The organism is Rhizobium sp. B230/85 (assembly GCF_019355735.1).
Lineage (GTDB): Bacteria > Pseudomonadota > Alphaproteobacteria > Rhizobiales > Rhizobiaceae > Rhizobium > Rhizobium rhododendri.
Genome location: NZ_CP072159.1, coordinates 173015 through 226706 on the forward strand (window position 1 = coordinate 173015; position 53692 = coordinate 226706).

The 53692-nt window shown below is 55.6% G+C and carries 45 protein-coding genes and 5 pseudogenes (1 of these 50 only partly in view); 26 read left to right on the plus strand and 24 right to left on the minus strand.

Going from position 1 to position 53692, the window contains the following annotated elements; genetic code table 11:
• The 3 genes from J5289_RS27480 to J5289_RS27490 form a co-directional block, all read right to left on the minus strand.
• Positions 1–238, minus strand: partial view of a SyrB-like regulator gene (locus J5289_RS27480; protein WP_209207931.1) — the 5' portion only. The gene continues 173 nt to the left of window position 1, outside the view; 238 of the gene's 411 nt are visible here — the first part of the coding sequence; the start codon lies at positions 236–238; the stop codon falls past the left edge of the window.
• Between the two features lie 210 nt (positions 239–448).
• Positions 449–841, minus strand: coding sequence for a hypothetical protein (locus J5289_RS27485; RefSeq protein ID WP_247750840.1), 393 nt, complete (start codon positions 839–841; stop codon positions 449–451).
• Positions 842–1291: 450 nt separating this feature from the next.
• Positions 1292–2197 carry a DMT family transporter gene (locus J5289_RS27490; protein ID WP_209207929.1) on the minus strand — a complete coding sequence of 302 codons (906 nt, stop codon included), beginning with the start codon at positions 2195–2197 and terminating at the stop codon, positions 1292–1294.
• 778 nt (positions 2198–2975) lie between these two features.
• On the opposite strand from J5289_RS27490, the gene J5289_RS27495 reads away from it, so the two are divergent.
• Positions 2976–3284 (plus strand): DUF736 domain-containing protein, encoded by a 309-nt coding sequence (locus tag J5289_RS27495; RefSeq protein ID WP_209207928.1) that lies wholly within the window; start codon positions 2976–2978, stop codon positions 3282–3284.
• Between the two features lie 43 nt (positions 3285–3327).
• Here the strand turns inward: J5289_RS27495 and J5289_RS27500 are convergent.
• From J5289_RS27500 to traC, 6 genes and pseudogenes are all read right to left on the minus strand, one after another.
• Positions 3328–3605: pseudogene (locus J5289_RS27500) on the minus strand (HU family DNA-binding protein).
• Positions 3606–3696: 91 nt separating this feature from the next.
• Positions 3697–3954, minus strand: a complete 258-nt coding sequence (locus J5289_RS27505) for a WGR domain-containing protein (protein WP_209207927.1) — start codon at positions 3952–3954, stop codon at positions 3697–3699.
• 99 nt (positions 3955–4053) lie between these two features.
• Positions 4054–4479, minus strand: coding sequence for a thermonuclease family protein (locus J5289_RS27510; protein WP_247750838.1), 426 nt, complete (start codon positions 4477–4479; stop codon positions 4054–4056).
• A 56-nt stretch (positions 4480–4535) separates the two neighbouring features.
• Positions 4536–6395, minus strand: coding sequence for a Ti-type conjugative transfer system protein TraG (gene traG / locus J5289_RS27515; RefSeq protein WP_374108615.1), 1860 nt, complete (start codon positions 6393–6395; stop codon positions 4536–4538).
• 43 nt (positions 6396–6438) lie between these two features.
• A complete protein-coding gene (traD, locus tag J5289_RS27520; RefSeq protein WP_209207925.1) occupies positions 6439–6654 on the minus strand; it encodes a type IV conjugative transfer system coupling protein TraD in 216 nt (71 codons plus the stop codon).
• A gap of 4 nt (positions 6655–6658) precedes the next feature.
• Positions 6659–6955 (minus strand): conjugal transfer protein TraC, encoded by a 297-nt coding sequence (gene traC / locus J5289_RS27525; RefSeq protein ID WP_209207924.1) that lies wholly within the window; start codon positions 6953–6955, stop codon positions 6659–6661.
• Between the two features lie 255 nt (positions 6956–7210).
• Here traC and traA point away from each other — a divergent pair, with 255 nt between their 5' ends.
• From traA to J5289_RS27565, 8 genes are all read left to right on the plus strand, one after another.
• On the plus strand, positions 7211–10513 hold the full coding sequence (traA, locus tag J5289_RS27530) for a Ti-type conjugative transfer relaxase TraA (RefSeq protein WP_209207936.1): 3303 nt from the start codon (positions 7211–7213) through the stop codon (positions 10511–10513).
• Positions 10510–11040: a conjugative transfer signal peptidase TraF gene (gene traF / locus J5289_RS27535; RefSeq protein ID WP_209207923.1), complete on the plus strand. Its 531-nt coding sequence runs from the start codon at positions 10510–10512 to the stop codon at positions 11038–11040. The genes traA and traF overlap by 4 nt, the downstream gene beginning before the upstream one ends.
• A 67-nt stretch (positions 11041–11107) precedes the next feature.
• Positions 11108–12205: a conjugal transfer protein TraB gene (locus tag J5289_RS27540; RefSeq protein WP_247750837.1), complete on the plus strand. Its 1098-nt coding sequence runs from the start codon at positions 11108–11110 to the stop codon at positions 12203–12205.
• Between the two features lie 4 nt (positions 12206–12209).
• Positions 12210–12842 (plus strand): TraH family protein, encoded by a 633-nt coding sequence (locus tag J5289_RS27545; protein ID WP_209207921.1) that lies wholly within the window; start codon positions 12210–12212, stop codon positions 12840–12842.
• A 128-nt stretch (positions 12843–12970) separates the two neighbouring features.
• The gene (locus J5289_RS27550; protein ID WP_209207920.1) at positions 12971–13708 is read left to right on the plus strand and encodes a LuxR family transcriptional regulator; all 738 of its coding nucleotides are present in this window, start codon (positions 12971–12973) and stop codon (positions 13706–13708) included.
• A gap of 225 nt (positions 13709–13933) precedes the next feature.
• On the plus strand, positions 13934–14983 hold the full coding sequence (locus tag J5289_RS27555) for a class I SAM-dependent methyltransferase (protein WP_209207935.1): 1050 nt from the start codon (positions 13934–13936) through the stop codon (positions 14981–14983).
• 206 nt (positions 14984–15189) lie between these two features.
• Positions 15190–16416 carry a hypothetical protein gene (locus tag J5289_RS27560; RefSeq protein ID WP_247750836.1) on the plus strand — a complete coding sequence of 409 codons (1227 nt, stop codon included), beginning with the start codon at positions 15190–15192 and terminating at the stop codon, positions 16414–16416.
• 122 nt (positions 16417–16538) lie between these two features.
• Complete coding sequence (locus J5289_RS27565) at positions 16539–17045, plus strand: GNAT family N-acetyltransferase (protein WP_209207918.1); 507 nt, start codon at positions 16539–16541, stop codon at positions 17043–17045.
• On the opposite strand, the gene J5289_RS27570 is transcribed toward J5289_RS27565, so the two are convergent.
• Both J5289_RS27570 and J5289_RS27575 read right to left on the minus strand, forming a co-directional pair.
• Positions 17017–18315, minus strand: a complete 1299-nt coding sequence (locus tag J5289_RS27570) for an ATP-binding protein (protein WP_209207917.1) — start codon at positions 18313–18315, stop codon at positions 17017–17019. The genes J5289_RS27565 and J5289_RS27570 overlap by 29 nt on opposite strands.
• 309 nt (positions 18316–18624) lie before the next feature.
• Positions 18625–18825 (minus strand): helix-turn-helix transcriptional regulator, encoded by a 201-nt coding sequence (locus J5289_RS27575; RefSeq protein ID WP_209207916.1) that lies wholly within the window; start codon positions 18823–18825, stop codon positions 18625–18627.
• Between the two features lie 561 nt (positions 18826–19386).
• On the opposite strand from J5289_RS27575, the gene J5289_RS27580 reads away from it, so the two are divergent.
• From J5289_RS27580 to pepT, 6 genes are all read left to right on the plus strand, one after another.
• The gene (locus J5289_RS27580) at positions 19387–20979 is read left to right on the plus strand and encodes an ABC transporter substrate-binding protein (protein WP_209207915.1); all 1593 of its coding nucleotides are present in this window, start codon (positions 19387–19389) and stop codon (positions 20977–20979) included.
• Between the two features lie 6 nt (positions 20980–20985).
• A complete protein-coding gene (locus J5289_RS27585; protein ID WP_209207914.1) occupies positions 20986–21963 on the plus strand; it encodes an ABC transporter permease in 978 nt (325 codons plus the stop codon).
• An 11-nt stretch (positions 21964–21974) separates the two neighbouring features.
• On the plus strand, positions 21975–22850 hold the full coding sequence (locus tag J5289_RS27590) for an ABC transporter permease (protein WP_209207913.1): 876 nt from the start codon (positions 21975–21977) through the stop codon (positions 22848–22850).
• Complete coding sequence (locus tag J5289_RS27595; protein ID WP_209207912.1) at positions 22847–24517, plus strand: ABC transporter ATP-binding protein; 1671 nt, start codon at positions 22847–22849, stop codon at positions 24515–24517. The genes J5289_RS27590 and J5289_RS27595 overlap by 4 nt, the downstream gene beginning before the upstream one ends.
• Positions 24518–24607: 90 nt before the next feature.
• On the plus strand, positions 24608–25843 hold the full coding sequence (locus tag J5289_RS27600) for a CapA family protein (RefSeq protein WP_209207911.1): 1236 nt from the start codon (positions 24608–24610) through the stop codon (positions 25841–25843).
• A gap of 91 nt (positions 25844–25934) precedes the next feature.
• A complete protein-coding gene (gene pepT, locus J5289_RS27605; protein WP_209207934.1) occupies positions 25935–27194 on the plus strand; it encodes a peptidase T in 1260 nt (419 codons plus the stop codon).
• Between the two features lie 75 nt (positions 27195–27269).
• Here pepT and J5289_RS27610 read toward each other — a convergent pair whose 3' ends face one another.
• Complete coding sequence (locus tag J5289_RS27610; RefSeq protein WP_209207910.1) at positions 27270–27530, minus strand: helix-turn-helix domain-containing protein; 261 nt, start codon at positions 27528–27530, stop codon at positions 27270–27272.
• Positions 27531–27765: 235 nt separating this feature from the next.
• On the opposite strand from J5289_RS27610, the gene J5289_RS27615 reads away from it, so the two are divergent.
• Complete coding sequence (locus tag J5289_RS27615) at positions 27766–28074, plus strand: transcriptional repressor TraM (RefSeq protein WP_209207909.1); 309 nt, start codon at positions 27766–27768, stop codon at positions 28072–28074.
• Between the two features lie 9 nt (positions 28075–28083).
• Here the strand turns inward: J5289_RS27615 and traR are convergent, their stop codons facing one another.
• From traR to J5289_RS27630, 3 genes and pseudogenes are all read right to left on the minus strand, one after another.
• Positions 28084–28788, minus strand: a complete 705-nt coding sequence (gene traR / locus J5289_RS27620) for a transcriptional regulator TraR (RefSeq protein ID WP_209207908.1) — start codon at positions 28786–28788, stop codon at positions 28084–28086.
• 93 nt (positions 28789–28881) lie between these two features.
• A pseudogene (locus J5289_RS27625) lies at positions 28882–29130 on the minus strand (IS30 family transposase); the annotation flags it as partial.
• A gap of 10 nt (positions 29131–29140) precedes the next feature.
• Positions 29141–29958 (minus strand): IS5 family transposase gene (locus tag J5289_RS27630; RefSeq protein ID WP_374108617.1). Its coding sequence is split into 2 segments (ribosomal slippage): positions 29141–29859 and positions 29859–29958, totalling 819 coding nucleotides; the frame shifts between segments, so codons are not numbered across the junction.
• A gap of 1296 nt (positions 29959–31254) precedes the next feature.
• Here J5289_RS27630 and J5289_RS27635 point away from each other — a divergent pair.
• On the plus strand, positions 31255–32190 hold the full coding sequence (locus J5289_RS27635) for a HEPN domain-containing protein (RefSeq protein WP_209207907.1): 936 nt from the start codon (positions 31255–31257) through the stop codon (positions 32188–32190).
• A 429-nt stretch (positions 32191–32619) separates the two neighbouring features.
• A complete protein-coding gene (locus J5289_RS29625) occupies positions 32620–33123 on the plus strand; it encodes a maturase (protein ID WP_209207906.1) in 504 nt (167 codons plus the stop codon).
• 226 nt (positions 33124–33349) lie between these two features.
• Here the strand turns inward: J5289_RS29625 and J5289_RS27645 are convergent, their stop codons facing one another.
• Together J5289_RS27645 and J5289_RS29780 are read right to left on the minus strand one after the other, a co-directional pair.
• A complete protein-coding gene (locus J5289_RS27645; protein WP_209207905.1) occupies positions 33350–33661 on the minus strand; it encodes a helix-turn-helix transcriptional regulator in 312 nt (103 codons plus the stop codon).
• 163 nt (positions 33662–33824) lie between these two features.
• A complete protein-coding gene (locus J5289_RS29780; protein ID WP_209207904.1) occupies positions 33825–34043 on the minus strand; it encodes a hypothetical protein in 219 nt (72 codons plus the stop codon).
• 1000 nt (positions 34044–35043) lie between these two features.
• Between J5289_RS29780 and J5289_RS27655 the strand changes: the two are divergent.
• The 3 genes and pseudogenes from J5289_RS27655 (at position 35044) to J5289_RS27665 (ending at position 38198) form a co-directional block, all read left to right on the plus strand.
• A pseudogene (locus J5289_RS27655) lies at positions 35044–35906 on the plus strand (tyrosine-type recombinase/integrase).
• A gap of 4 nt (positions 35907–35910) precedes the next feature.
• A complete protein-coding gene (locus J5289_RS27660; RefSeq protein ID WP_219276671.1) occupies positions 35911–37098 on the plus strand; it encodes an IS91 family transposase in 1188 nt (395 codons plus the stop codon).
• 375 nt (positions 37099–37473) lie between these two features.
• Positions 37474–38198 (plus strand): IS5 family transposase gene (locus tag J5289_RS27665; protein WP_219276673.1). Its coding sequence is split into 2 segments (ribosomal slippage): positions 37474–37804 and positions 37804–38198, totalling 726 coding nucleotides; the frame shifts between segments, so codons are not numbered across the junction.
• A gap of 122 nt (positions 38199–38320) precedes the next feature.
• On the opposite strand, the gene J5289_RS27670 is transcribed toward J5289_RS27665, so the two are convergent.
• The gene (locus tag J5289_RS27670; RefSeq protein ID WP_209208106.1) at positions 38321–39445 is read right to left on the minus strand and encodes an IS5 family transposase; all 1125 of its coding nucleotides are present in this window, start codon (positions 39443–39445) and stop codon (positions 38321–38323) included.
• A gap of 158 nt (positions 39446–39603) precedes the next feature.
• Here J5289_RS27670 and J5289_RS27675 point away from each other — a divergent pair, with 158 nt between their 5' ends.
• From J5289_RS27675 to J5289_RS27685, 3 genes are all read left to right on the plus strand, one after another.
• Complete coding sequence (locus J5289_RS27675; RefSeq protein ID WP_209207940.1) at positions 39604–39975, plus strand: hypothetical protein; 372 nt, start codon at positions 39604–39606, stop codon at positions 39973–39975.
• 228 nt (positions 39976–40203) lie between these two features.
• Positions 40204–40605 carry an MATE family efflux transporter gene (locus tag J5289_RS27680; protein ID WP_247750841.1) on the plus strand — a complete coding sequence of 134 codons (402 nt, stop codon included), beginning with the start codon at positions 40204–40206 and terminating at the stop codon, positions 40603–40605.
• A 52-nt stretch (positions 40606–40657) separates the two neighbouring features.
• A protein-coding gene (locus J5289_RS27685) for an IS5 family transposase (protein ID WP_111219454.1) occupies positions 40658–41412 on the plus strand; the annotation gives its coding sequence in 2 pieces (ribosomal slippage) (positions 40658–40991 and positions 40991–41412; 756 coding nt in all).
• 1351 nt (positions 41413–42763) lie between these two features.
• Here J5289_RS27685 and J5289_RS27700 read toward each other — a convergent pair.
• The 3 genes and pseudogenes from J5289_RS27700 to J5289_RS27710 all read right to left on the minus strand — a co-directional run.
• A pseudogene (locus J5289_RS27700) lies at positions 42764–43276 on the minus strand (IS630 family transposase); the annotation flags it as partial.
• 256 nt (positions 43277–43532) lie between these two features.
• Positions 43533–44654, minus strand: coding sequence for an IS110 family transposase (locus J5289_RS27705; protein ID WP_219276675.1), 1122 nt, complete (start codon positions 44652–44654; stop codon positions 43533–43535).
• 72 nt (positions 44655–44726) lie between these two features.
• Positions 44727–45286, minus strand: a pseudogene (locus J5289_RS27710) (transposase); the annotation flags it as partial.
• A 119-nt stretch (positions 45287–45405) separates the two neighbouring features.
• Here J5289_RS27710 and J5289_RS27715 point away from each other — a divergent pair.
• Positions 45406–46434 carry an IS110 family transposase gene (locus J5289_RS27715; protein WP_209208108.1) on the plus strand — a complete coding sequence of 343 codons (1029 nt, stop codon included), beginning with the start codon at positions 45406–45408 and terminating at the stop codon, positions 46432–46434.
• A 624-nt stretch (positions 46435–47058) separates the two neighbouring features.
• Here J5289_RS27715 and J5289_RS27720 read toward each other — a convergent pair.
• Complete coding sequence (locus J5289_RS27720; protein ID WP_209207356.1) at positions 47059–47628, minus strand: RolB family protein; 570 nt, start codon at positions 47626–47628, stop codon at positions 47059–47061.
• An 851-nt stretch (positions 47629–48479) separates the two neighbouring features.
• Here J5289_RS27720 and J5289_RS27725 point away from each other — a divergent pair.
• The gene (locus tag J5289_RS27725; protein WP_209207355.1) at positions 48480–48839 is read left to right on the plus strand and encodes a transposase; all 360 of its coding nucleotides are present in this window, start codon (positions 48480–48482) and stop codon (positions 48837–48839) included.
• Positions 48840–49750: 911 nt separating this feature from the next.
• On the opposite strand, the gene J5289_RS27730 is transcribed toward J5289_RS27725, so the two are convergent.
• Both J5289_RS27730 and J5289_RS27735 read right to left on the minus strand, forming a co-directional pair.
• Entirely contained in the window at positions 49751–50128 is a 378-nt protein-coding gene (locus tag J5289_RS27730; RefSeq protein WP_111219446.1) for a hypothetical protein, read from the minus strand.
• Positions 50129–51537: 1409 nt separating this feature from the next.
• Positions 51538–52170, minus strand: coding sequence for a RolB family protein (locus J5289_RS27735; protein WP_209207354.1), 633 nt, complete (start codon positions 52168–52170; stop codon positions 51538–51540).
• Positions 52171–53692 lie beyond the last annotated feature (1522 nt).

Sequence of the window (53692 nt, forward strand, 5' to 3'; positions counted from 1 at the left end):
GGCCCTTGGCCACCATTTTCTTCGTGGCTGCACGTCCGGTCGTCGCTGTGGTCACCGGTGCGACTTCCCCTTGGGCAGTCCTCTTCTTGCGAACCTTTGGTGACTTTGCAGCTGCAGCTGCGTCAATCTCGGCTTTGGAACGACGAGGCGCTCGCGGCTTCTTTGACACAGGCGCCTCTATTGGAGCCTCCGCAGCTACAACATCGATTTGCTCGCCTGTTTCGGTTTCGTCAGCCATTATCATCTCCATGTACGGGTAGATTCTTTTCGACTGCACGACAGCTGGTGTCAACAGAGTCCGCTGTATTGCTTTCCGTTTAAGCTGATCCGGCCGAATTCTCATGGAATGGGCGATGACCGTTTCGGCGTCTGGGGTACATGCTGCTTTTCGGCGTGGGTGTTCTTGTGGAATTCTGTCGCGAGAATTATCCTGCAGGCACACACTAACTCAGCGCGCTGCACTGATGATATTACAAATTCCTTTGCGGACAACATCCTTGCTGGTGAGCTGGCCGGCCTGGATGTCAAACACGACATCTACCCTGACACCTGAGCCTTTTTGGCGTGCGACGATGCGGAGCGTCTGAACTCTACCACTGCCGCTGGTTTCCTGAAACGCGTCGATCGATGAGAGTTCTTTATTGATCCTGATGCCTGAAAAGCCCTCCGCCGCTACACCCTGTGCCAATCTTTTCAAAATCACTGGCGCGCTTGCTTTTGAATACTCTTGCCATGAGCGGTAGCTGAGCGCGGTAAGCATAGGCACACGCGACACCGTAAAATTACCTTCGCATGAAGCTGCCTGTGCAAGCGTTGTTTCGCCAAGCAGCAAAGCTATCATTACCACCAAAGTCTTCACTAGTTTCCCCATCCGTGAGCGTGTTGATTCACTAAGGGCTGACCCGGCTTCAGAGTGAACTCCTCAGTCTGGGAAAGAGAAGCGCTTTAAATTAAGTCGCCTATTTCGGCGAGTTGGGTTTCAAAATCTGCAACCAAGGGCCGAGTGCAGTATTTTTAATTGTAGACTGTCTCAATGAACCTTGACAACCGTTCGGCCACGTAGAGGCGGTTGCCACCCTGTCCTACGGGCCAATACTCTTCAATGACATCGCGGAAAGTCTGTCCAAGTCGGGTGCGATAACGCTTTGGTTACGGTGGAACCAGGTAACGGGCAGTCGGTTTCGGCCCCTCACTCACCCAGTTTGAAGTGCTCCGCACAACTGGCGGGGGTCTTTCGCGCGGACGTCTTCAACACACGACCAGGGCCGCTCCGGGAGGCGCTCATACTTCCCTATCCGACCAGCGCTCGCTTGCGGGCAGGAATGGTCATCGCTGCCACTCCGACGATGACGCAGGTCAGTCCTATCCAGGCAATTGAGGTCATGGTCTCGCCAAGAAACATGATCCCAATTCCAACCCCGATCGGAACGCGCAGGTATGCCTGGGCGGTCGTTCCGACCGAACCGAGTGTGTGAACCAGCCTGAAATAGATGACGAACGCCAGGGCCGTCGAAAACACCGAGAGGCCAAGCAGGGCGAGGATGGATGCCGCAGATGGCATCAATGTCCAAGGATGATCGACGGCAAGACTGACCGGGATGAGGATAACCGCACCGCAGATCAGCGACCCCGCCGCCGGCATCATCGGATCAAGCCCTTTAAAACCCCGTCCGAAGATAGCGGCGCCGGCATAGCAGACCGTGGCGGCCACGATGGCAAGTTGCGCCGGTAGTTCGTCCCCGAGCCCATGAAATGCCTCGATGCCGATGATGAGACATGTGCCGGCAATGCCCGCGATGACGCCGAACAGCTTGCCGCCGGTCACCTGTTCATGGCGTGTGATAAGCACAGGCAAGAGGAACGTGAAGATCGGCGTAGTAGAATTCAATATCGCGGCAAGCCCGGCATCAACAGTGCGTTCCGCCCAAGCGATCAGGGTAAAGGGGATAACGCTATTCAGGCATGCCTGAAACAGGAAACGTCTCCATGTTGCGGAGTCCTTTGGTAAGGCCAATCCGCGTCCCTTGATCACGGCAAGCAATATCGCGCCGGCAATCAATGTGCGAGCGGCGATCAACGTCACGGGTGGGATCGTCTCGACGCCGATTTTGATGAGGGTGTATGATGCCCCCCAGAGCGTTGCGAGTGCGAGAAGAAGCGCAAGTTCAATTCTAATATCCGTCTTTTGGTCTGTCATGATCGTCTCAGTTCGAGAGGGTACGATATTTCATCCTCTCTAACGTGGATCGGGGTGGCAATGCTTCGGCCAAGGTCGGACTTTGCATAACTGACAGACGGAAGCGTCTGTGTAATTTCGGGCTCATGTCGAACACAGCACTTGGAAAATCATCGCCGAGGTCGCTGCCGGAGCGGAGATGAGGCGCGCGCAGCCTTGATGGGCGGGCAGTTTCCCACTGCGACGAACCTGGCATGCTACGTCGATGTTAGCGCCGACACGACAAAGCGGCCACCTGAGCGATGCTGGAAATCGACTGAAGCTACGGACGAGAAGATGGAGCGGACCTCGGTAAGGTCAGCAGGGTCTGGGCCGCCATCAGCTACGCAAGAAGGTACAATGCTCCATTCCCGGCGACCTCCCACATGCAGTCATTGGCTCCGACCATACGATCAGGGCTGTTGGCGCTATGCAGCCGTTCCCATTGGTCGCCACCAGATGATGCCATTGCCGTACCCCTTGATCGGCCAGCAGGCACGTCCACTGCGGTCTCGATGGGGCATGTCTGACCGAAGACCGCCTCGAGATGCTCGGCTCGATCGGCATCCGCAACGGCCGGATCGTTTTCTTCCCCTGTGCGCTGAAGCGCCCATTCCTCGCGATGACCAAGAAAGCCTCTCCTCTGGCCGTCCTCCACTTCGTTTCGGCCTTTCAGGTGCAGGCCGATCGTCCCCGGTCCTATCGACTGCCATCGAGGCCGCGAAGGACGCGGCCCGAACAACCGAAAAGGAATACGACAATGGCGACCATCGGCTCTTTCACCGCTTCCGGTAACGGCTTCTCCGGCACCATCAAGACCCTCAACCTCAACGTCAAGGCAACGATCCGCGCCGCCGAGCGCACTTCCGAAAAAGGCCCGGACTACCGCATCCTCGCGGGAGCCACGGAATTCGGCGCAGGCTGGAAGAAGACCTCCAATGAAGGCCGCGACTACCTCTCGGTCAAGCTCGACGATCCGAGCTTTTCAGCCCCGATCTACGCAACGCTGATCGAGGTCGAAGGCGAGGAAGGCCTCTCCCTCATCTGGTCCCGGTCGAACCGGGACTGATACCGGATGCCCCGCCCGACAAGGCGGGGCTCTCCACCAGGGATCACTTGTTCAGTGCATCCTTGAGCGCCTTAGCAGGCGCAAAGGTCAGCTTCTTCGAAGCCGCAACCGTCATCTTCTCTCCGGTCGCAGGATTGCGACCCTCGCGCTCCGGCGAAGCTTTCACCTTAAATTTGCCGAAGCCGGGGATCGAGGTTTCAGTATCGGAGCCTGCGGCATCGGCGATGGCCTGGAAGACGGATCGACGATGCCCTTGGCCTGAACCTTGGTCAGGCCGTTGTCGACGGCGATCTTGTCGGCGATTTCGTTCGTGGTGGTCATGGATTTCCTCGCATGTTCTAACAAAGAAAGAATCCGTGCCAGCTTATGACGGCGTTGTCATCGGCAACGATTGGGACGCGGGTCAGATCCGCTAGATGTCCACAGGTGGTTTCGGCTTGTAGCCACGTTTGCGCTTTTCGCGAAGGACATCGAGGAACAGACTGACGGCCTGACTCTCGCTATCGAACAAATGCACCATCTGCTGCCCGCGCGTTCCAATCCGGCCCCAGGCGCGCACCAGCGACACCTCGCCGAACAATGTCGGCTGAATGGCAAGCGCGTAGAACCGAGCCATGTTCTTTTCCGGCGCTATACGCTCGACATAGAGGTGGTAGGGCTGCGTGATCATCACAGTAGAGTCGCGCGTTCGGATTTTGCCGTCCAATGACAGTTTTGAATCGGACGGGCATTAGCGATTCACAACGTTGATCCGTCGGCATCCTTTTCATCAGCACCAACTCCGGCGCGACCCTCCCCACTTCCGTGCCAGTCCCTCGGCGACGAGAATATCGCCGACCGATCTCCGATCGCGATAGACGATCCTGAGCTTCCGGCCGTATCGATCTTTATCTCTGGCTATCATCTTGAACGAGAGCGGACCGGAATTCAGAATATCGAGCAAACGCTGTTTTGCCGCAAGGCCGCGCTCGCGTTGGCATCTTGGCGGGCTTAGCTGCGGCGTGTCGATGTCAGCGATTCTGATCTTCTGGCCCCGAAACCAGAACGTATCGCCATCTACCACGCAGGTGATCCTGTGGGCGCCTTTGCACATCGAGAATGCTTCACTCGTGCCAGTCGGCTGCTCTGCTGACTGCGCAGATGTAAGGAGGCAGATGGTCACGCCAGATAGAGCGGCAGCCGGGAAAATATTCAACTTCTCGTCTCCTTAATTCTCGGGTGCGGGATCCGTCTCAATTGCTCCCGACCCTTTTATGGCTTGCCTGTGAAACCGGTTTTCCCCACGGACGCGCTCATATCGTTCCGCCTGAACCAGATGGCGCGCCCACAGCGCAATGGTGCATTGCCGGCAGTGAAGACGATCTGCTCGTCGCCGCGCATGCGCAGGACCTCGTGCGGCAGGATCAGCGGACGGCGCGTGAGTTGCTTCGACCGCGAGCGTGACGATCCCTTCATTCCGGAAGAACGGTTCGTCTGGTCGACCTCGACCGTGGTGTCGCCGCAGCGCTTGGATATGTACTCTGCGGTCTCCGGATCGTTGATGGCCGCGAACGAAATCCACGATGCAGACTCAAACCATTTCGAGCTGGCGTCACGACCGCCATAGGATTGGCGCATCTGGCCGATCGACTGGAAGATCAGTGCCAGACTGATGCCGTACTTGCGTCCGGCGTCACGGGCCGTTTCCAAGATACGCAGATAACCGAGGCGCGCCACCTCATCGAGTAGAAACAGGGTGCGGCCCGCAACCTCGCCATTGCGATTATAAATCGCATTGAGGAAGGAGCCGATCACCACCCGTGCCAGTCCCGGATGCGACTCCAGGACCTTCAGGTCAAGTGCGATGAAGATATCGGTGATGCCGGTCGCCAGCTCGTCGGTCGTGAAACTGTCACCGGACACGAGGGCGGCATAGTTCGTATAGGAAAGCCAGTGTGTCTCCTTGACCGCATTGGCGTAAACGCCGCTGAATGTCTCCGGCGTCATGTTGACGAACACGGCAACGTTCTCGCGCACGAAGGTGGATTCCGACTGCTCGTAGATCCGCGTCAGCCGCTCGCGCAGTTTCGGCTCAGGCTCGGATAGATTGGCGCGGACACGGCGCAGCGTCTGGTCCTTTGCGTCCGTGTTTCCGGACAGGCAGACATCGGCGATCAGAGCGGTCAGCAGCTGCATGGCTGACGCGCGGAAGAAGTCGTCGCGGGCCGAGGCGGTGCGTGCGTTGTCGGTCATGATCCATGTCGCGACCGCGACGATGTCCTCTTCCTTTGTGCCGCCGAAGCGGCCGATCCAGTCGAGGGCATTGAACCCGGTAGCACGGTCGCCGGGATCCAGCACGATCACCTTGCGGCCGGCTTTGCGTCGGTGCTCGACGACCATCGGCGCGACCTCGCTCGACGGATCGAGCACGACGAGCCCTCCGCCCCATTTGAGCGCGGTCGGGATCGTGACCGATGTCGTCTTGAAACCGCCAGAGCCGGCAAAGACGATACCGTGCGATGAGCCGAACGAACCGTCGAAGCAGAGCAGCGGGGACTTCCCGCCGTCACCCCAGCTGTGCGGATCGTCCGTGCGGAACGCCATCGCCGCAACACTGTCGCGATCGACGCGGTATCGCTCGCCGATGACGATGCCGCCCGTATCGGGGAACAGTTTTCCGGCCTCCGCCATACCCATCCAGCTGGCGTCGCCATGCACGGCCCTCTTGCCTCCAATCCGCGTCGGGCCGGATTGTGCAAACGCAGCGTTGCCTTTGATCGCAACGCGCAAGGCAAACAACCCGCCGAACAATGCGGCGCTCGCGCCGACCATCGTCGCCGGATCGGTATAAGCGAGAGCTGATTGTCCCGCTGGTGCGCTGCTGGCTATGCCGGCGAGCCGGATTGCTTCCCGCACAACCGCGATGACGATCACCGCGCCGTTGCCTGCAAGCACGCTCAGTGCGGCTGCCTTGATATTCGGCGACCCGTTCGCCGCAAACAGCGAGATAACGCCGACGGCGGCGGCGGCGATGTAGGGTAGGGCGAGCCCCACGCGGCCGAGGAAAAGCTTCGCCTCCGGGCTGGTCCCTAACGCCGCAAGCTTGTGCTCCATGCCTGTTGTCAAGGCCATTGCGATCAACATAATGAGCGCCGGTAGAATCCCGCGAAGCAGCCTATTCGCGGTCATTGCCGAACGCCTCCGCGCCGATCGCAGTCAGGCGAGCTCGCTCGGCTTCATTGCCTTTGATCCGGTGGCTGGCTTCGAGCAGCAGGCCGAGTAGCAGCGCTCGTTTCTCGTAGCGCAAGCCCGCCTTTACGATCAGCCCGCCGAGCTCGATTTTTTCGCGCGTGTCCCTCTTTCGAGCTTCTGTCGTCATCCCCTTCGCCATCCGATCAAGCCTCACTAGATCCGCCCGCATCCGTGCCAGACACGTTCGACGCCGACGCGCCACTGCCGGCTCGGGCGTCCCCGCCGTTTTTCTTTTCCGTCGAAGCCGTTTTGCCTCCGCGAAACCGTCCTGCAATCTCCTCAAAGGCTATCTGAAGCTCTGTCTCGTCGATCTCGATCTCACCAATGCCGGCTTTCAGCGCGATCCTGCCAATGCGTTCGGCCTCGCGTGTTTCGGCCGCCCTCAACTGGTCCTGCAATCTGGCGATTTCTTCCCTGATTCTGGATGATGGCTTCTTCATTCCGGACGATCTCCTTGGGGTCCTTGGCGTTGCCATTGCGACGCCAAGAATTCCCCGGATGCTCGACAAAGGGAATCTGCAGATCTGCAGATCGGCAAAGCCGTTGCTTTGGTGGATGATCCCGCCGTTCCGAAGGAGCGGTTCCAAGGGCGCAGTTATACGTCGTTGACACGACGAGTTGCTCGAGGCCCTGGCGGGGCCGACTGAACTGCCGCTCCAGACGAACGAAGGTTCGAACCGGGAGTGTTTTACGTCGTGGCCATCGCCCATTTCTCAGCCGGTATCGTCAGCCGTGGAGACGGCCGCATTGCCGTGCTGTCTGCGGCATACCGGCACTGCGCGAAGATGGAATACGAGCGCGAAGCCCGCACCATCGACTACACCCTCAAGCAGGGTCTGCTGCACGAAGAGTTTGTGCTTCCCGCTGATGCCCCGAAATGGGCACGGGCAATGATTGCCGACCGCTCGGTTTCGGGAGCCGTCGAAGCCTTCTGGAACAAGGTCGAGACGTTCGAGAAGCGCTCCGACGCGCAGCTTGCCCGGGACCTGACCATCGCTCTTCCGCTTGAGCTCACGCCGGAGCAGAACATCGCGTTGGTTCGCGACTTCGTGGAAAGACACATCCTCGCCAAGGGCATGGTTGCCGATTGGGTCTATCACGACAATCCCGGCAATCCGCACATCCACCTGATGACGACATTGCGCCCGCTGACCGAAGATGGTTTTGGGGCGAAGAAAGTCGCGGTCATTGGCGAGGACGGCCAGCCTCTCCGTACCAACTCCGGCAAGATCGTCTACGAGCTCTGGGCCGGATCGACGGATGACTTCAATAAGCTGCGGGATGGATGGTTCGAACGTCAGAACCACCACCTGGCACTGGGTGGTATCGATCTTCGCATTGATGGTCGCTCCTACGAGAAGCAGGGCATCGAGCTTGAGCCGACCATCCATCTCGGCGTCGGCGCCAAGGCGATCGAGCGGAAGGCGGAAAGCCGGGGTGTGCGTCCAGAGCTCGAGCGGATCGAGTTGAACGAGCAGCGGCGTAGTGAGAATGTCCGCCGGATTGTTCGGAGTCCGGGCATTGTGCTTGACCTGATCACCCGTGAGAAAAGCGTCTTTGACATCCAGGATGTGGCGAAGGTGCTGCATCGCTATGTCGATGATCCCGGCATTTTCCAACAGCTCCTGGCACGCATCCTCCAAAGTCCTGAAACCCTGCGTCTGCAGCGGGACACAATCGAGTCCGCGACTGGACAAAGACTGCCGTCGCGATACACCACGCGCGAGCTGATTCGGCTGGAAGCGGAGATGGCCCGGCGATCCCTCTGGCTGTCCGAGCGGGATACCCATGGTGTTTCCAAGACGGTGCTGGAGGCGACCTTCGCGCGCCACGTCCGCCTGTCGGATGAGCAGCGAGCAGCGATCGAGCACGTCGCCGGTTCCGCCCGAATCACGGCCGTCGTCGGGCGTGCGGGTGCGGGCAAGACCACGATGATGAAGGCGGCGCGCGAAGCCTGGGAACTCGGCGGATATCGCGTCGTCGGTGGAGCGCTTGCCGGAAAGGCGGCAGAGGGCCTGGAGAAAGAAGCAGGGATCCAGAGCCGCACGCTGGCTTCGTGGGAACTGCGCTGGAAGAAGGACCGCGACACGCTCGATGCCAAAACAGTATTCGTCATGGACGAGGCCGGTATGGTCGCGTCCAGACAGATGGCCGGGTTCGTCGAGGCCGTGGTCAAGACCGGTGCCAAGCTTGTGCTTGTCGGCGACCCCGAGCAGCTTCAGCCGATCGAAGCGGGTGCTGCGTTTCGCGCCATTGCAGATCGAGTCGGTTATGCCGAACTCGAAACTATTTATCGCCAGCGCGAGGACTGGATGCGAAAGGCCTCGCTCGATCTGGCACGCGGCCGCGTTGGCGAAGCGCTCGCCGCCTATTGTTCAGAGGGCCGGGTGCTTGGCTCGGAACTGAAGGCTCAGGCCGTCGAACATCTGATCGCTGACTGGAACCGTGACTACGATCCGGCAAAGTCCATGTTGATGCTGGCGCACCTGCGCCGTGACGTTCGCACGCTGAACGTGATGGCCCGCGAGAAGCTGGTCGAGCGCGGCATCCTCAGTGAAGGCCATGCCTTCAGAACCGCAGATGGCCTCCGGCATTTCGACGCCGGCGACCAGATCGTCTTCCTCAAAAACGAAGGCTCGCTTGGCGTCAAGAATGGAATGATCGGCTGTGTCGTAGAGGCCACGTGGAACCGGATTTCCGTCGTGGTGGGCGAGGGCGATCATCGGCGTCAGGTGTCGGTCGAGCAGCGCTTCTACAACAATCTCGATCACGGCTATGCCACCACGATCCACAAGAGCCAGGGCGCAACGGTCGATCGGGTGAAGCTGCTGGCAAGCCTCTCGCTTGATCGTCATCTCACCTATGTCGCGATGACCCGCCACCGCGAGGATCTGGCACTCTATTACGGCAGACGTTCCTTCTCCAAGGCAGGCGGCCTGACGCAGATCCTGTCGCGCAGAAACGCAAAGGAGACCACGCTCGACTACGAGCGGAGCGGTCTCTACCGCCCGGCGCTCGCCTTTGCTCAAAACCGTGGCCTGCACATCGTCCAGGTCGCCCGGACCTTGCTGCGCGACCGGCTGGACTGGACGCTGCGCCAGAAGTCGAAGTTTTCCGATCTGGCTGTCCGTCTTCGAGCAGTTGGCGAACGCCTCGGCCTGCTGCAAACCCTGAAAACCCAAACGACCAAGGAGACCCGCCCGATGGTGTCAGGCGTAAAACTGTTCCCGCTCCCCCTAAGCGACGCCGTTGATCAGAAGGTTGCCAACGATCCTGCAGTGAAGAAGCAATGGGAGGAGGTGTCGACGCGCTTCCGCTATGTGTTCGCCGATCCAGAGACCGCCTTCCGCGCGATGAACTTCGACATTGTCCTCGCCGACAAACAGGTGGCAATGCAGACGCTCGACAAGCTTGCGACCGAGCCTGCGTCGATCGGACCGCTCAAGGGAATGACCGGTATTCTCACCAGCAAGTCTGACCGAGAGGCCCGCCGCGTTGCGGAGGTCAACGCTCCCGCGCTGCAGCGCGACATCGAAACCTACCTTCGGATCCGCGAGGCCGCCGTGCAGCGGATCGAGGATGAGGAGAAGACGATGCGCGAACGCGTGTCAATCGACATCCCGGCGCTGTCGCCGGCGGCGCAGACCGTGCTGGAGCGGGTACGGGACGCGATCGACCGCAACGATCTTCCCACTGCTGCGGCATACGCACTCAGCAACCGCGAGACCAAGGTTGAGATCGATGGTCTCAACAAGGCTGTGGCCGAGCGCTTCGGCGAGCGCACGCTGCTGGCAAACTCAGCCCGCACCCCCGACGGCCAGCTGTTCGACAAACTCTCAGAGGGGCTGGCACCTCAGGAGAAGGCGCGGCTCAAAGAAGCCTGGCCGGTGATGCGCACAGCCCAGCAGCTCGCGGCCCATGAACGCACAGTGACAACGCTGAAGCAGGTGGAGGACCTGAAGCTCGCTCAGCGTCAGACGCCGGTGATCAAGCAATGAGCAGGCGAGGGGCGATCGTCTTCGTCAACACTGCCGCGAGCCTATTGGTGGCTCTTGCAGGGATCGCTCTTGTCGGCGGCATCAGGCTGAACCTGACGCCGAGCGAACCACTTGGAATCTGGCGTATCGAGCCGTTGAGCCGAGCCCCCCTCGTTGGCGATCTTGTGTTCATCTGCCCTCCCCCTACGCCGCGGTTCCATGAGGCATGGCAGCGCGGTTATCTCCGGCGCGGACTGTGCGCGGGCTGTTTTGCGCCCCTCATCAAGACCGTCGTAGCGCTTCCTGGCCAGCACATCGCAGTCGGCGACACTGTTAAGATCGACAGTGCTGTTCTCGACGAGTCCCGCATCCGCGAGAGCGACGGGCAGGGCCGTCCGATCATCCCCTATTCCGGGGGCGTTGTGCCGCCGGGTCACGTGTTCCTCCACTCATCCTTTGCGAGTTCCTATGACTCCAGATATTTTGGACCGGTCCCCGACAGCGGCCTCCTCGGACTTGCCAGGCCAATCCTCACCTTCGGGCCATGACCGATTGCGTGGGGCGATCCTGATCGGGCTGTCGGTCGCGGTGGGCGCGGTCGCCTGGAGGGGAAATATGATAACCCTCCCTATCGCGATGATCCTTCCGCTGCTTTGGGCGCAGTCACCATCACGGCTGGTCGCGGGTGCCGTGTCGGCAGCATATTTCCTCGCCGCATCCAGAGGTTTGCCGCAGGGTGTCGCGAACTTTTATGCCGCAGATCTCCGGCCGGGCCTCCTGCTTTGGGCAATGGCGTCGTCAAGCTTTACCCTCGTGCATGCCGTCCTCTGGATAGGGCATCCGGAAAAGAGAAGGGGCGTGCGGTATTTGCTCGTCATGGTGCTGACGGGTGTGCCGCCCTTCGGGATTGCCGGCTGGGCGCATCCGCTGACGGCAGCCGGCGTCCTGCTCCCGGGTTGGGGATGGTTTGGTCTTGGAGCGACCGCAATCCTTTTGGTCGTCATGACCGGTCGACGGTGGCAAATCGCGGTCGCAGTCCTGTTGGGACTATACGCCTGGTCCGCCACGGACCGGACGCAGCCAAAGGTAGCAGACAGCTGGAAAGGGGTCGACCTTGCACTCGGGCAAAATCTCGGTCGAGACAACTCGCTCAGCTATCATAGTGATCTGATCGCAGCGGTCAGGGCAAAGGCCGGAGAGTCCCGTTTCGTGGTTTTGCCTGAGAGCGCGCTTGGTTTCTGGACGCCGACCGTTGCACGAGTCTGGCAGCATGGTTTGCTGGGATCCGGCATCGTCGTGATCGCAGGTGCGGCGGTCACCGATGCTGCTGGTTACGACAACGTCATGGTTTCCATCTCGGCCAGCAAGGCCCGTATCCTTTATCGCGAGCGCATGCCGGTCCCGTTGTCGATGTGGCAACCGTGGCGGGTCTTGATGGGCGAGGGCGGCGGCGCGCATGCTCATTTTTTTGCCAATCCGGTGATCGGGGTTGCCGGCATGAGGATGGCTCTGCTGATCTGCTATGAGCAGCTCATTCTCTGGCCGATCCTTCAATCGATGCTTCAAGCGCCAGACGTCATCGTGGCGACCGGCAATGGCTGGTGGACATCAGGCACGTCGATCATTGCCATCCAGAAGGCCAGCGCTGCCGCATGGGCGCGGCTGTTCGGCGTGCCGATCGTCACGGCCTACAATCAGAACCCGCAGGAGTGACCAGATGATTGATGCCGCCCTTATTCAGCAGTGCGCCGACAAGACTCTAAAGCTTGAGATCGTCGAGATGTTTATCGAGCGGGCAGGGTCGCAGGACCCGCTTGCCGTGACCGTACGGTCCGGCAAGCGGGTTGTGCTTGTGCCGAAACCCACGACGCCGGATGAAGCCCTCTCACTGATCCGAAACAATCTCGGCCGCAATACAGTGCGTGTCGGTATCACACAATATCCCGCTGGGCTGGGCCTCATCGAGGCAGGTCAGTTGAAGCCGGATCTGATCGAGCCCTGTGAAAACATCCGGATGGGAACGGCACTATTCGGCAAGGTCTATCGGATCGTCACCAGGTGGTATGGAAACCCGACAGCCAAAGATGTTCTGCCGCAGGTCTTCGATGACGCGATCATCGCATGGCAGACGGGGTACTTCGAGGGAAAGGCCGTTTTTACTGCGACCGATCCGGGCGCGGTAAGACTCGCGGAGCCGAAAGAAGACGATCAGGATATCGAGCCGCCCATGCGCACAGATGGGAAGCCGCAAGACCTTGGAGGCCGGGATGCTCCACCATCCGACGGTGCAAGCGATCCTAGCAAAGCAGGGATGCGTGTCGATCTCTCGGGAATCGGGAGCTCCAGATAGGCCATATGCCACGACGCCATTGGTGAAGCGCCGATCGTTCGTCAGTAAACACCAATACACGGGGGGCATGCCGCAGATCCTCGAATTTGTGGAGAACATATGCCGGTATGCCGCTCGAAAGGAACCCAATGAAAGATCGACAACAGTCAGCATTGTCCTGGTCGTTGAGGATGTTGCGAAGGGTCGGCAGCGGACCTGATTTTAGTGTTGCCGTTGCTGCCATTCGAGATCGATACCAATTTTCACATCTAGCGTTTTTGGTGGTCCGTCGCGCAACCTCCACGGACGCCTATCCCTTCTATTGCACGACATATCCTGAGGAATGGACGTCCGTTTATCTTGATAGAAACCATTTCGCGATTGACCCTGTCATAGACCTCAGCCGCACCGGCTTTCTGCCTGTCGATTGGTCAAATCTTGACCGACGATCGCCGCGAGCCCGCAGCTTTTTCAAAGAGGCGGTGTCCTTTGACATTGGACGGCAGGGGCTGACGATCCCTGTCCGAGGTCCGGGCGGTGAACGTAGCCTCCTTTCGGCAACGTCGAATTTGCCGAGATCCGAGTGGCTAACGTTACGGACATCGACCAGCCCCGACCTTCAGGTTCTGTCCCATTTTTTGCACGAGAAGGCGTTCTCCGTATCGGGTCTGCGAAAGCATGGCGGGTACCGGAAGCTATCCAGGCGTGAGCAGGAGTGCCTTCAACTGCTGGCAGGCGGCATCGTTTCGAAACGTATCGCCGCGACGTTGCAGATTTCGGAGAGTGCGGTGCGGCTCTACCTCAATCTTGCCAAACGCAAACTCGGGACTGCAACGATCTATCAGGCTGTCGCAAGGGCAAGCTATCTTGAAATAATTCAGGTCTGAAAGCTTGCTCTTCCGGTCATCTCCTCACCCTTCGATATAACTTAAAGTTGCGAGTCAATCTGTTGAAATCGCCAGATTGCGTCAGGGTCTCACATCAACCACCTCTAAGCGATCAAGACAGCCGCGAGAATGCCTTCGCGGAGGACGCCGGCAGTGCCGGCGAAGCCTGTGCCGGAACCGGTTCAGGGCGCCACTGTCGTTTGGCTCAACAACGAGGATCGCGCTGTGGCGGATAACAAGATAATCGAGGCCTGGCGAAAGGCTCCGCGCCTTACGTCATTCGCAACCTTCTTCGAAAGAACCGCAAGCGGACTGGGAGGGACGCCGGATCTGGCGACGCCGGAACCGCAGATGGATCTCCTGTCGTTCGACCTCGATTGTATGACCTTCTGGGACACGCATCGGCGTTTGTGGGGACATTTCGACAGCCATTATTTTTCAAGCATCCCTTATCGGCTGGAAGAGGAGTGCCGCCTGGCTGCCGCGATCCTTCTGTTTGGACAGAAGGCATGGGCGCGCAGCGGAAAGGCTGCGACGATCTATACGCTCGGAGCGGGCGCCGGCACTCTCGCACGATCATTGGCAAGACTGGGTGACGGGCGCCTGAAAACCCTCAATTGCAGTCCCACGGACGGCAATCGCGTCTGCTTTTTCGCCCGGAGAGGCAGCGACGATGCCCACTTTTACCACGGGCCATTCTTCGAACTGGATGATGAACGGTATGCGACGGATGTAAATCTTCGGCCTTTCCAGGACGGATATGATGTGCTGTTCGAAGATACGACCTTCCAGATGTATGGACGGGATCGCGACAATCAGACCGGCTTCATAGCGCCCCGGCTCCGGCCCAATGGTGTGTTGGTGCAGGTGCAAAAGCTGACCCATCAAAATACCGAGGCCTATCTCGAACGGGAGCGTCAAAAGGATGGGATGTTCAAGTCGAGGTTCTTTTCAGCAGACCAGATCATCGATAAGAAGCGCGGTGTTCTGGACACGATGGTCGACTTCCAGGTCGATCTGGTCACATCGCAATCAGCTCTTCGATCGTACTTCCGCTACGCCGTCATCACATGGAATAGCGGCAATTTCTACACGTTCGTTTCATCCAATTCGCTCGGTTCTTTACGTGATTTTGTTATGTCGATGGTGAAGCCGGCTATTCCTTCAGAGTTTTGTCACGAGCCGGTGCCGCAGATCCTGGTAAATAACGAACACGGGCCATTGGAAGCAGACTGGCATTGGCGATCACCGCAGTCGATAGTCACTGAGATCTGAACGGTCGGTTCCTGATACGGGAGGTGAAGATGAGCAAAGATCTGTGCGGGCCCACGCCCGATCAGAGCGCGCTAGAGGATGTAAGGGCGGCATTGTCGTTTTTAATGCCAGACCTTACACCGTTCTGGGCTAGACCGCTCAAAGACTACGCATTCGCAGTCTACGAAGCCGGCTCCCGGGGACGATGTTCTGTCCGTGGAGACGCGATGAGCCGGATGCAGTCGTTTCTCGCGCGGACAGCAGTGAGGGCAGGCGCCCACAAGGACGATGCGGAGCAAGCAAGCCGCCAAATAGCGGCTTTGCCGGTGATGCAAAGCGGTCCTCACTGCCATTTGCTGATCGAGCCGGACGCCTTCTACACACATCTATTCAGCGCTCTTGGCCTCACCGCGCACGGACAGCGGTGGCATATCTGCTACAGCTCTTCAACGGTGAAGTTCGTAGAGAGATCTAAAAAGGGCCCCGGCTGGCTCTCGGTTGACGGCGAGCTGGTGAATGTGTTTGGCTTGTCTCGAAGCCGCATGCAGCCTTACAGTATTTGCGGTCTCAATGGGCCGTACCGGTTTGCACTTTCCCGGCAAAACGCCGGATCCGGCAAAGCCGCTGTCGCTCGGCTGAAGGCTATTTTGCCCGATACCGAATTTTCGTCGGCAGCTGAAGCGATCAAGGCTGCAAATCAAGTCCTGTGGCGGAGATCGTTTCCTTCGTCTCTCAGACTGCTGCAATTTGACGACATCGATGTTGCCGATCTTGTGGCGGACCATTTCGAGGATAGCGCGTCGTGGATGTCAACTCGCTTTGCGGGCGATGGCTTCTTCGCGGAACGCCTACTGCGGGCGATCGAGCAGCTGAATGCTGGTCCGTGGACAGGATGGATACGCCAGACAACCGATTTCTTCTGGGGCTTGGAAGATGGAAGGATTTTCCCCCTGCGTTTGCAGGGAGGCGTTCTTACAGGGGAAGGGCCACCGATCTGGGAGGTGAGGTTCGATCCTGAAAGCATCGCAACCTCATTGCGGCAACGCAAACTCGTACCCAATCTGCTAACGACGTTTCTGGTGACGTCGATCTTGCCTGGCATTCGTGTTCTCGGCGGATGCCGGCAGACCGTGTACTACCCCCTCATGCGATACCTTGTTGCCGCGGCACTCGGAGCCGTCGGCGAGCGGGAACTGCTTGACGCGCTGCGAGCCGACGGGCGGCCGGGTGTGTGGGGGCACCGGGTCTTGCGTCCGAAGGACGGCGATCCATTTAAGGAAGTTGAAGAGAATGGCGCTCCGTTGGAGCTGGCTGCCAACTATGGTTCTGTGTCGCTGCAGGATGCTGCTGGTGACCTGGCCAGTTTCACCGGCGATCCGATTTGGTCTAAGTTGTCCGCGCATATCAGGACCCAGGCAATTCACGCTGCGTCCGCGGAGTGGCGATGGGCGTAGGTTTTTTAAGCCCGATTGTGGCGGCCGATTGGAACCGGCGGCGAGAATATCACCGAATGCGGCAAGTGATCGGCTGGGTTCGAAACCCTAGCGCTTGAAACCCATTCATTTTGGAGCCCGGCATGGCTGCGGAGCGAGTATCGATCAGGCAAATTACCGCTGACGAAATTGATGTTTTCCGGAGCATCCGGCTGGAGGCCCTTCGGTGTGAACCGGCTTCCTTTGCGAGCCGATTTGAGGATTGGCAATTCCTCCCTGATTGGGAATGGCGCCAAAGACTGAACGATCCGATCTTTGTCGCATTTGGCAAATGCGAACCGATCGGTATGATGGGGCTCGTACGCCTGCGCCCGCGCAAGATGGCTCATCGCGCTATGCTGGTCAGCGTCTATGTGCGAAAGAGCGAACGCGGCGCGGGAGTTGCCCTAGCTCTCCTGAACGTGGTTTCGGACTATGCGAGAAGTCTAGGAATTCTCCAACTGGAACTGGCGGTCAACGCCGAAAATTCTCCCGCATTGCGCTTCTACCAGCGCCACGAATTTATCGAGATCGGCCGCATCCCCTGCGGACTGCTGGAGGGTGACAGAGAAATTGCCGACGTCATGATGGTGCGGCGACTGAATGGGTAGCCTTCGGGAACGAACTAAAAATCGATACAGGTATCGCAAATTGCCCCTCCCCAAATGCTAGGACTTGATCTCCGGTGTAGACTACCAGGCCTAAGAAGGTCCATTTTGCGGCAGGGCCGTCCCTGAAGACATTGAAGTTATCGAAGTCGGCATGGGAGACGGTCGAGGAGGCTTTCATCTCGAATCCAACAACGAGATTTCCGCTTTCTGCCACGATGTCGACTTCCCGTCCTCTCCGGTCTCGCCAGTGATAGAGGCGCCATTCATCGCGCTGTAGGGCGATGCACTTCAACAACTCAGTAAATACATAGGTTTCGAAAAGCGCGCCCAAAGGGGTTTGATCTTTCCCCAGCGCGAAATCGCTTGCCGCCAATCCACGCAGGGCTGCGGCCACCCCCGTATCGATCAGGTGGCACTTTGGTTGTTTGATGTCACGCCCCGCCTCGCCGGACGTCCAGGCGGGCAACCTGACGACAAGCGACAGACGTTCCAGGATATCTACATACTCTCCTGTTACTTGCCTTGTCATGCCGATCTTGTCGCCAAGGTCGGTCATGTTCAGCTCGTTTCCGGTTCTGACGGCGAGTTGATTTACCAACCGGCGCATCGAGTCCGGCCTTCTTATTTTCATTACGTCCGCGACGTCTCGGTCCACGATGGTGTCGATGTACTCCCTGTATCGGCGTTGGCGAGAGCGTTCTGGGAGGGGTCTGATTTCCGGATATCCGCCGCGAATGATGCGGTCGATGATCTCGGTCTTTGATATGTTCCTGCAGGGGGGCAGGGTATTCTGCTTGCCACTCTCTTTGGCCCAATCCAGTAGCAAGCAAGGGCCGGCGTCGTCGATTTCCGCCGAGCTTAAGGGCAGCATCTTGAGCGTCTGAACTCTGCCTACAAGAGAATCGAGCACGTCTGCGGAAACGAAAATATTGGAGGAGCCAGTCAGGAGGAATTGACCCATCCGGCGATTGGCGTCGACAACACGCTTTATTGTGAGCGCAATCTTCTTTGAGCGCTGGACTTCATCAATAATGATCGGTTCACCATTCGCCGTCGTGATTAAGATCTGCATCTGGCCTTGAGGATCGGATTCAATCGCAGCAAGAACATTTTCATCATCGAACGAGACGAAGTGGCCGCTTCCCAGCATGTCACGCACGAGGGTTGTCTTGCCGATTTGGCGTGGCCCGATCAGGTTAACGACCCGCGCGCTCTCAAGAGCGAGCTCTAATTCCGTTTTGATGTGCCGCTCATATAAGTCGTCGGCCATGGTGATCCCCCGAACCCAAATGGAAATGCAAGCTTAATCAGATGACTAGGCCTCTTGCGGTTTTGGCGGAGTGTTAATTACAGGTTTGACATAATGTCAACTTAAATTTGGCGAAACGTTAATTGTAGGTACGGCGAAATGTTAAATAGCCCTGTGACGAAACGTTAATTTACAAGTAAGCGGATTGCATTTGAATTCCGAGAATGCTGTACATTTCAGCCCCACCCGCGCCGGACAAAGGGGTGCGCTGTTGCAGCCAGAATTTGATGGCGCTTGCTACAAAGGAGAGGTCTCGTATCCGCCATCGCCTTACGCCATCGGCTTTTTGAAACGCAAGCCGACGCCATTTCCATTCGCCGGAATGAATTCAATTCCGGCCTCCTGAAATGCCGTGACGATACTCGCGAGATTGTTGCTTATCGGCAGATGTGCACCACGCTCGAAATCAGCAATCGTTTGACGAGAGACGTTAGCTGCCTTTGCAAGCTCTGCTTGGCTCCAGCCTAACATAGCCCGAGCTCCACGGCATTGCTCCACTGTAAGAATGTTATTACTCAAGACAAACTTTCTGATTGACTTCTATCATTTTGTAGGGAACACTGCAGGCCAGCGATCGGACAGGTGCGCTAACACCGATCCGATTTACCACAACCAAGCTTACGGGAGCTGGGATCATGGCTGATTCCGACAATAGCAGAACTTTGTCTCCGGTCACCCGGGGAGGCATTCATTCGTCGCCTCAGCGTCACTAAAAACATGTTCAGAGCTTCCCGACCAGTTGAATGCGGCGCTGGACACATCTGCGAGGGCAATCTCGTCTTCGCGATCCGGCGCCGACTCGGTGGCTCGCCAGCGTTTCATCGACTCAAGCCTGCACAGGGCAGCAACTGCATGACCAAGCTCTCTTCCATGGCGGGATCGCCGCTTCACGCATCTAAAACCTCGAAGATCACTGATGAGAAGCGCATGTCGGATCTTTGAGGACATCTTTCCGCTGATGAATGCGTTGGAGGGGCGTATCGCTGTGGGGCGCCAACTGCAGCAAAAAATATAAAAAATGGGAACTTCACAATGAAACTGAAAAATCCGTTGCGTTCACTTTTGCTGTCCGGTTTGCTGACCATGCTTGCGGTCTGGAGCGTTCTGGCGGGGCCGACACAAGCCGATGAGCTTCGGATCGCGACATCGTACAAATTGATGACGCTTGATCCGCTCTACGCCAATCTCAATGAAAACACTTCGCTGCTCTCCCATATCTACGAGCGGCTCGTCTATCAGGACGAGCACCTGGACCTGAAGCCCGGCCTTGCCGTCGCTTGGCGCGCAACGTCCGACACGGAATGGGAATTCAAGCTGCGGGAACACGTCCGTTTTCATGATGGCTCGCCTTTCACAGCGGATGATGTCGTCTACACGATCGAGCGCATTCGGGATTTCCTCAAACCGCCAAGCGGCGGCTTTCAGTCCTATGTCGCTGGGATAAAGTCGGTTTCCGCGCCCGATCCTCTCACTGTCGTCATCGATACGAACGGCAGTGTTCCCAACCTACCGCTGTCATTTTCCTCGATTTTCGTCATGCATCGGCCGGGGCAGGGGTTCCAGACCACGGAGGATCTCAACGCCGGCAGCCCTCCCATCGGCACGGGACCTTACAAGTTCGAGAGGTGGAGTTCCGGTGAGATGCTGAAGCTCACGAGGAATGACGACTACTGGGGCCGCAAACCTCCTTGGTCGGCGGTGACGCTTCGGGTCATCGAAAACCCTGCGGCGCGCGTGGCGGCATTGACCACGGGAGACGTCGACATTGCCGACGCCATTCCGGCGCGCGACGTGGCTTCGCTTAAAAAGCGGGGCACCAGGATTGCAAGCGTCGGGGCGGCGCGCATCAATTTCTTGCAGTTTGATGTGGAACGAGAGACAGTTCCCGGCGTGACGAGCAACTCGGGCGACCGGGTCCCCAATCCCTTCAAGAACCCTTTGGTCAGGCGCGCGCTTGCGATGGCAACGGATCGCGGCATTCTCGTTGACAAGATCCTTGCCGGTTACGGCACCGCCGCAGCGCAGGTTTTTCCAGGCGGTTTGCCGGGCACGTCAGCAAATCTGAAGCCAGAGGCTACCAATTACGACGATGCGAAAGCCCTTCTCGCAAAGGCTGGCTTTCCAAACGGCTTCAACGTCATTCTCGCCGGACCTACGGGCCGATATCCCGGCGACAGCGAGAGCCTCCAGGCCATTGCGCAAAGCTGGGCTCGTATCGGAGTCACCGCCCAGCCTGTCGCCTTTCCGTTCTCGGTCTTCAACACCAAGCGTGCCGCGGGCGACTATGCTGTCTGGTACGGCGGCACATCCGGAGAGGCGGTCGACATCATTCTGAATGCTCTCCTGGCTTCGTCCAATCCCGAGCGTGGAACCGGGGCCTTGAATTTCGGGCACTACCGCAACGCCGCTTTTGACGCGATGCTGGCAAAGGCGGAAAGCGTTCAGGAGGGACCGGCACGAAACGAGGCGCTCGCCGATGCCACAGATTTTGTAATGGCCGATCAGCCGATTATTCCCCTCTACCACTTCCATCATATCGTCGGTTACGGCCCACGTGTTGGCTCCTACATGATGCACCCCCGCGGGTGGACGACAGCAATGCAGACGCTTCCAGCGACGGAGTGAGTGATCATGGCCTTGTTGTCAGCTGCACTAGGAAGACTGAGCCAAGCCTTCCTTCTCCTTCTCGCCATGTCATTGATCGGGTTCATCGGTATTCACAGCGTCGGCAATCCGGTCTTCAACATCGTCAATATCGAAACCGCTACGCCGGAGGATATCCGGCGTGCGACGATCGCGTTGGGGTTGGATCAGCCAATCTGGCGGCAGTACCTGTTCTTCATAGGCAACGTCCTCCGTGGAAACTTCGGTACCTCATACATCTATCATCTGCCGGCTCTTCAACTGGTGATGAGCAAGCTTCCCGCGACGCTCGAGCTCGCATGTTCCGCAATGCTTATCGCGGCTCCGGCTGGAATAGGAGTAGGGCTCCTGGCTGGCCGGAAGCAGGGAACGCTGCTCGACCGGGCTGTCCTCAGATCGAGCGTGTTCGCACTGAGCGTCCCGTCATTCTGGCTGAGCATGGTCCTGATCCTCACAGGCGCCATCCTGACAGGCTGGTTTCCATCCGGCGGCAGGGGCGCGACGGCAAGTTTCCTCGGACAGGAGTGGAGCGTGCTTACTGGAGACGGGTTGTGGCACATGGTTCTTCCCGTTCTTGCTCTGGCGATACCCAACATCGCACTCATCGCGCGGCTTTCTCGATCAGGCACGATCGAAGTCGAGAGCCTGGACTTTACGAGGTTTTGTCGTGCGAAGGGGCTTTCCTCGCGACGGATCGTGTTTCGCCACACCCTTCCGAACATCAGCGTACCGATCGTGACAATCATCGGCCTACAATTCGGCGGTATGCTGGCCTTTGCAGTGGTCGTTGAATCAATTTTTTCGTGGCCGGGCGTCGGGAAGCTCTTGATCGACTCCATCCAACTCTTGGACCGGCCAGTGGTGATGGCGACACTTGCCTTCATCTCGGTCGCGTTCGTCGCCCTCAATGCCTTCGTTGACCTCTTCCATGCCGCGCTCGACCCGCGCGTGCGCCTGTCCTCATAAAGGGAACCGCCATGAAAGCTCATATTCTCCGGGCATTGAACCGGCGTCCGCAATGGCCGGTGCTCACCCCCTCCAAAATCATGCTTATGGCTTATATCCTACTTGCCCTTGCCGCATCGACCATTGCGCCGCAAAACCCTTACGACCCCCTGCAAATCTACGGATGGGAATCGTCTTCTCCGCCAGGCACGTGGGGGAGTGGTGGCTATCTTTACCTGCTTGGAACGGACGGGCTTGGCAGGGATATCTTCAGTTGTATCCTCTACGGCTTGCGCATCAGCTTGGTGGTGTCTGTCACGAGTGCAGCCATCGCTGCCCTGATCGGGCTGACGGCGGGCGTCAGCGCCGCCTTTTTTGGCAGGTGGGTGGAGATGGCGATCATGCGGCTCGTCGACCTTCAGCTCAGCCTGCCGACGATCCTTATCGCCCTGATCGCCATCGTCACGCTCGGCCCCGGAATAGACCGAATCATTCTGGCGCTGATCATCGCCCAGTGGGCGAGCTATGCCCGGTTGGCACGTAGCGTCGCGCTCAGCGAGACGAATAAGTCCTATATGGATGCGGCCCGACTGATGAGGTTGCCGACATCCCGGATCATTTTTCGCCATTTGCTCCCGAACAGCATCGCGCCGGCCGTGACCTTGATCCCAATCGAAGTCGGCCATGCGATCTCGCTGGAAGCGACCCTGTCCTTTCTCGGCTTGGGCGTTCCAATTGACAAGCCGTCTCTGGGTTCCACGGTCGCAAACGGCTTCCAATACCTTTTGACTGGTCAGTATTGGATCAGCCTTTTCCCCGGCCTCGCCCTCTTCGGCCTGATCGCAAGCATCAACTTCGTAGGTGAAGATGTTCGACGCCGTCTCGATCCAAGGAGCCGTCCGGTATGACATGCGAACCTGGAAAAACATTTTTGCTTCAGGTGAAAAACCTCGGCCTTCGTCACCGCTCTGCGTCAGGACCGGTGACGATCCTGAACGACGTGAGTTTCGCGCTTGAGCGCGGCGAGATCCTCGGCATCATTGGTGAATCAGGGGCCGGAAAATCGACATTGGGCAATGCCGTCCTCGGCTTGCTTGCGCCTGAGTTTCAAGTGGTATCGGGGACGATCGAATTCGAGGGCAAGGCGATCGACGCGATGAAAGGGCAGGGGGACGCCATCCGAGGACGAAGAATATCCGCGATATTCCAGGATCATACTGCCTCGCTCGATCCCCTGATGAGCGTCGGCGCGCAGGTGGAGGAAACCGTCTTGGCGATCGACGGGTCTATCTCGAGACGCGAGGCTCGCACACGGGCTGTCGAGCTTCTGGCCCGCGTCGGCATTCCGGAGCCGCAGCGACGATACCGCAATTATCCGCATCAGTTCTCCGGAGGGCAAAGACAACGGGCCGTTATTGCGATCGCCCTGGCGGGATCTCCCGACATCATCATTGCCGACGAGCCGACCTCAGCGCTGGATGCCACGGTCCAGAAGCAGATTCTTAAACTCCTTCGCGCTCTTGTCGATGAGACTGGCGTTTCCATCATCCTTGTCACCCACGACATGGGAGTGGTGTCCGAGATAACCGACCGGGTACTTATCATGCGAAAGGGTCAGGCGGTTGAGCAGGATCGCACCCAAGTCATTCTCGATGCGCCCGCAAACGACTACACCCGCAGCTTACTTGCCGCAGTCCCGCGGCTGCGGATCTCGACCGCGCCAGTGGAGGCGGAGGCCAACGCGAGCCGGACCATGTCCTCCGAGGGGGAGGAGGGTGACAATATGGATCTTGTTGCAGAGGGCCTCTCGAAGAGCTTCTCTCCAAAGGGCCTTCCATGGAGCCTTTGCCGAAATGTGGCAAAATTCGCGTTGCGGGACGCAAGCATACGGCTGCGGCGTGGCCAGATCACCGGCATTGTCGGGGAGAGTGGAAGCGGAAAGACCACGCTCGGCCGTATCATCGCCGGACTGGAAGTGGCCTCAGTGGGGCGAGTGACGATCGGGAAAAACGCGTTTGATGTGTCGAAGAGCGGCGGCCGTAACGGCCTCCTTGGTCGTGTGCAGATGGTGTTTCAGGATCCTTCGGTTTCGCTCAATCCCAAGATGTCCGTCGGCGAGACATTGAGGGAAAGTATCCGCTTTAGCGCAGATATGCGACCTGGCGAAGATCCGGCGGATGTCGGGACGATGATGGATCAGCTTGGTCTTTCGCGAACCTTACTTGCCCGGTTCCCGCATCAACTGTCGGGCGGTCAGAAGCAGCGCGTCTGCATCGCACGGGCGCTGCTCGCGAGGCCACATATCATCATTGCTGACGAGCCGACCTCCGCACTCGATGTGTCCGTACAGGCCGAAATCGTTAAGCTTCTCCAAGACAGCATCGCCGAGCATGATATGACGATGATCTTCATCTCGCATGACCTTGCTGTCGTGCAGCAGCTCTGCAGTTCTGTCTATATCTTAAAGGATGGCCGGGTCGAGGACTTCGGGTCGTCCGACTTCATCTTCTCACAATCGCAAAATCCTTACACGCGCGACCTCGTCGACGCCCGGCCTATCAGGTTCACGTGTTGAGCTCTGCCCGGCCATAGCGGCGTTGGCGGCTCCGTGTTCCACATCGGTTTTCCGAACATCGGCGGCTTTTGTCGTCCCTAAAGGTGACTCATGAATAACAGGTTCAAATTGGCGGTCACAGGCCAATCCCTTATAAAATACGACATCCGCACCAACCGCTCACCGGCCTTTCAGCAGGTTCAGGCCTTGCTTCACCAGGCGGATCTTTCGTTCACCAATTTCGAGGGCACGATCCTTGGAAGCCATGGCGGATGGCCGCTCAAGGGATCATTCTTCGGCTGTAGCGATCCTGTCGTCCTGGATGCGCTTCAGGCGACCGGGTTTCGGGCACTGTCGCTCTCAAACAATCATGCCTTCGATCTCGGCCCATCCGGCGTGCTCTCGACCCTCGAAGAGGTCGGGAAGCGAGGCTTCCTCCATGCGGGGCTCGGCCGCAACCAATTCGAGGCAGCAAAGGCAGGCACCGGAACGGTCGGCGGACGACGTGTCGCCATCGTCGCAATGGACGGCGGTCCGGGTCCCGATTTCATGTACGCAGAAAATGCAGATATAGGCCGGCCTGAGCGCCCCGGCGTCAATCGGCTGCGGCTATCACAGGTCATCAAGGTCGATGACGCAGCCTTCGGGCAGCTTCGCTCCATTCGGGAGAGTGTGGGTTATACTGCGATTGACCTCACCAATGATAGCCAACCGGAAGACCCACGGCATGTCGATCCGCATGAAGAGATTGGGATCGCTCGTGCCATCTTCAAACGATCCGAGATGTTCGGAAGGAGCGTCAAAGTCGACGAAAGCGACATGAGCCGAAACCTTGAGGCAATTGCTTCTGCTGCTAGAGATGGCTGCCTCGTCATAGCTTATTTGCACCACCATCATTGGGCTTCCGACTGGTATCAGGTGCCGGGTTGGGCCAGTGCCATTTCAAGACGATGCATCGACGCAGGTGCGGCCATGTTCGTCAGCCATGGTGCGCCGGTGCTGCAACCGGTCGAGATCTATCGGCGTCGTCCGATCTTCCACAGCCTAGGGAATTTCATCTTCCATGTCAGGTCGGAAAAATCGACGTGGATGGCACCTGAAGTATGGGAGAGTGTTATCGGTGTGTGTTCTTACGGGCAGGATAACGATCTGATCGACATCAACTTCTATCCTATCGTGATTGGCGGAGAAGACGGATTGAAGGATCGCTCGCTCGAAAATCGGCTGATCCCACATCTTGCAACGGGAGGAAGTGCGGAGAGGATCCTGCAGCGGTTCAAGGAGCAATCCGGAAATCTGGGCGTGCAGATTGAACTGGAAGGCGGAATCGGCATTTTTCGTATCTGAGCCGCTGGATATTCACAGGACGCCGCCGCCCAAAAGCATCATCATTCGTCGTCAATGAGGGAATTGAATGTATTCGATTGAACAAAGAGAGATGGGCATTCGCCACGAACTTATTGGCCGGTTTTTCCGCTATCTTGCCATAGAAAGCCAGAGTGATGCCGCTTCAACGCATTTGCCCTCTACGCCAGGACAGCTTGAACTCGCCGGGCTGTTGGCAGAGGAGATGCGCGGCCTTGGCGTCGATGATGTAGTTGTCGATGAGCATGCGATCGTGACGGGTGTAAAGCGCGGTAATAGTCCAGGCGCTCTACGGATCGGTTTCATCGCACATCTCGATACCGTCGATGTCGGGCTCTCCCCGATCATTCGGCCGCAAATCAAACGCTTCGATGGGCTCGATCTATGCCTCAACCCGGAGAAAGACATCTGGTTGAGAGTGGCAGACCATCAGGAAATTCTCGGCTGGCAGAACCAGGATATTATTCTGAGTGACGGCACGAGCGTACTTGGAGCGGATAACAAGGCAGCCATTTCGGTCATCATGACCCTCCTTGCCAAACTCGAGCCTTCGCAGGCTCACGGTGACGTTTTCGTCGCCTTCGTGCCGGATGAGGAAATCGGTCTTAGGGGCTCCAAGGCGCTCGATCTGAACCGGTTCCCGTGCGACTTTGCCTACACCATTGATTGCTGTGAGCTTGGCGAAGTCGTCGTGGAGAATTTCAACGCCGCATCCGGCGAGATCGTCTTTACCGGCGTGAGCGCTCATCCGATGTCGGCAAAGGGCGTATTGGTCAATCCGCTGCTGATGGCACTGGACTTCATTTCCCACTTCGACCGCAACGAAACGCCTGAACGCACGGAGAAGCGCGAAGGATACTTCTGGTTCAAGGACCTGGTTGCGAACGACAGCGAGGCGCGGCTTAAGGTCATGATCCGTGACTTCGACAAGCAAAAATTCGAGCAACGGAAACAGCGCGTCGGTGAAGTCGCCGAACAGATCGGGTCGCAATACACTTCCGCATCGGTGCAATACAGTATGGCCGATACCTATCGCAACATCGGCGACTACCTCCAGCGCGACAAGCGTTCAGCCGAGCTGCTGTTCACCGCTTTGGACAGGCTCGGAATCGAAAAGAAACTGACGCCCATGCGTGGCGGAACCGACGGGGCATCACTGTCGGTGCGCGGGTTGCTTACGCCGAATTTCTTCACCGGCGCCTACAACTTCCATTCGCGCTTCGAATTCTTGCCCGTCCTTGCCTTTGAAAAATCTTATCAGACCGCTCTTATGCTCTGCGCTCTTGCCGCGAAACATGCCAACGGGTACGAGATGGCAAAGTCTGAACCGTGAGCCTGAACTCTATGGGTTGCGCCATAGTATGAACGGAATTTGTCTCAAGTGGCGCAAGCCTCACTCACTTTGAAATCACGTATCGGAGGAATAATCGGAGTCGCCCGCCTTGTTGGTGCCGAGGCGGCCTTTTGAGACCAGAAGTTCGAAGGCTTCCACCTCGAGTATTCGAGCGAGGCCATCGACCATATCGATCGTCGGGCTATATACACATCGCTCCAGAGAGCTGACATAGGTGCGATGAACGTTGGCCCGGTGGGCCAGTTCTTCCTGCGAAAGCCCCCTGTCGTTCCGCAGCGTTCTGAGATTCAGCGCGAAGATCTCTCGAATATTCATAACTCAGAGTCATGCGCGTTGCAGCGCATTCATCTACAGAGTATACTCTACAAACGAACGGGAGGGGATGCATGCAAGTGCTTGATGAGGAATGCCATCTGAATGGACGGATGCCCCTGCGCTCCAGAGTTGAAGGTCTGCAGACTGTCCCGGGACAGTCTGCGTCTCCCAGGCCGGGGATTGCATGCGACATTTTGTGGGGTGGACCGCAGACTAAATTTGGTTGGTGATGGTAATGGATTTGAGTGACGCGACGGTGTCGAATACAAGTGAGCTGCGCCCGGTGATCGGGCTTACCCGAGGTTTAAATAACGCAGACGTTGAGACTTTGACTGTCAATGCCATTCGATTGCACAGAAAACTCGTCGAGAAGGCTGATCAGTTGTTCCAGGCATTGCCAGCGGACTATAAAACTGGAAAGTCAGTTGGCGGTGAGCAGCATCTCGAATACGTAGAAGCTATGATCGCGATGCACGCGCAAATGAGCGCCCTCAACACGCTGATTGGAATTTTAGATTATGTCCCAGACGTATCCGCCAATTGACGCCTTTGCTCAGATAAGGCCTGTCCGAATCGCCAGCGCAACCAAGTGCGGCATGGTGTGAATTTCGAGGCGCTTTCTGGCTTCTTCGAGCTTGCTTTTGACGGAATTGTACTTGACGCCCTCCAGCTCGGCGGCTTCTTCCATCGTCTTGCCGACAGAGATCCAGTTGAGATAGGCGGCTTCCTTGGGATCCAGCCAAGCTGGGTGCTGTTCATCCGGCGTCAACGGCAAGAAAGACATTCGGATGTGGAGTTGCCCCACAGCTGCGGCGGCCGCCACACAATCGATATCACGTTCAAGCTCGACCGCGGTTTTTTCGGAGGCAAGCGTGAACATCGATGTGGAACCATTTGCAGCCTTGATAGGAATTGTAATGCCCGAGCGAATGCCGAAGTCCGCGGCCTCGGCGTAAAACGCCCGCTCAGCTTTGGATAGGCGGTGTCTGTTCTCTTCGCCGCTCCAGGTGAAGAGTTGTTTGAGGGACTTGGCGCGTCTGACGACTGGATCGACAGCTGCGAAATTCCGTCGAAAATACTTCTCTCGCCATTCAGGATGGTAGTTGGAAGCAGCAATGGTGTGACCTGGCTTGATGTGCAGATAGGCGTAGCCTTGGAAGCCAGCTTGTTTCGTAAGGTGAGCCAACGCTTGCTTCAGGATCTTCTCGTCACCCCTGGTTGCCGAAAGATCTGTCAGTCGGTCCAGCCAATACTGCATATGTTTACTCCTTTCGACGTTTAGTGGGATAGGTCACAAGACGGCTAAGAAGCTGACGCAAGTGCGTCATGCCTGGCTTTGCAGAATATGGGATCAGCGGTCGTCCTGCAAATGGGCCGTGAACACCACGGTTGGCGTCCTGTATCCGAGATATTTGCGCGGCTGATTGTTGACGTGGCAGCTGAGGTGGAGGAGGTCGCGTTGCAAAACAACTGCCAGATCTGTGGTGCCAGGCAGTTGCGTCGAAGGCGCTTGTTGGTGTTCTCGACTGTGCCTTTTTTGCCATCGTGCACCTTGGTCGCAAAACCAGCTGCACGCACCGATCCCATCTTCCAAAGCCCTAAGAGTCTATTCAAGAAAGCCGATATCGAGCGAGCCTTCTTGTCATGAGCTTGATCATTGCGGTGTGCAGGAAGGCGAGGCTTGTTGCTGAGAAGCGCTCAAAATCCTTGGCGAGCCGGCGATTGATGCCAAGCCATGCGAGGGTGCGTTCAACGATCCAGCGCTTCGGCAATACCTGGAATCCCGCCTGATTTCGCTTCACGATTTCCATCGGCCTTGGGCTTGCCTCTTCGACTTTCGGACCCTGATAGCCGCCATCTCCGCAGATTTTCTCGATAAAGGGAAAGCGGTTGGCGAGTTTGTCGAAAACGAGGGCTGCTCCGTCGCGATCCTGAATACCCGCCGAATGGACTTCTGCCTTGAGAAGCATGCCGAGAGTATCAACGAGAATATGCCGCTTGCGACCTTTGATCTTCTTGCCTGCATCGTAGCCGACATCGAGGCGAGCCTCCGGGCCGGTTTTCACAGATTGACTGTCTATGATCGCAAACGATGGCTGCTCATCACGACCCTCCAGTTTCCGCGTCCGGCAATAGAGCGCGTCATGAATACGACGCCACGTTCCATCTCGGCAGAACCGCTTGAAATAGTGGTAAACCGTGCTCTTCGGCGGAAAGTCGTGTGGCAGCAATGCCCATTGGCAGCCCGATTGCAGCAAGTAGAATATCGCGTCCATCACCGAGCGGAGACAGGTCTTGCGCCTACGGCCAAGACGAGGCTGCCTTGGCATAACGGTTCTACCATACTCCATTCGCGATCGGTCAGATCACTTGCGTAGCGCATGCGGCTTCTGTCATGGTGACGCCGGGTGAAGGGTGTCCAGGCCATTCGATCTCTCCGTATTTGTCGCAAAATACAAAGAATCTGATTGCCGCCCTTCACTCAACCCCCTGCCATCAAACGTCATTCTTGAACGGACACTAAACCCGGCAAGCTCGGTCTCTCGATCAAATGTGAACCATGATCTCATTACTATTTTCTGCAAGTACAAGGGGGAAAGTGACCGGTTTGCGTCCCCTCTTAGGACATGGAAATTTCGGGTAAAGCGCAGCTCTTCGCGGCAGTTGTTATGATATCGACCTTGGTACAATCACGTCTAATTATCGGCAACTGCGAAAACATCTGCCTTCGCGTGTGAAGGTGTTAGCCTGTCTGAAGCGCAATGCCTAGGGCTGCGGTGCAGGTCCAGTCGCCGCAGCGTTGGCCGGTGAGCACATTGATGGCGTTGCCGTCGCTTCGCTGCTCGACGCCATAGCTATTCGCAGGGCTGATGCCCAAATCCAATACTTCTATATCCGGGAGTGACGATTTTGGCGGCAGCTGCGGTCGAAAGCCTTAATGTGATCATCAGTGTTTCTGGCCTTAATGTACACCGCCAATGGACGGCCGCGATCGATTGGCTGCGGGTATTTATCAAGCTTGACCTTGAGGTTTTCCGGGCATGCGCAGGCCAAAAAGTCGATTGCATCCGCCGCCGCTAATCCCAACATCCGCCTTGAGTGGATCTACGCTCACATAAGTGAACTGCCGGGCCCGCGGCCCACCGACGCGGCCGTTCAGCATCGGATTTCGTCATATCCACTCATTTGGTTGTCTCGTCACTGTCCGCATAAGCTCCGACTGCACACTCGAAATCGCGGAGCAATGCGTCCGACAGTGTCTCCAGCGTGCCTGCTGCCCGCATATCGGACTGGCGCATCAGCCGCTCATAGGCTACAGATGATGCGTCCGCCGCTGGCTGGATACTTACTGCTATGGAGGAACGCGTCAATGAACGAGATCTCTGCGATTGGCTAACGCTCCGCAAGATCACCGCGAAGACCGTTAAGCTGCTTCCGTCGGCAAGTCCGACAGTGCATGGAAGACCCAACATGACAAAACGAACTCCATCATTTATTGGCAGACGGGCCGCCAATTGCAGCCCGTGTCGATGCAGAATTCATAAGGGCGTTCGATCGGGCAGCATGTATCCGCCTAGACAAACCCCTCATTCTGCGCGTGAGGACTAGGGCTCGATAAGGTATAGTGATACCGAAGCTGGCGCCAGGGTTTCGTCGCCAGCAGCACAGACTCTAACGCGCCGCAAATTCGGCATTGCGTCAGACAACACGGATACGGGCAATCTTGAACCCTCTCGAAAACATCGAGCACCTTCCCGGGAGGAAACGCCGCGAGCTCGCCGACGTCTTACGGATTATATTTGAAGAATTCGAGGATGCCCGGAAAACCAAGCTATCGGACAAGGCGAGGGCCGGGCGGATCGTCAAGATTATTCTGTTCGGATCCTATGCCCGCGGCGACTGGGTCGAGGACAACGATAGCGGCTACCGATCTGAATATGATCTGCTGGCGGTCGTCAACACGCCGACTTTTGCCGAGGAGAACGCGGTATGGCTGACGATCAACGAGCGGCTCACACGCGAGTTCACGATCACTCGTCATCTACAGACGCCGGCAAAGGTCATCGCGCACGGTTTAAGCGACGTCAATGACAAGCTCGCGCGCGGACTGCCCTTCTTTGTCGACATCGCCCGTGATGGCCTTATGCTATATCAGGCGCCGGGCCATCCGCTGGTCGAGCCCAAGCCGCTGACCCCAGAGGCGATGCAACAGGAGGCGCAGCGACACTTTAATCAGTGGTTCCCTCTGTCACTCGACGCTTTCGCTTTTGCAGAATTTGGGATTTCAAGCCAAAGATGGCGCGATGCCGCGTTCATGCTGCATCAAACGACCGAACGCCTATATCACTGCGCACTCCTCGTCATGACCCTCTACAGCCCGAAATCCCACCGTCTGAATATGCTGAGGACCCATGCCGAACGCAGTGATCCAAGGCTGATTTCGGCTTGGCCACGCGATATGAAGTTTGCAAAACGGTGTTTTTCCCGGCTCGATCGCGCCTATGTCGACGCACGGTACTCGGCACAGTACGAAATAACGTTGGAGGAGCTCGGCTGGCTCGTCGAGCACATCAAGCACCTTGAAGAGCTCGTTGCATCGATCTGTGCCGAACGCCTCGCAGACAAATCGTCTCCTTATCCCACACATTTGCACAATTGATGCAAGGTGGACAGACATGCAGGAAAAGTGCTGGAGAATCTAACCGTCCACATAATTGGCTGGGGTCGCGCCGCTTCGGTTAGCGCGAGGGAGGCAGATATTGAAGGTGTGCCCGACATCCACAAGCAGATGTCCCCCATTGTCAAATGTAGAGCAGCCCCGCTGACGCGCAATATCTTGTGTCCGCACCTAGTTACGATAGAGGCTGGCAAATGCGGTGTAACATATAGTCACCGCCCGGTTCGAGCGAAACCGGCATTACAATCAAGCAATGTTGAGATCGCGTCTCGTGAGGGGGCATTCCCCAAGCGCTTGGCCCGATTAACCCGCATCCGCTCACTGGAGCGAGTTCGTAATACCCCAGAGATCGCTGCGTTGGATAAGTGGTTCGTACAAGTGGCGAAGCCCCGCCTGAAGCGGAGGTGCCAGATGGTGCGGTACGCTGACGACTTCGTCATGAGCTTCGAGGATCACTTGGACGGTCGGCGCATGCTGGCCGTACTGGGCAAGCGTTTCGAACGGTATGGGCTTCGGCTACATCCTGACAACACGCGCTATGTGGACTTCCTTTTCCGGCGCCCTCATGGGCAGCATCCGGCAACGAGTGCCAGCAGTTTCAATTTTCTCGGCTTCACCCATGTCTGGGGCAAATCGCGGAGAGGCAAGCCGGTGGTGCGGCAGGTCACGGCCAAGGATCGGTTTGCGCGGGCCTTACGGGCAGCCAGGGAATGGTGCATCAAGCATCTGCACCTGTCGCTCACGGTTCAGCATCGACACCTGACCCGAATGATGCAAGGCTACTACGGGATCACGGGCAACGGACGACGTCTGACATGGTATCACCATCAGGTCGAGCGTATCTGGAAAAGCGGGCTCTCGCGCCGCAGCCGATCTGGGAAGCCGAACTGGAATCGGATGGCCCAGGTTCCTTGACAGATTTCCCCTGCCGCCAACCCGGATCGTCCATCAATGGAGCCGTACCTGAGCGAAACTGGACCGTGAGGAACTGGATGCGGGAAATCTGCACGTCCGGATCTGTGAGGTGAACAGCAACCTCATGTATGGGATGTATTAGAGGCCCGCTAACAACAGGCAGCTAGCGAACGACCGTTGGAGAACTGCGCTATCTATTTGGTGAGCCGATGACGCCACGCAATTTTTATTTGTCAACTTCGCCTACAAAAAGATCATCTAACAGATCCAGGATGCGAATGACAGCATGTGACTTACACGAATAATAGACCGTTTGCAAATCCCGGCGGGTTTCAACAATAGTAGCGAACCTTAACTTAGCAAGGTGCTGTGACAGCGCAGACGGGCTCAGGCCAACCAGCTTCGCTAACTTTCCCGCTGCGACTTCACCATCCCTCAAAATCGTCAACACGTGAAGCCGCTTGCTATTCGCCATAATGTTGAGTAGCGTAGCTGCGCTATCTAATTCTATGTTTTCGTCACTTTGCAGCACGAGCATAATATCTCTTTGGAAATGAGAGGCCAGACATCAAAGATCGTACGAAGGTATCCGAAGTGGCCCGGATGCCATTCTCATTTACCAAATCTATCCGTGCTTTTGGATGCGATTATATTAAGAAATGTTGTGGCTTTTGCTTTCCACCCCGTCCCCCTCCAAACGCCTAATGCCCATCGGCTTTGATCATGACCGAGGGGCCAATCACGCAATCAGATTGGCATGATCTTCCATGGTCGCCCGATGAGCTGCTTGCAAACGGCAACAGCAGTTTAAGCGTGTCGCGGTAGCTGGATTGAGTTTTACGGGAAAGATAGCGTTCGGCGACCAAATGCACCAACAGGAACCGACAGATCCACAGACCAAGGAGGTTCTCATCCTTCATGGTCGGCCCCTATTGCATATTGCGCAAAGCGCTGGCTGGACGCCTCTAGGAGATCGGGCGTCATGTGCAAATAGCGCTGCGTTGAACGTATATCGATATGGCCAAGGTAGGTTGCGAGGTGCGGCAGCAATCGCTGCACGTCTTGACCGGAACGATACCAGGCGACCACCCGGTGCACAGCTGCGGTGTGACGAATATCGTGCAGTCGTGGCGGCCGAAGCTCGCCGGTCGGGAAATCGATTCCGGCGGCGCGACGGACATGCTGGAACTAGGAAATGACCCGCACATAGTGCCACGGCCGGCCATCGCGCGTGGTGATGGCGTTTGTTGCGGCGGCAAGGCCCATCATGGGTTTGTCCGCTCCCCCAATTTCCCGAGCCCGCCTCGAGCAGTTGCTTTCCCTCAATGCTAAACCTCAGCCTAGTTTGTCTGAAATGAGTTTGAAGATCACGGAGCACGAGCAACAGAGCCAAGCTTTTGCCAAGTCGAGGGAGCCAGAGGCCCGCTAGGCATGAAACGTATATAACATCATATATATCAATGCGTTAGCGGAAATACGTAATAGTAATTATGGAACTTTCAGTTCCAGCGATAGCTCTATGTTCAATACCAATTTACCGTAAGAACACTATATGGCAGGTGCTCGATGCCATGCATGTGCGCCACCGCAATTCGCACCTCCTGTCCTCGTGATTCGAACGACAGTCGACAAGGGGCCACTGCCGTACTGCCGCAGTTTGATCCGTAAAAGTGGCTCCAACATTTTGTAACAACAAACGACACACTGCAACAGTACCAAGGCGCACAATGTCGTTGAGCTACGCATCGCCTCCAAACATCGATCTAACTTGGTCGCCAAATAGGACGGGGTAGAGCGTTTTAGGGTCTGTGGGGATTGAACTAAGCCGCTGATCGCGGCGATTCGTGGCGGGCTTTGACGAGAGCGCCCTGACTGAGAGGATGGTTGTGTTGCAACCCACCCTTCAGACAGGAGGCCCCGATGGCTGAGATAAGCCCTCTTCGCCGCCGAATGATTGAGGACATGACAGTCCGCAATTTGTCCCCGGCGACCCAAAGATCCTACATCAGTGCAGTCCGGAAGTTCAGCCGCTATTTCGCCCGATCACCTGATCGACTTGATCTTGGCGACATTCACACGTTCCAGGTTCACCTTGTCTCAACGGGGATATCGTGGGCATCTTTAAATCAGATCGTGTGTGCTCTTCGATTCTTCTATGGCATCACGCTTGGCCAAGACGATGTCCCCGATCGGATCCCGTATGCGCGCGAACCACGCAAGCTCCCCGTTATTCTATCGGCAGACGAGGTGGTGCAATTCCTTGAGGCCGTCTCCAGTCTCAAGGCGCGTGTAGCGCTGACCACAGCTTATGCCGCTGGCCTCAGGGTCGGCGAGGTCTGTGGTCTGAAGATCGAGGATATCGACAGTTCCCGGATGGTGATCCATGTTCGTCATGGCAAAGGTGCCAAGGCGCGATACGTGATGCTGTCAAACGAACTGCTGGGCATTTTACGCAGTTATTGGCGCCTATCGCGACCCACCGGGTTCCTTTTTCCAGGGCGCGATGCCGACAGGCCAATCGAACCGACAGTTTTGAACGCCGCCTGTCGATCAGCAGTTGCCGCTACTGGCCTTTCAAAGCGGGTTACGTCCATACGTTGCGGCATTCCTTTGCAACGCACCTTCTGGAGAATGGCACCGATATCCGGATCATTCAGGTCTTGCTTGGCCATGCCCATCTATCCAGCACTGCGCATTATGCACAGGTGTCCACTGACACCATCAGGTCGACCGCCAGTCCCCTTGACCGTTTGCGATGGGAGGTGACTCCGCCGGAAGGGTAGCCGGTTGCGTCCCGCCTTCGAAGTCGCCGACATCTTTCGGTGGCATGGGGGATCTTACAGACGAGAGAACGCCGGTCATCTTGGCCGCAGCGAACGACGCGTCATGGGAGCAATAGAAGCCTGCCGGACACCCAGGCTCGGGGGTCATGTCGATGCTTGCAATCAGTGCGGCAGAACCCGCATCTCCTATAACTCATGTCGTAATCGCCACTGCCCAAAGTGTCAGGGAGCCGCTCGCAAGGATTGGGTCGACGCACGCATCGCCGATCTCTTGCCGGTCCCCTATTTCCATGTGGTCTTCACGCTACCACGTGATGTCGCTGACATCGCCTTCCAGAACAAGGCGGTCGTCTATGCATTGTTGATGCAGATCTCGGCCGAGACCCTGCAGACCATCGCAGCTAACCCCAAGTGGCTAGGCGCAGAGATCGGCGTCACCGGCGTACTTCACACCTGGGGCCAGGCGATGACCCACCATCCCCATGTCCACTGCGTCGTACCGGGCGGAGGCCTCTCACCAGACAGAACAAGGTGGATCAATTGCCGATCGGGCTTCTTTCTACCCGTGCGCGTGCTGTCACGTCTGTTTCGCCGACGCTTCCTGACAGCTCTCGCTGAAGCCTTTGCCAAAAACGAACTCCAATTCTTCAACGAACTCGCTCATCTCAACGATAGCAAGACATTCGCCCGCCATCTTGCCCGCGCTCGCAGCATCGAATGGGTGGTCTACTCAAAGCCCCCATTCGGCGGTCCAGATCAGGTACTTGCCTATCTTGGCCGCTACACCCATCGTGTTGCCATCGCAAACAGCCGCATCGTCCATGTCGATGACGACCATGTCGCCTTCAGATGGAAGGATTATCGTGGAGACGGTCGCGACCGTGAGAAGATTATGTGGCTTCATCCCCACGAGTTCATCCGGCGCTTTCTCCTTCATGTGCTTCCGGATGGCTTCCACCGCATGCGCCACTTTGGCTTCCTCGCCAATTGTCATCGGCGCGATCGTATCGCTCTCTGCAGAAGCCTCCTCGGCCAACCATCACCGACAGGCGAGCGATCCCATTCGACAAAATCTCAGCAGGCCCATTCCTTCGAATGCCCCGATTGTCAGCGCCCCATGCGTCGAACTGGCGTCACCGTTGCCCCTGTACCACCGCCTCGGCCATCATCCTTCTGGTGCGATACTTCATGATGTCAGACAACCGCAACCATCACAGCATATTCCCACTCGTCCAGCGCTGTGCCGGCGATCGATATCGCTCGACCCCCGCAAGATCGAACCGCTTCAGATCCCGGTACATTTGGCCCACAGGTTGCAAGGTCTCCGGCAAAACGCTCCCGAATGTCCATTCTCAGGATCAGCGACACCCTTGGAGCAATCGGGACGGCATGGTTCCGGCTCCGCCGACATAGGGCCGCTTCTCAATTCCCCATAGCAGCGTCCAACAACCCGCGTCTTAGTTCAATCCGGCTTACATGAGGCCGCCCGAACCCGCCGCGCTGTCCCATGCGACCTCAAATAACCCTCCAGATTCACAAATCAGCGCGAATATGATTCACGCATTGGATGGATCGTTTTGTGCTGACAGACGCCCAATGGGCGAAGATAGAACCGCATTGTCTGGGTAAGCCGACGGACCCGGGACGTAGCGGGCGCAACAACCGGCTATTCATCGAGGCCGTGCTTTGGATCGTGCGTACCGGCAGCCCTTGGCGCGACCTTCCGGCTGCGTTCGGCAATTGGAGCACTGCGTTCCGGCGGTTTCGTGACTGGCGGGAAGCCGATGTCTTTAAACGGATATTTGATGCCCTCTCTGATGAGCCGAACATGGAATACGCCATGGTGGATGCCACCATCGTCAAGGTCCACCGACACGGTCAGGGCGCAAAAGGGGGACTCAGAGCCAGGCCATTGGTCGCTCAAAAGGCGGGATGACAACCAAAATCCTGGCACTGACCGATGCCTTAGGCAATCTGGTCCGGTTCGAATTGCTGCCGGGCCATCGCTTCGACACGGTCGGCGTCGCGCCGCTCATCGATGGCATCGAGTTCGGTGCGCTACTTGCCGACAAGGCTTTCGATAGCAACAACATTGTGGCCGATCTCAACGAACGCGGTGCGAAGATCGTGATCTCACAACATCCACGCCGATCGGTGCCTCTCCAAATCGACACTGAGATTTACAAATGGCGACACCTGATCGAAAACTTCTTCTGCAAGCTCAAAGAGTTCAAACGTATCGCCATGAGAGCCTGTAAAACGGACCAGAGCTTTAACAGGTCGCGGAAATAGCGCCGATTTTTCCGCCGATCCTGGCTAGACGGCTCGAAGACAGGCCGTGATGAGGCTTTTTCAGCGGCCGTTGTCGGCCCATTTTGTCGTCATCCGCCTGGTTCGGCGGATTCCGGGCGCGATTAGGCTGTCGCCAGCAGCTTTGGCAGCCTCACCAGATTATAAGCGGTGGCTGTCAGTGTGAACATCCAGCCGACGCGATCCTTTCCACGATGGCGGGTCTTACGCATTCCGCCGCTGGTCTTGGCCCAAGCGAACACTTCCTCGATACGCTTGCGAATGCGCTGACTGACAGCGTAGCCAGGGTGATGGGTGGTGCGACCGTCGATGGCCGAGCGTCGGTTCGTCGTGTTTTGGGCGACGTGTGGCGTCACCTTTGCGTCCCGCAAGGCAGCAACGAAATCGGCCGTATCGTAGGCTTTGTCTGCAGCCAATGTGATGCGATGACGACCATCCATGCGGCCCACCATATCCAGTGCCGCCTCGCGCTCGGCGGTTCCGGTCGCATGGGTCAGCGTGGCGTCAACAACCAAACCATTGCGGTTTTCCATGGTGACGTGGCCCATGTGGCAAAGCCTGGCCGCCTGGCCACGGGCCTTCTTATAAAGCCTGGCGTCCGGGTCGGTGGTCGATGCGTGGGTTGCGTTGCTGCGCTTCTCGCCGTGGAAATCGCGCTCAGAGTTGCGGCCTTTGGCTTCTGGCGGCTGTTTCTCTTCAGCGCCAGAGCCGCTGCCGTCGGTGTCGCCACCATCTGTGTCGTCCTTGGGCTTGAAGCTCTTCATGCTGGCCCAGGCTTCGATCAAGGTGCCGTCCACCGAGAAGTGGTCGTCTGACAGCAATGCTTTCACCCGCGGCTGGCTCAGCAACGCGGCCAGAAACTTGGCGGCGATATCGCCAGCCAAGAGCCGCTCACGGTTCTTGGTGAACACGGTGACGTCCCAGATCGGCGCGTCCATCGACAAGCCGACGAACCAGCGGAACAGCAGATTGTAGTCCATCTGCTCCATGAGCTGACGCTCCGAGCGGATCGTGTAAAAGGCCTGCAACAACAGAGCGCGCAGCAGCTTCTCCGGCGGGATCGACGGACGGCCGATCGCTGAATACATCGCCTCGAAATCCGGCGACAAAACTTCCAGCGCCTCGTCTACAATCGCGCGGATCGCCCGCAGCGGATGGCTTGTCGGAACCCGGGCTTCGCAGCTCACATAAGAAAACAAACCCGCCGTCTGGATATCATTACCGCGCATGTCCTGCTCCTGCCGACCAATCACTCAGGCATGGAATCATGGCAGTCCGTTCACAGCAAGGGCCTTTTTCCGCATCCTGTTAAGGCGATGATCTATCTGGCCGCGGCTGTGATCAACTCACGATGAATCCCCACAAGCCCTAGTCAAAGGGAAAATTCATGACACGTTATGTCATCGCGTTCACCGCGGCCGCTGCTCTAACCGCTATCGCCGCCGTACCGGCCTTCCCGCAGGTCGTAATCTACGATGGCGAGCCTTCAGATCCCTACTCGGTCGACGGGAACACGGAATCCAACTTTCTAGATTCTTGGAACCGCCATCATGACGATCAGAACCGCTGGTTCGGCCAACAGTCTAGCTTTGGACCGGGTGACGTCATCACGTTGCTTGAAGGTCTCGGCTACCGAGTGAGGAATGTCCAGGATGTCGGCAAACGTTATCTGGTCAAGGCAACCCGTGGCGGCGACAACCTGCTTGTGAGCGTATCGCGGTCTGGCGATATCATGGGTGTTGTGCACGACCAGAGATAAAAGTGATACCGGATTTCGCACGGTGAAGAGCTCACTCGCATATTGATTCCAGGGTCATAGCGTGGCAGTTCTGATTTCCAAACGGCTCGAAGCTCAGATGCGTCCTAACTTCGAAACGTTTGAAGGGCGCTGATCCGATGAGCGTGACTTGGGCTTGCATGGGCAATAAATTAAGGGCGCCATCTATTGATAGATTTAGAGTTTTACGCGTAAGGACGAGGGAACCCGATGACACATGCAACGGACGCCATTGCCCAACCGCCACCTATGAATCCACGCATCCGGCGCATGCTCACAGATCCGATCCTGCCCATGCTTGTTCGCCTAGCCTGGCCAAACGTCCTTATCATGCTGGTACAGGCGTCGACTGGGCTCATAGAGACTTGGTGGCTATCCCATCTGGGTACCGATGTACTCGCCGGAATGGCGCTCGTGTTCCCTGCAGTCATGCTGATGCAGATGATGTCTGCCGGTGCATTCGGCGGAGCAATTTCGTCAGGGATTGCGCGAGCGCTCGGCGGAGGTCGAAACGCGGACGCAAATCAACTTGCGACCCACGCCATTATCATCAACGTCGCTCTCGGCATTATTTTTTCGGCAATTATGCTAGGCTCAGGACCTATTAAATAGCTTGCGGGGTTTCCTCGGTTCTGATTCACTGGGATCGAACGGAGGGACCGCCATGAGTGATTTGATGTTTTTGTCAGACGCGCAAATGCGCCGTATCGAGCCTTATTTTCCGCTATCGCATGGCGTTCCGCGCGTGGATGACAGGCGTGTCTTGAGCGGCATCATCTTCGTTCTGCGCAATGGGTTGCGATGGCGTGACGCTCCCAAAGAGTATGGGCCGCACAAGACGATCTACAACCGCTTCATCCGGTGGAGCAGGCTCGGGGTGTTCAATCGCATACTGGCCGAACTGACAGCAAAGCGGGGCATGCCTGAGCAATTGATGATCGACGCGACCCATTTGAAAGCCCATCGCACCGCAGCCAGCCTGCTAAAAAAGGGGATGTTCCCCGACGTATCGGACGCACCAAAGGCGGGTTGAACTCCAAGCTGCATGCTGTTTGCGATGGTCACGGTCGGCCACCGATCCTGCTTTTGAGCGAAGGGCAGATGAGCGACTACAAAGGTGCCGCGCGGATGCTGCATGCTTTTCCCAAGGCAAAGACGCTTCTTGCCGACAAGGGATATGACGCCGACTGGTTTCGAGACGCCTTGGCGCAACGCAAGATAACGGCCTGCATTCCATCACGGGCAAACCGCAAGGTGCCGATCCCGCACGATCCAGCGCTCTACAAAAAGCGGCACAAGATCGAAAACATGTTCGGCAGGCTCAAGGACTGGAGGCGAATTCACACCCGATACGACCGTTGCGCTCACACCTTCTTCTCAAGCATATGCATCGCGGCCGCCGTTATCTTCTGGCTCTGATTTAACGCGTCCTGAGCCTAGCGTGGCTTCGTCACGTCCTCATTGAGCTGCCTCAGCACCCCGCAGACGCAGATCTTGGCGACCTATTGCCCTTCAACTTTACTCAAGCCAAAGCGGCCTGAACGCCCCGACGCTTACAACGCAGAGCGGCACGGTCAGCACAAAACGTCAACGCGCGTAGAAAAGAGCGCTTACACCTGTTCCAACTCCCCCGCCACGACATCCCCTCAAGCCATCATCGCGAATTGCATTCAGCGGCGATGAGCCTGTGGACAAAAATCGCCTGAGCATGACCGATGAACTCGGCCGGCCTCACGGTCTACCTTCGTGGTCGTTAAATTGACGATGCCGGCATCTAATTGCAAGCTTGCTCGGACGGATACCAAAGATCGGCGGCTGGACAGTCAATGATCAGAACGATTTGGTTGCGCCTTTTCGGACTTATAAAGGTTAACAAAACATGAAAATGGCATCGCTCAAGGAATAGTTGCGGCCTCTGCGGAAGTTTGCGACAAGCGCAGTATGGTTTCGGCACAGACAAATGCAAGCATGGCATCTTACAGCATAGAGTTACAACCTCAGATTGATCCGCTTTTCTTTATCGAACAAAGCCATGAATGCACGAATGCACGAATGCACGAATGCACGAATGCACGAATGCACGATTTAAACATCAATATATATCCTGCCAATCCACTATTAAGATGGCACACACGAAAACATGCGTAAACCTACCACCTGCCGACCGGGCAAACGATCCAAGTTCCCGTGTTCCGATTTCCAACCTTCTGCCTTTACGCGGTGAGCTCCACCCCGTGCAATGCGGGAGATGGGGCACAGGAGCCAGTCCCATCTCAGGTCTCTTCGAGAACGCGGCATTCAGGATAGACGAGCCTTGTGACGGAGTGTCTGCCTCTTAGCAACTTTGCCAAAGCAAGAAGGCAAGCAAAATCAGCATACGCAATTGGCAAGGCCAACAACCGTGCACTCAATGTGCGGTCAAATATCCACACCGGGACTTCGAGCAACCGGCATGACGTCGAACCCGATAGGCTACAGCGGAACACGGTAGACCCCTTGTCCACCAGTCCATGGATGCGGACGAGCCGCCCAGACCAGGGGTGCCACAGATATAAAAGCTCCCGAACCTCGGTCCCGTGGGTGTTCCGTCGCCCTGTTGTACAACTCACGACGTCCACATTCATCGCTTGACCGGCAGACGCTGGATCAGGCTTACTTCAACGCGCTGATCCCAATGAAGGCCGCAGCGTAAAAACGGCGGAAATCCGCTTAGCGATCGTCGCAAACTGTCTCGACGAACCGCGCCAGCTCTTATACGGGTTCTCACTGATCAAAACTCATTTGCCCACTCTCTGCGTCCGATGGACATGATGCGCCAAGGCTGGCTTTCGAGCTTTCGCCAGGCATCGCAGCAGTGAGCGACGATGTCTTCGTACGACTTAAAGATGCGGTTCGAGGGCCAGTTCTCGCGCATGAATAGCCAGAGGTTTTCGACCGGGTTCAGCTCGGGTGATTTCGGCGGGAGTGGCAGGATGGTGATGTTTTCAGGCACGACGAGATTGTTGGACATGTGCCAGCCTGCTTGATCCATGATGAGGACGGCGTGGGCATCCTCGTCGACATGGCGGGCGATTTCAGCCAGGTGCTGCGTCATCGCGTGGGTGTCGCACCACGGCATGATGAGAGCTGCCGCTTTATCGAGCTTGGGGCAGATCGCACCGAAGATATAGGCCGACCTTGTGCGTTGATCATGTGGCGCGGATGGCCTCGTTCCGCGCTTGGCCCAGCGGCGCGTGATCTTGTTCTTCTGCCCGATCCGGGCTTCGTCCTTACATGAGAGTTCGCGCGTCAACCGTTATCTTGCCATGTTTTTCCACCCTCCAATTCCAGACAATCATTGCGAGTTTGGGGCGGCGCTGTGCGGCAGCCTTGGCTGCGTAACCTTACATGCGGTCGGGTTCAACGTGGAACCTGTAACCATAATGCCTCATGCACGAGGCAAGCCCCATTGAGCACGACCAACCTGAAACGCGGTTTTTTAGACCAGTGAGGAAGACGGTCGTGCTCCTCGCACAGCCAGCAAATGCTGGCTGTGATTTCTATGCTGCTCGGAGAACGGCTCCGGCCGGGATTTCGCCGCTCTCAGTATAGCGCCAGAGCGCGATCAGAAGCTTGCGTGCCATCGCGACGATCGCGATGCGGCGGGCTCGCCCTTTCAAATTGCCGACCCTCTGGTGGAACCACGAACTGAGGTCACTTTTCGGCTGATACCGCAGCCAAAGCCAAGCTGCCTGGACCAATGTCTTTCGCGCTCGAGCATTGCCTGCTCGACCGATGCGCCGGTCTCTATCGACATTGCCACTTTGATGCGGCATGGGCGCAAGGCCGACGTAACTCGCCAACTGTTTTCTATTTCCAAAATGGCGATAGAAGACCTCGCGTGTCAGCACCGCTGCGAAGTTGTCACCAATGCCATAAATCTCGCTTAGAGCGGTCACCTTCGTGGTGATCGCATCGCCTGACGTAGCCGTCAGGTGTTCATCGCGCTCGTTGTCAAGCTCGCTGATCAGCTCACGGACAAGGACCAGGCGGCGACGTAATCGGTTCAACTCCGAAGTAAGATGTTGTGGCAGCTTGCGTCCGTCGCCGGTCTCAAGAAGCGCCATGTCTCGCTCCCAGCTGCGCAGTGATGGCCGTGCGCGGATACCCTGGGTGAAAAGGAGAGCTGATATGCGATTTTCGATCCGAGTTCGCTCCTGCACGAGATAATCTCGCTCTCGATGCACCCGTTTGCCATCCTCCTCATCAGGGGTTGGTACGCGCACCATGCTGCATATCTGGCTATCTCCTGCGATGTAGGCGGCGAGAACACGCAACATTCCTTCGGCATCCAGACGATCGGTCTTTGCTCGTTTCGCCCTTCGATTTACCAGAATGCTCGTTGGCTCCACCACAAATGTCGGAATATCTTGCGCCATCAGTAGACGATGAAGCCAAAATCCATCACGTCCCGCCTCGAAGCAAACCGCAATGGGCGACAGGGTACCTTGCTCCTGTCCGCTTGCCCGCAGCCCATTCAATAACCGCAGTAGCGTCGCGGTATCGCCAGCACTGACGCGGTGCATCTGGCTGCTCCGGGCACCCGCCTCGCGAGTGCCAACAAGCCACAGGGAGTTACTGAGTTCGAGAGCAACGAGGATAGTATCACTGGTAAATGACATGATCGGCTCCTTAGTTTGTGGACGCCGCATTATGACCTGGAGGTCAGCTGGTGTCCGCCCTCATAGCATCTGAAACCAAATCTCTAGGCGCTTTCCTTGGGCCGATCCGGCGGCAATTTCTGCCACTGCGGCGGGGAAGTTTTTTCAAACTCCTCAATGGCTTGAGGGTCCTGCTCATGATGCTTCGGTCGCGCAGCCAGCTTGCGATAACCAAGGGCACGCACCTCCCGGCTCAGCGTCTGTTGGCTCACCGAGACACGAAAATCTTCCCAGAGCCATTGGGCCAGATCACACAGCCGCCAGCGCACGACCCCGTCGAGATAGGGTGTCGGACCCCGCTCAATGGCCTTCGCCAGTGCGGCCCGCTGAACATCGTTCAACCGTGACCGGGGTCCTGGGGCCTTGCCATCGATCAGCCCCTCGGGGCCATTGGCATTGAACCGCAGTACCCAGTCGCGCACGATCTGCAGCGTCACATTGCCCAGCCGCGCCGCATCCGAGCGTGAGCCTCCCTCATAGATCGCGGCGAGTGCCAAAAGACGACGCGCTTGAGCAGCATGCTTGCTCTGGCGGGCCAGACGCCGAAGACCTTGAGCGTCAAAATCTGCACGTAATGAAATCGCTGCTCCCATCGCAAACCTCCAGTTTGCACCACAGATTCAGATGGGGTGGTTGCCGCCCTCCCAAAACGGCATCGCAATGTGCCAAGATGTGGTGTTGTGACCACTTAGCGGAAAGGACGGCAACCGTTATGAACGATACGATGATTGGCGTGGATTTGGCAAAGAATGTCTTTCAACTGCACGGTGCTTCGATGAGCGGGCAAGTCAGGTTTCGAAAGAAGCTGTCACGGCAGAACTTTTCCAAGTTCATGGCGGAACACCCACCGGCGTTGGTGGTGATGGAGGCCTGCGGCAGCGCGCATTACTGGGCACGTGAGATGGTTAGGCTTGGCCACGAAGTGAAGCTGATCGCGGCGCAATATGTACGGCCGTTCGTCAAGCGACAGAAAAACGATGCGACGGACGCGGAGGCTATCGTAATTGCGGCCCAGCGACCGGAAATGCGCTTCGTGGAGCCAAAATCCGCGGATCAGCAGAGCCGAGCGATTCTGTTTCGGGCTCGAGAACGCCTCGTCCATCAGCGCACAGAACTGATCAACGCGCTGAGAGCATGCCTTTATGAATATGGCCATGTTGTTCCTCAAGGTCGTAACCACTTCAAGCGTATTGAAGAGATTTTGGACGGGCAAAACAGCGACTTGCCTGTGTTGATGCTTGAAGAATGCCGCGACTTGTTGAAACAGATCGCTGAGAAGACGGCTCGCATCGATGAACGGACCGCAAAGATCAAGGCATTGTCGGCTGAAGCTGACACGGCGCGGCGCTTGCAGACCATTCCTGGCGTTGGCCCTTTGACAGCCCTGGCGATCGAAGCCTTTGCTCCGCAAATGGAGAACTTCCGGCGTGGCCGTGACTTCGCCGCATGGCTCGGCCTTGTGCCACGTCAGTTCTCGTCGGGCGGCAAACAACGACTGGGACGCATTTCCAAGTCAGGGCAGTCTGATATCCGCAGGCTGCTGATTATTGGGGCAATGACACGCCTGAACTGGCTGGGCCGGAAATCCATACCCGAAGGATCGTGGTTGGCGCGCATGCTCGCGCGAAAGCCCCGAATGTTGGTCGCGATCGCACTGGCCAACAAGATGGCGCGCACGGTCTGGGCATTGCTGACAAAACATGAGGATTATCGAGTTCCGGCACAGGCGCCAACAACATGATGAAGGTGTTGTAGGTAGCCTAATGTCGGAAAAAGGGGTGTGAGAAGGCGACGACCCGAATGGGCAAATGATCGAAAAGATCTGGATCGGGAAAACCAGCCTTGAATCATGAGCAGAAGAGCTCGGGATTCAGATTTGGACCCGACCCGCAGATCACCATACCGGCCAGCGGCTTCTGTAAACGCCGTATCTACAGGCCTCACAGAAGACCGCACTCGATCACATGACCTTCGGTTCAAAGACTTCTTGCATCACGGGCGGCAACCACAGAAGATTCATCACCTTTTGGGAAGCCCAAGAGTCGAAATCAGCGAGGGCGCGTATTACGTTAATGGAAGGCTCTTAAGATAATCGAAAATCAAATTAAGACAGAAATATAATTAGTGTTTATCGATTAAAATCGAAATATATTTTTAATTACGCGTATTGCGTATTTATTACTGCACGGCAGGTAGTTGATACAAGGTGAAGCGCGGCCATAAGCCGACGCCATAAACAAGAAAGCGATAACAGACACGCGAAACAACATCGCAACAACGGCACCTACCGCTCTACGGAGCGGAGGATTCGGCTTATTTGTACTTAAAAAAAACGGCTCTGGCACATTGATCGCGCACAGCCCTCTTAAACGAAGAGCGCCACGCCACATGCAATGATATCATAACGGACTATGTGGGAGTCATGGGGACGCTCGTGGACCGCGTAGGTCAGCTCGTTTCCTTCCAAGTCCTGCAGCTGCATATTGACAGTATGCACGAAACGATTGCTCGGAAGAATTGCCACATAGTATGAGCAATAAACCTGATCGATGTAAGAGATAACCCCACCGTCTCCGAGTCCTCTTAAGGCTTGACAAACTGCCGCGGCAGTGACATTCACCTGAAATGGTGGCAGCGTCGTTGCCCTGACGGCACCACTCGCAGCATTGGAATGCAACTGCTGACCAGCAACGCACATATTCATAGTGGATGCGTTCATGTAGATATAGAGCACCTGTCCCTCAAGGTCGATGTCCTCAGTTCGTGAGTAGACGTACAAATTTCGGCCGTCCACATTGGCTCTGTGTCCACCGCGAATACTACGAGCCGGTTCGCGAAGTGTCCTGTAGAGTGCCACAGCGTTGTCCAGAGCCGTTTCAACCTCGTTCGGATTGTAAAAACCAGTGAGATCTACAGCGTCAGAAAGGCCTGCCATCTTCTTAAGGTGGAGATCGAAATGTACTGAATAATTCGACTATCAAATTTCTGCTGTGGGGAACACCCTTAGCGCGCTTCTATTTATAGAAACGGAAACACCTGATGCCAGCCTGTTAACGCCCGAAATGGGGCGAGGCTTTCTCTCATCCTCACATGGTTCCGTAAATCATTTGCCCCGCGAGAGAATGGCGCGAGTTTCGGCTAAACCACGTGATTAGAGAACCCTACTTGTTTCGCACGAGTCAACCAGCGCACTTATTGCAGCATCACCTCAAAAACACGGTGTGACCCCAACTTTCGCGCCGGTCGGGTCGCATTCATGTGCGCTAAAAGTCTCCTAAGGCGGCAGCCCGACCAATTTGACTTTGCTACTGATAACACAGCTAACGTGGATCTCAGGAAGACGCTTCACGTGTTCGTGCTCGTGGCAGATCTCTCTCAACGAGATATCAAATCATAGAGAAGTGCCGAATCTCTGTTTAAAATATTCCGCCATCTTCGGAATTACATAGTATAATAGTAACGTTAAACATTATCATTATAGCATGCATCGAAGGCTGCGCCACTTTTTATTGTTTGAATGAATTTATCTAATTTCCTTATTTAGGTCACGTTAATTACGCACCGGAACTATTTCGAACGGTTCTGCCGGGACGGAACCTGGCGTCGTATCCATGATGCGCTTTATTGCCGAACGCGGCAGCTTGAGGGGCGCGACGAGCAACCATCATTTGCGATCATCGACAGCCAGTCGGTGAAGACTGGCCCGGACGCCCGTTTTGATATCGGTTATGACGCAGGCAAAAAGATAAAAGGCCGCAAGCGCACATTCTGGTCGATACCTTGGGCATGCTCCTGAAAGCCGAAGTCCACTCAGCAGGAATTCAGTATCGCGACGGAGCGGCACTTGTTTTCAACAGGCTCGCCAACCGGTTTCCATTCATCGAGCAAATCTGCGGCGATGGCGGCTATCAGGGCCCCAAGGTCGAAGAGGCAAGTCCGCGCCCGATGCAAATTGTCAAACGTAACCAGGTCGGTTTCCAGGTGCTCCCAAAGCGATGGATCATCGAGCGAACGCTGGCGTGGCTCGGCACAAACCCCAGAATGGCAAAGGATTTTGAACGTTTCTCAGCCACAAGCCTCGCCTTCATCCAAACCGCAATGATAAAGCTCATGACCAGAAGGCTCGCTCGCTACCCGCTTTCTTGAATGGACTCTAAAGTCATCAAAGGCTGCAAAAAGCCTGCCACAATATGAAAATCTTGGACCACGTGGCGGCTACGAGTCCCAAAAATATGTCCAACTTCAATACCTTAAATCACCCGATGGGATACTTCAACAAGTTCTCTCATTTCGTGGACAAACCTACCAACAAATACAGGAGTGGGCATTACCGACAATAAATCTTGTCAGGTTTTCCTAATGTCACGGGTGGCGACGGCACAAACTTACAACAACTCATAATTCAACCTTGCGTGGCAACGCTGACTTCGCTTTGCATTTTAAATGAGAACATTAGTGAGTTGCCGTCTGGTCTGGCCCGTGGAAAAATGGGCTTAGATCATTCATCAGGCGCCTATCCGCACGAAGGGTGTTGTTTTGCAAATTTACCAATTTTTGCAAACTATGGAACGCCATGACGTCACTACCTGAAGAAGCATGAGCGGCCCTTTGGTCAACAACCTACGCAAGTAAACAACTGGTTCGGTTGTATGCCATGGAAGAAGCTACGGTGTATATAGCGTCCGATTCATAGGCTCTTGGATCATGGCAGGCTTCTCTGCCGTCGCCAGCGGCGCTGCGGATCTGGCCTAGGCTTACATCTTTGGCCGTAACTAGTCCTAACGAGCCGATTAACTAGCCTATTTGCTAAGTAGGATATTCTGTCTGAACATCTATCCGGCCCTTACTCGTTTCATCAGGCGCACATGATAACAGAATTTCTTTCATTAAACATTTAATTAGATTACATATTATTAATATCCGAAACATCGTATCAAGTACTGATTTATTGAAAATAGTAAATTTTGACCAAAGGTCATACAATACATTTTGGCGACGGTGAGCAGCGAATATCTTTAAGGCTAGCACGGGCACTAAGCCGCGCACTTCTTAAATTTTCACATTGCTCCATACGCGACAACAGGATACAAAGTCTCTGAGTCATGGCATCTTGCGAAGTAGGGAACAGGCTGCCTCAGATGCAAAAAGTAGGTGCTTGGGAATATAGCGACGTAGTAGGTCGCAGTGCTGTCTGATGATTTCACCACATTTGGCGCATTGGCAACAAATGTTATCTCCCGTTTCGCTGCGAGTTTGAAATATCCGTCCTCGATTTGGGATATCAGTTCGGCTCCTCCGTACCTATATAGAAGTGGCTTGTTGGTGGAGATTTTCTCACCAGAATTCAAAACCGGGAACTGACCGTGGTCGGTGATAAAGTTCTGCTTTGCCCAAGCTAGATCGTGGGAAGCCGAAGGAATGTCTGTGAAGTTCATCGTGGTTTTTTTCTTGTAAGGGTATATCGCAGTTTTTTCTGGTTAAATAGGCATCCTAGCGTAATAAGCGCCCGAATTTCCGCATTACGCAATAGTTTTTAAAACTTGGCCCACGACCCCGGGCAGAGAATTCAAGTTAATGCCTTAAGATTTTTTTGTATAAACTCGGTTCTCCAAGCACGTCTGACTTCTCGGCATAACTCTTCCCGAGACCTCAATATCTTACCCACCACTTTATAGACCAATCCCTAATTCAAATTTGCGAATTTGCAGTAAAACAACAAATTCGCCGCAGATGGCGCATATCCAATGTGGCTGAAAGCTCCGACCTGGATCGCATCGACAACCCTTCGGCGTACTAAACATCATATGCATCACACTTACGCAAAGGCACGACTTGCTTTCGGTTCACTCCGAAATATATTACGTCAATCTATCGCTGTTTACTTTAGCACCGAAAGCCAACCATTGTCATGGTCCCACATTTCAGTCGGCATCACGAGGGTAAATTTATCAACCCGAAAGCGTTAACAGTTATTCAAGTGATCTCCTTGACAACGGCGATGAAAGTGTCGCGCCTCTTTTTCAAAAAGCTTGAAAGGAGTTCAGATTCATCAAATCCATCTGCTCTGCATCTATATCCCGTAAATTGCGGGCACGGGCAACTAACACGGTCTTCACTGACGAAAGTGACTTCAGATCACACATTTCAATCTTGTTTGGACAAAGCAGTCATTTAAAAAGACAATTTCCATTCCGCACATCGACATAATTGGGACACTTGCTTAGGCACTTCGGCAGGAGATTCGCGAGGCATTTACACGTCATAGCTAATAAATGGTTCGGGTCTAATAGGCAATCGATTTGAGGACTGAATGGAGATAAGACACTGGATATCGATAATACTTTTATCAATTTAAAAATTAATATTGTGATCTTCTCGTAATATGCCACAGGACGCCAATACGTGTAGTAAGTAAAAAATGGACATATTTTATGATCGAATGGGATCTGTCTCGAGTTTTCAGCGTGTCCTCAGTCCTTCGACGCCATTATCTATCAGCAGCGCCATTCAACGGGATACAGAATTACTGTCTATAAATTAAATATATTATTTTCCAAAATAATATATGCTTAAACATTTATTTTTATGGCAGTCATAATTTTATGCGAGATACGATAACATAAACTCCCGTCAGGAGAATTAATCGAATATATATTTTTTTATAAACTCAATGATATTGATTTGTATTTATAACTAAGCATCCTAATAAAACTTTTCCCAGATTTCATTAATATTAGTCTCCACAGAACAGGAATAGCTTTTCACAATTTCCCATTCTGACGCCGATGCTCCATCGCTCCTCTTGTCTTTTTATGGCCGAGATACTTTTGTTCATTTGAAGGGTCTATAGAGAAAAGTGGCACGTTCCAAAGGCAAAAATTGGATAATGGCTCAGATCACCAATTTGGACCTCTCTTGCCTGCACTTCGTGATCTTCATGCTCCTCATAGATCTGCGTGTCCTCGTCTTCATCATCCTCTCCTTCCTCCGTGTAGTTTCCGTGCCTAGAGTAGAAGCCGTAGCTTTCACCATTAATGCGTTCTGTTCCGAATCGCACAAAAACTGAGCTCGTAAAAATTGCCAAAAAGGAAGTATTTGCCTGTGGGCCGTTGTAGTAATTGACCAGCCCGCCTTGATCGCAACGCTCCTGCAGTATGTGGTTCAACTGTTGAGAGCTTAAAAGCCACGGCGGAATTTGGGTAGCCACAGCCCCACAGTTAGAGGAACTGGAAGGGAGGAAGCGATTGAATGCACAGGCCATGGCAGTAGCTTGATTAACATAAACAAAAGTGATGGCTTGATTGGTCAAAATATATTCATCATCGAACTCATTTGGGTTTTCACTGGAACGATTGAAATACACAATATCAGTGAGCATAGCCCTGAAATCTGTACGTGCCTGCTCTAGACGAACTTTCAGTTCGGCCTCTCCGGAGATAAGAGAAAAATCACGAACTGCCCAACTTGAGACTGCCATAGCTAGAAAACCTTCTAGCGAGTTTATTATGCTTAAATCGGAGTGGAATAGCAAACCCTTATATCTATATGCGGATGTTATCACGTCATGGGTGACGTCCACCTTAAGGCCGTTTGCACCGATTTAATTGACTAAGACTTCCAAGCCAACCTTTTTTAAGCAAATTTTTTGATATGTAATCAACAGTATATCTTATATGATAAAACTTGGAATTACTGCACGAACGATAACATATTGTTGAAATTCCAATAATGGTGGCGAAAACAGATTAACGATGTCTTGCTACCTATGATGGCGACGACACGCTTACGTCGCTCTTGGGAAGCCAACGTATAGTGACCACTGATCCAGACCAACACGAAACCGACATCGTATACCCTCCCGTCAAACAACAGAAGTGAATCATGATTTTGAGGCAGACGCAACTGTAGTACTAAATCACCCAAGCTGAACCTGGTTGAAAATCTCTGGCTCTTCATGCGCGAGAATGGGCCCATGGGCTCTGATCAATTAGGACGCGTATAAGTGAATCTTTGAGCGGATTCTCCATTCAACAGCCACACTTTAGCTAGCTGAGCCTGCCCCACCTTCCAGGCAAACAATATGGAATTTTTAGAGCGACAATATTTTTATTGTCTATTCGCTCAATTGAGAATTAAGACATTTAAATGAAGACTAATACTTAATTTCAAATATATTATTTCAGAGTAAAATGTTATCGACTGCAATTATAAATCTCACTTGTGCACTACTGCTTCAAATCCCAGTTTTGACGAAAATATTATATTATATATAGCGTATATCCCTCTTATTGTTGACACGAACTTTTCATTTTTCAAATTATGGGATAACTAGCACTGCTCTATCGGGACTATCGGCAGTCCGTATTGTATCGCACATCCAATTATAAAAGCGCCTTTAATTCGCGCGGATTAATTCTACGGCTATATTTCATTCAGATCTATGATGTTTTCACTGTATTCACGATCGGCATCGACATAGGTGTCTGGGATTTCCAACGTTTGTCGTATCGCATTCTGTTCGGCCGCATTGTGTTAGCTAAATATGCACCTTCTAAAAGTCCCCTACTCATGAATACACCTGTTATTGCATTTATCCTCCACAATCGCATTTTGTCGGGCTTAGCCATCTGCATCCTTAATTGATGCGGCAACGTTTAACCGGGGGTACGCATATGTGCCTTAAGGAAATGCGTCATTCCTACGTTTCATTTGAGCGGCACGTAAAGTATCGCACGCTTCGTACGTAACCTGCCTTCATGAGCAATATGCCTTTAGGATATTGTTAGCGTAAGGGCTGCGACCTTCTTTATGGTTGCTTCACGTTGTTCTTCGAGAATATTGTGTGCTTAAGCCCCAGGGAAATACGCTCTATAAATTGATCTTCAACCACGTTTTTATCGTATGCGGCGTCCACGCCCCATTGATTTTTCAGTTGCAGCGGCTTGATGGTATTGCCTTTGGGTCCGGATGTGAGCTCACCGACGAGTATCTGACGAGCT

Coding starts and splice junctions, on each gene's coding strand:
- J5289_RS27670 (WP_209208106.1), bottom strand. CDS start 39,445: ATGCGCGGTAATGATATCCAGACGGCGGGTTTGTTTTCTTATGTGAGC.
- J5289_RS27600 (WP_209207911.1), top strand. CDS start 24,608: ATGAATAACAGGTTCAAATTGGCGGTCACAGGCCAATCCCTTATAAAA.
- J5289_RS27590 (WP_209207913.1), top strand. CDS start 21,975: ATGAAAGCTCATATTCTCCGGGCATTGAACCGGCGTCCGCAATGGCCG.
- J5289_RS27705 (WP_219276675.1), bottom strand. CDS start 44,654: ATGTCATTTACCAGTGATACTATCCTCGTTGCTCTCGAACTCAGTAAC.
- traR (WP_209207908.1), bottom strand. CDS start 28,788: ATGCAGTATTGGCTGGACCGACTGACAGATCTTTCGGCAACCAGGGGT.
- J5289_RS29780 (WP_209207904.1), bottom strand. CDS start 34,043: ATGAAGGATGAGAACCTCCTTGGTCTGTGGATCTGTCGGTTCCTGTTG.
- J5289_RS27680 (WP_247750841.1), top strand. CDS start 40,204: ATGACACATGCAACGGACGCCATTGCCCAACCGCCACCTATGAATCCA.
- J5289_RS27490 (WP_209207929.1), bottom strand. CDS start 2,197: ATGACAGACCAAAAGACGGATATTAGAATTGAACTTGCGCTTCTTCTC.
- J5289_RS27615 (WP_209207909.1), top strand. CDS start 27,766: ATGGATTTGAGTGACGCGACGGTGTCGAATACAAGTGAGCTGCGCCCG.
- J5289_RS27585 (WP_209207914.1), top strand. CDS start 20,986: ATGGCCTTGTTGTCAGCTGCACTAGGAAGACTGAGCCAAGCCTTCCTT.
- J5289_RS27505 (WP_209207927.1), bottom strand. CDS start 3,954: ATGATCACGCAGCCCTACCACCTCTATGTCGAGCGTATAGCGCCGGAA.
- J5289_RS27575 (WP_209207916.1), bottom strand. CDS start 18,825: ATGTTAGGCTGGAGCCAAGCAGAGCTTGCAAAGGCAGCTAACGTCTCT.
- J5289_RS27675 (WP_209207940.1), top strand. CDS start 39,604: ATGACACGTTATGTCATCGCGTTCACCGCGGCCGCTGCTCTAACCGCT.
- J5289_RS27565 (WP_209207918.1), top strand. CDS start 16,539: ATGGCTGCGGAGCGAGTATCGATCAGGCAAATTACCGCTGACGAAATT.
- J5289_RS27645 (WP_209207905.1), bottom strand. CDS start 33,661: ATGCTCGTGCTGCAAAGTGACGAAAACATAGAATTAGATAGCGCAGCT.
- J5289_RS27540 (WP_247750837.1), top strand. CDS start 11,108: ATGATAACCCTCCCTATCGCGATGATCCTTCCGCTGCTTTGGGCGCAG.
- J5289_RS27495 (WP_209207928.1), top strand. CDS start 2,976: ATGGCGACCATCGGCTCTTTCACCGCTTCCGGTAACGGCTTCTCCGGC.
- J5289_RS27560 (WP_247750836.1), top strand. CDS start 15,190: ATGAGCCGGATGCAGTCGTTTCTCGCGCGGACAGCAGTGAGGGCAGGC.
- J5289_RS27550 (WP_209207920.1), top strand. CDS start 12,971: ATGAAAGATCGACAACAGTCAGCATTGTCCTGGTCGTTGAGGATGTTG.
- J5289_RS27610 (WP_209207910.1), bottom strand. CDS start 27,530: ATGAATATTCGAGAGATCTTCGCGCTGAATCTCAGAACGCTGCGGAAC.
- traF (WP_209207923.1), top strand. CDS start 10,510: ATGAGCAGGCGAGGGGCGATCGTCTTCGTCAACACTGCCGCGAGCCTA.
- J5289_RS27725 (WP_209207355.1), top strand. CDS start 48,480: ATGCTCCTGAAAGCCGAAGTCCACTCAGCAGGAATTCAGTATCGCGAC.
- J5289_RS29625 (WP_209207906.1), top strand. CDS start 32,620: ATGGTGCGGTACGCTGACGACTTCGTCATGAGCTTCGAGGATCACTTG.
- J5289_RS27485 (WP_247750840.1), bottom strand. CDS start 841: ATGATAGCTTTGCTGCTTGGCGAAACAACGCTTGCACAGGCAGCTTCA.
- traC (WP_209207924.1), bottom strand. CDS start 6,955: ATGAAGAAGCCATCATCCAGAATCAGGGAAGAAATCGCCAGATTGCAG.
- J5289_RS27595 (WP_209207912.1), top strand. CDS start 22,847: ATGACATGCGAACCTGGAAAAACATTTTTGCTTCAGGTGAAAAACCTC.
- J5289_RS27730 (WP_111219446.1), bottom strand. CDS start 50,128: ATGAACTTCACAGACATTCCTTCGGCTTCCCACGATCTAGCTTGGGCA.
- J5289_RS27545 (WP_209207921.1), top strand. CDS start 12,210: ATGATTGATGCCGCCCTTATTCAGCAGTGCGCCGACAAGACTCTAAAG.
- J5289_RS27735 (WP_209207354.1), bottom strand. CDS start 52,170: ATGGCAGTCTCAAGTTGGGCAGTTCGTGATTTTTCTCTTATCTCCGGA.
- J5289_RS27720 (WP_209207356.1), bottom strand. CDS start 47,628: ATGGCAGGCCTTTCTGACGCTGTAGATCTCACTGGTTTTTACAATCCG.
- traG (WP_374108615.1), bottom strand. CDS start 6,395: ATGGCCTTGACAACAGGCATGGAGCACAAGCTTGCGGCGTTAGGGACC.
- J5289_RS27570 (WP_209207917.1), bottom strand. CDS start 18,315: ATGGCCGACGACTTATATGAGCGGCACATCAAAACGGAATTAGAGCTC.
- traD (WP_209207925.1), bottom strand. CDS start 6,654: ATGGCGAAGGGGATGACGACAGAAGCTCGAAAGAGGGACACGCGCGAA.
- J5289_RS27715 (WP_209208108.1), top strand. CDS start 45,406: ATGAACGATACGATGATTGGCGTGGATTTGGCAAAGAATGTCTTTCAA.
- J5289_RS27580 (WP_209207915.1), top strand. CDS start 19,387: ATGAAACTGAAAAATCCGTTGCGTTCACTTTTGCTGTCCGGTTTGCTG.
- pepT (WP_209207934.1), top strand. CDS start 25,935: ATGGGCATTCGCCACGAACTTATTGGCCGGTTTTTCCGCTATCTTGCC.